We start from the raw sequence: 55,097 nt of genomic DNA, 5'->3' as shown, positions 1-55,097 counted from the left end.
ATGTTCGCGCTTTACCACGCCACGCGCGACGAATTCTCCGGCGCGTATGAGGCCTGGGTGACGCGCATGCACCCGGACGACCGTGCGCGCACCGAGGCCGAACTGGATGCCGCGTTGCGCGGGGCGGGCAGCTTCGATACCGAGTTTCGCATCGTCACGCCGGATGGCGAGGTGCGCCACATCCGCGCGCTGGCGGTGATCGTGCGCGCGGCGGATGGCACGCCGCTGCGCGCGGTGGGCGTCAATCGCGATGTCACCGAGGCGCGGCGTCAGGCGGCGGCGCTGCGCAACATGGTCGACGAGCAGACGGCGATCTTCGAATCCGCATCGCTTGGCATCGCGCTGCTGCGCAAGCGCGTGGTCGAGAAGTGCAACCGTCGTCTTGAGGAAATGCTCGGCTACGGGCGCGACGAACTGATCGGGCGCACCACGCGCGACTGGTACCTTGACGAGGCTGCTTACGTGGCCGGCGGCACGATCTACGCCGAGTTGGAGACCGGCGGCATCCACCGGCGCGACCAGGAACTCAAACGCAAGGACGGCAGCCGCTTCATCTGCTCACTGGCGGGGCGCGCGATCGATCCGAACGATCTGACGCGCGGTACCGTCTGGCTGTTTGAGGACGTCACACAGGAACGCCAGCTTGCCGCCGAAATGGCGTCGGCGCGCCGTGCGGCGGAAGCGGCCAACCGCGCCAAGTCCGAGTTCCTCGCGAACATGAGCCACGAGATCCGCACGCCGATGAACGCGGTGCTGGGGCTGACCGAACTGGCGCTCGACGGCGAGCTTTCCAGCGAACAGCGCGAGTACCTCAACACCGCGCTCGCCTCGGGCCGGACCCTGCTCGGGGTGCTCAACGACATCCTCGACTACTCCAAGGTCGAAGCCGGCCAATTGCAAATCGAACAGATTCCGCTGCGCTTCGGCGAACTGGTACAGGACGCGGCCAACCTGTTTGCGGCGCGTATCGAGGAGCGCGGCCTCGGGCTGCGAATCGAAATTGCGTCCGCGCTGAGCGATCCGGTGTTGGGCGATCCGCTGCGCATCGCGCAGGTGCTCAACAACCTGATTGGCAACGCGGTGAAGTTCACCGAGCAGGGGCAGATCGCACTGAGCGCCGCGCCGGCGCCCGCTCGCGCGGACGGTACGCCCATGCTGCGTTGCTGCGTCGCCGACAGCGGCATTGGTTTGTCCGAACACCAGATCGTCCGCCTGTTCCAGCCGTTCACGCAGGTTGATGGCAGCATCACGCGGCGCCACGGCGGCAGCGGTTTGGGGCTGGCGATCTGCAAGCGGCTGGTGAATGCGATGGGGGGCGAGATTGCGGTGGAGAGTCGGCCGGGCGAAGGGGCGCGTTTCAGCTTTACGCTGCCTGCGGTCCCCGCCCAAGCCTTGCCGGCGCACTGGCCTGTCGCGGCGGCCGCGGCGTCGCCGATCCCCGTGACGGCAACGCCCCGCTTTAACGGCGCTCATGTGCTGCTGGTGGAAGACAACGCGCAGAACCAGCAGGTGGCGGAGGGCTTTCTGGCCCGGCGGGGCATCACGGTCACGACGGCCCATAACGGCAGCGAAGCGGTGGAGCGGGTTGCCGCGCAGCGCTTCGATCTGGTGCTGATGGATCTGCATATGCCGGTGATGGGCGGGCTCGAAGCCACGCAGCGCATCCACGCGCTGCCGGGTTGCGGCGGCCTGCCGGTGGTGGCGATGACCGCGGCCGTGCTGTCGGAAGACCGGCGCCAAAGCCTTGAAGCAGGCATGGTCGACTTCGTTGCCAAACCCATCGAACCTGCCCTGCTCGATCAGGTGCTGTTGCGCTGGCTGCCGCTGGCCGGGCAGGCCGCAGCGCCGTCGGATGATGGGGATGCGCCGCCGCTGCCCGGTTTCGATCTCGCGGCGGCGCTGTACCGCCTTGGTGGCGACGCGGCAAACCTGCGCCGCCTGCTCTGCGAACTGGCGGACGACTGCGCCGGCGCGGCCGACGCGATCGACGCATTGCTGGCCGATGGCCGTGTTGGTGATGCGCTCGGCCGCCTGCATGCCATCAAGGGGGCCGCCGGCAACCTCGGCGCGGTCGCGCTCGCGGGCAGCGCCGCGGCGGCCGAACAGGCGCTACGCAGCGACGGCACGCAGCGGCCCGGCGCTGATTTCGCCGCCGCGCTGCAGACTGCGGTCGCGGTGATCCGCGCGCATTTCGACGGCCACGACACCGTGCCAGGCGAGCGCGAACTGCCGGGCCTGCGCGATGCGCTGCGTGCCTTGCCGCCCTATCTGGAGCGCCGCGAACTGGTGCCCGACGCGCTGATCGAGACCTTGCGACAGCTCTCGGCTTACGATGGCCCAGGTGAACCCTTGCGCCGCCTGCTGCGGCAGATCGATCATTTCGATCACGACGCTGCGCTCGCGACGGTAGCGCAACTGCTCGCGACCCTGAATCCCGAGGTGTCTGCATGACCCAAGGCGAACACGACAAACCGCTCTTGCTGCTGGTCGACGATCAGCCCGCCAACCTGCATGTGCTGGCGGCGTCGTTGAAGCACCACTACCGCATCAAGACGGCGACCAACGGCCGCAGCGCGCTCGAGCTCGCAGCGCTGGCGGATCGGCCGCAGCTGATCCTGCTCGACGTGATGATGCCGGAGCTCTCCGGCTTCGATGTGCTGCGGCGCTTGCGTGAAGGTGCAGACACGCATGACATCGCGGTGATCGTGGTCACGGCCGATACCAGCGAGGCGAGCCAGCTCGAAGGCCTGGAACTGGGCGCCGACGACTTCCTCACCAAGCCGGTCTCGCCGGGCCTGCTGCTCGCTCGGGTGCGCAACCTGCTGCGACGCAAGGCGGCCGAAGCGCGTTTCCGCCAGGTCGTGGAGTTGATGCCGTCCGCACTGCTGATCGTCGATCAAAAGCGTCGCATCCGCTTTGCCAACGGCATGGTGCAGGCCCTGCTGGGCTATGCGCCGTCGATGCTGGTCGGCGAACAGGTCGACGTGCTGATTCCGCCCGACCAGGTCGCGCAGCATCGCGAGCGTGTCGCCGAATACTTCGTCGCAGCGTGCCCGCGCCCCATGGCTCAGGGCCGCGCGCTCGAAGCGCGGCGGCGCGACGGCAGCACCTTTCCGTGTGAGATCGGCCTTAGCCCGATCCCGGGTGATGACGGCACCAGCGTACTGGTGTCGATCTTCGATACCAGCGAGCGGCGACAGACGGAGGGGCGACTGCGGCAGATCAACAGCGAACTGGAACAGCAGGTGATGCAGGCGGAGAAGCTCGCGTCGCTGGGCCGTCTGGTGGCCAACTTCGCGCACGACATCGGCAACCCGATCGGCAACGTCACCGCGCTGGCCACCTCGCTCACCGGGCGCATCCGTACCGTGCGCGAAGGGGTGAAGAGCGGCGCGCTGCGGCGTTCCGATCTGGAGGCCTTCCTCGACACCAGTGAGGCCTCCACCACCATGCTGGCGAGCAATCTTGGGCGCGCCTGCGAACTGCTCGAATCCTTCAAGCAGATGGCGCTCGATCAGGCGACCTCGCAACAGCGCGAGATCGACCTTGCGCAGTGGGTCGAAGAATTCCGCTACACGCTCGCGCCGATGCTGGCCCCCGGCAAGCACCGCTTCGTGCTGGATCTGTCGGCCGGCCTGCGCTTGCATACCAGCCCGGGGCCGCTCGGCCAGGTGCTCGCCAACCTCGTCTCCAACGCGGTGACGCACGCCTTTGAGGGGCGCAGCGGTGGCACGATCCGCATCTCGGCATCGCGGCAGCCATCGGGCGCAATCGAGCTGTGCGTTGGCGACGATGGCGTGGGCATGCCGCCGGCGCTGCTCGCGCAGATCTTCGAGCCCTTCTTCACGACCAAGGCTGGGCGGGGTGGCACCGGGCTGGGGCTCGACATCGTGCGTTCGATTGTCGAGAACACGCTGGGCGGGCAGATCTCGGTGCGCAGCGAGCCCGGCACCGGCAGCAGCTTTGCGGTGACGCTGCCGGCGGCCTGAACCGCCTCAATGGCCTGAGGCCGCAAGCTGCGGATGCCTTTCCGCGCGCGGGGTGGGACAATAGCGCCCCCTTAGCAACGCTTTCCGAACGGACACGACCCCGATGGCGATCCAGTGGTTTCCCGGACACATGGCCTCGGCGCGCAAGAAAGCCGCCGAAAGCCTGAAGATTGTCGACATCGTGATCGAGGTGCTGGATGCCCGCATCCCCGAGGCTAGCCGCAACCCGATGATCGAGGAACTGCGCCTGTTCCGGCAGCGCCCCTGTCTCAAGCTGCTCAACAAGGCCGACCTTGCGGACCCCGAAGCCACGCGCGAGTGGCTCGACTACTACAACGCGCAGCCCGGCGTGCGCGCGCTCGCGCTGTCGTTCAAGAAGCCGGCCGACGTCGCGCGCATCGTGCCCGCCTGCCGCCAGCTCGCACCGCATCGCGACGACAACACCAAGCCGCTGCGCATGATGATCATGGGCATCCCGAACGTCGGCAAATCCACGCTGATGAACGCACTGCTCAAGCGCAAGGTGGCGGCGGTCGGTGACGAACCCGCGGTGACCAAGGGCCAGCAGACGCTGGATCTGGGCCCCGGCATGACGCTGACCGATACCCCGGGCCTGCTGTGGCCGAAGATCGAACACGACAGCGACGGCTACATGCTGGCCGCCAGCCATGCGGTAGGTACCAATGCGGTGATCGAGGAAGCGGTGGCTGCCTTCCTTGCCGAATGCCTGCTCGCGCGCTACCCGACCCAGCTTGGCGCACGCTACAAGTTCAACCCGGCCGGTTTCGACGGCCCCGGCGTGGTGGAAGAAGTTGCGAAGCGCCGCGGCTGTCGCATGAAGGGCGGCGACCTCGATCTGGAGAAAGCCGCGCTGATCCTGCTGACCGACTACCGCAGCGGCACGCTGGGCCGCGTCAGCCTTGAAACCCCGGCTACCCGCGCGGCGATGCTGGCGGCTGCCAAGCCGCGCGAAGTCGTACCCGAGGCGGCGGATGCCGACGACGATGCCGGGCCGGCCTGAAATCGGCGCGCGGATCGGTTAGGCTGCCCGATTGCATTTGCACCACGCTCGAACCATGCACCCGATCCCCAGCAACGAAACCCTGCCGCGTCGTCCCGGCGCCGAGCTCACCTATCGCCTCGTGGCGTGGAGCGTGGCAACGCCGCTGGCACTGGGCCGGCGCGCGATGCGCGGCCCGCGCGTGCCGGATCTCGCCCCGCTCGCCAGCGGCGCCGTGCGGCTCAGCCTTGCGCCTTTGTGCTTTGCCGCGGTGCTTGGCTGGCGCCTGCAATCGGCCTGCCTGCGCGGCGTGTTGCGCGCGTTGCCACGCCGCCGCTGAAAACCGCCTGGCGCCATGGCTGCGGCGACACAGTGCAGCCTGCTGGCTTAGCGCGCCGGACCTTAGGTCGCCACCTAATCCGACATTGCAGCTTCACGCGGGGGGGCTAGTCTGAAAGACCACCTCGCAGGAGCTGCACCATGCCCGCCTTCTTCAGTGCCCCGTCCGGGCCGACACGTGCCGGCCTGATCCGCATCGACCCGATGAGCGTGAGCGATCGCGCCCTGGTCGAAGACCCCAAGATCTGGACACCGCGCGCCTTCGGCCGCGACGCAAACGGCCACCATGCGCTGCACGGGGTCGAGTTCCGCATGCGCGAGGGGCGCATGCAGCTGACCGATACGAGCCAGGGGGAAACCAGCTTCTTCGTGCTGCCCTTCATCAGCGAGGGCAACACCGATCGCGTTGCCGGCCCGGAAGAGGCAGACCCCGCGCTGGACGGCAACGACGACAATCCGGACGCGCTGTTCGGCATCTCGGTGGTCGGCTTCCACTTCGCGCGTGACGACAAGCGCTTTGGCCCGAAGGACAGGCTGACCTTCCAGTTCTCGATCGCGCAGGATCGCGGCGAGAACAACCCCGGCCTGGAAAACCTCAACTGGGTGCTCAACGCCGGGCTCAAGCTCTACAAGCAAGCCAGCGGCAAGGAGCCGGTCGCGGCCGAGCCGACCGAGCTGGGCCTGTCGTTCCGCCGCGCGTTCCAGAACCGCGTGATGGAAGTGCCGGGCGGCGCGCTCAAGCTGCAGTTCAAGGTGCTGCGGCACGAAGAACCGCCGCTGTGGCGCGAGGCGCTGAACTTCATCACCGGCGATACCGGCAAGGAGCTGATCGGCCTGCTCGGCTTGCCGGCGCTGACCACGCCCTGCCTGAACTTCCTCAACCAGAGTCTCGACCGCCTGCTCGGCGACCAAACCAGCGAAGCAGTGTTCGCCGGTGATCCGATCAGCTATGTGCTGACGAAGCGCGCGCGTGAGGAAGTGAGCGGCGGGCTCTCCAGCGCCAAGGTGCTGTCGCTGCGCCCGGGCTTCAGCCTGCTCGTGCGTGGCGCCGATTACGAACGGGTGTTGAAGGCGGAACCGACGGTGGATACCGGCCGCGGGCGCCTGATTCCGAAGGGTGTTTCGGTGCTGGAAGCGAGCCGGCCGGACTACGAGGATCCATTCGCCAGCGTCACCTACGCGCTGCTGCGCATTGGCGTGGCCCAGACCAATCTGCAGAGCGATCTCGCCTACACCACCAAGGTCAAGGCGGGCTGAACCAGCATTGCCTGAGTGCAGCGGCGTGCCGGCTCGCTCGGCACGCCGGCAGTGCGGATCGCGACATCCGGGTTCCGGTGCCGGCGCGCTGCCATAACGACTTCTCCGGTCCTGCCCTAGAATGGCGCCGCCACTCAAGGATTGCCCATGGAAGAGCGCATCACCCGCCTCGAAGTCAAACTCAGCTTCGCCGAAGACCTGCTCGACGAGCTCAATCACACCGTCTATCGCCAGCAGCAGCAGATCGAGGCCTTGCAGAAGCACGTCCGCGCGCTGACCGAGCAGGTGCGTGCTGGCGCTGGCGGGGGTGGCGGAAGTGGCGAGCCGCGCGATCTGCGCGAAGAGATTCCACCGCACTACTGAGCGCTCGCCGCACTACGTAGGCCACGCTCCGACACCCGCGCAAGGTGTCATCCGCCGCGCGCCGAAGGCCGGTCGGAAGGGCCGGACGAACGGCGTCGAAAATGCCAAAGGCGTATGCCAGCATCGTGATTCGCGAGGCCTCGGCAGGTGTGGCCCCGCAGGCAGGGGGCTCACGATGGCACGCATTTTCTTCAGTGCCCATGATCCGGCGGGGCACACCGTGATGGATTCGGTCGACGCCGGCAACGCAGAGCAGGCGATTGCCTCGTTGGCGGCGCGCGGGCTGGCCAACATTCGCCTGCGCGACGTGGCGGAGCTCATCGCGCCGCGTGACGAACGCGGTGGCTACCCGCCGGCGGCGCCCCAGGCGCTGTTGCCGCTACGTCAGCAGCCAGAGCCCAGCCTTCGCACTTTCTGTGCCGAACTTCTGCGCCGTCAGCGCTACTGGGTCGCGCTGGTCGCGTTCCTGCTCGCGTCCGGTCTCGTTCTGGCGCAAGCAATCGTCGTGTTGCTGGCACTGGGTGTGCTGGCTTTCGCCCTGCTGCCGGCGCTGTTGCAGTATCGCTACGCGATTTGCCACGACCGCCTGCTTCGGGCGATGGCATTCGGCCGCTGGACTGATGCCGCCGCCCTCGCCGGCCAACTGGCCAGCCAGGTGCGCAAGCCGATGTCGGCCTTTGACCTTGCCGCCCGTGCGGCGTGCATTTGCGCGGCGCAGGATGAACTCGAAAAGGCGCGCACGGCGCTCGAACCTTGGCGCGAGCGTCTGCATGCGAAGTCGCCAACGCTGGTCGATCAACGCCTTGCGATGGTGAACTACGCGGCCGGTGACTACGCCGGCTTCGTCGCCGCAAGCCGCGCGGCGCACCTGGCGGCGCCGGCGGATCTGGCGCTCCGTGTTGATCTGGCGCTGGCCGAAGCGCGGGTCGGTGATGTGCTGGCAGCGCTGGAGCTGCTTGCAGGCGTCGATCCGCGCAAGCTTCCGGCGTCGCGCCGCCCCTTCCACGATTGGGCGCGCGGCATGATCGCGCTACGCCATGGCCGCAGCGAGGCCGTCACCGCCCTGGCCGGCGCCACACGCAGCCTGCAGGCCCATGCGGCCAACCCCGCGACGTGGCTATCGCTTGCGCAATGCAGCGGCGCCTATGCGCTGGCCCTGGCGCAACAAGGGCGCCGCGACGAGGCTGAGGCGGTTCTGCGACCCGTGTGGCCGGTGTTGCGGGTGCACGGCGACCGTTTGCTGCTGACCTTGCTCAGACGTGAGCTGCCGGCATTTGCGCCGCAAGCCGACAAAGTAAGGCGCGACGATCGCGTCGCCCGTCGCGGCGGCTGACCTTCTGAGCGGGCGGGCGTCAGATCAGCGAGGGCCCTGCCACGATCGCCTTGGCTTCCTGCTCCGAGATGCGCACCGATGCACTGGTGATCACATGCACCGTCAGCCAGTCGTGCAGATCGAAGGCGCCATCGCCATCGAAGTTCAGGAAACGGCAGCCCACCTGTCCGCCCGCAGCGCCATTGACGTAATTGACGATGCGCGCGCGGCCGCGGACGCGGTCCGGAATGCCTTCGAGCCGCAGTGCGAACGGAAATTCAAGCCCAAGCTCGGGCGAAATCTCCGAGGCGTAGCTGAAGCCCTCAAGCGATAGGTCGTTGAGCGGCAGCCGGTGGCCATCGAGTTCAACCCAGAAGATCGTCTTGCCGTCGCGCTGGGCGGCAAAGCGTTGGCGCGTGCGGCGTTCGTTGCTGGCAGTGGTGTCGCTCATGGGCGTCAGTTTTGCATCAGGATGCCGAAGTCTCTGTTGCCTGGCGGGTTTCGCGCAAGTGCTCGCGCTCAATCGGCGCGAAAAGCGCTGTCAACCTTTCCGTAACCCGCCCCGTTAGAGGCGTCATGGTGGACGACCACCGCAGAATAACGGAGCAGAAATATGGGAAGGCTTTGCGAAGAGTCCTACGCTGAATTCCTCGACTCGCTGAAGGCGGCGGGTGTGGAAATCGCCAATGAGTGCGAACTGCGTGAGCGTTTGGCGGAAACCGCCCGCTGGCGGTTTGCGTTCATGACGATGGCGCAGAACGGCAAGGCAATCGGTATCCGCTTCATCGACCACGGCGCGCGTCACAACAAGGCCCGCATCCGCCGTGCGTTCGCCCGCTACGCGTTCCCGGACAACGCCGACAGCGTGTTCGCCGCGAATCTGGCAGCGGACTGATAGCGACACTGCGAATCAGCCTCGTATCAAACAAAACGCCCCGCTCTGCGGGGCGTTTTGTTTTGGCGGCAGCAGTTCAGCCGGCCTTGCGCTTCTTGTCGCGCACGAAGGGGTGGCCGTCGCGGCGCGTGACTTCGAACAGGTCGATCGCGTCGAACAGATCAACCAGTTTCTTGAAACCGTAGTTACGCGAGTCGAACGAGGCCTGATTGCCGATCAGCGCGCCGGCCTTGGCGAGCGGCGCCCAGCCCTGGTCGTCCTCGGCGGCATGTACGGCGTTGCGCAGCAGGTTCATCAAGCGTGCATCGCCCTTCAGCGCCTTCGCGTCGCGCGGCGCCACCGAGGCGAGTTCTTCTGCGGTGTCACCCGCAGTTTCCTGCTCGAGGTACAGGAACGTGGAGCAGGCATTCACCAACGCGACTGGCGTCTTGCGTTCGCCGAAACCGATCACCCGCTTGCCTGCGGCCTGCAGGCGGGTCGCCAGCGGGGTGAAATCGCAGTCCGACGAGGCGATCGCGAAGACGTCGATCTCGCGCGAATACAGCGTGTCCATCACGTCGATCGCGAGCGCGAGGTCGGTCGCGTTCTTGCCCTTAGTGTAGTCGATCTGGTGCATTGGCTGGATCGCATGCAGGTTCAGCACCGCTTCCCAGCTGTTGAGGCGATCGCTCTTCCAGTTGCCGTAGGCGCGGCGGATGCAGACCGTGCCGTGGCGCGCCAGCTCGGCGAGAATCACGTCGATATACAGCGCGGGGGCATTGTCGGCGTCGATGAACAGGGCGACGCGGCGTTCGTCCAGCGGCATGGTGGGCCTCTTGCGGTAGGGCGAGGGCAGACAGTCTCGCACGGCTGACCTATCCTTGTGTTCTCGCGTCATGGGGGCGGGTGCTCCGCCGCCGACGCCGCATGCCGGAGGTGCCGATGTCGTCGAGCGAACCGGAATCCGCCGCGGACCAGATCGTCCGCCATTTCCGCCATGTGCTGCTGTGGCCGTTGCAACTGGAAGGCGCGCACGGCGAAGAAGTGCGCCGCAAGCCCTGGCGGACGCTGGACGACCCGCGTTGGCAACATGTCTGGCGCCGCGTCGCCGACGAATTCACCGAAGACCCGCAGCATTTCCACGAACGGCACTACAAGGAGTTCGTCTCCTTCCTGCCCTATGTGCAGCGCTTTTTGTACGGCGACCCGCGCTGTGCCGACGATCTGCCGGATGGCCCGCTGCCAGCCGGGCCGATGCGGGTGTTCCGGCGCGACGATGTTCAGGCCTTGCGGATCACGGTTGCACCGGGCGACGCGCCGGTGCGGCTGGCCGTGGCGCATGTCGACCTCTACTTCTTCTTCGAGCTGGACCTGATCCTGCTGAACGTGGAGCTCTGCGCCGATTCGCTGCCCTTGAGCACAGCGCAGGAACTGCTGTACCGCTTTGGCCGTGCCTATCCATCGGGTTGGGACGACGCCGGGCAGGGCCTGCACAACGTGCATCGCGCCGAGTGGCTGGGTGCGGACGACGTGGTGCTGAGCAGTTCCGACAGCGATGCGCGTTCGCGCTACCTCGCCTTCGTGTGCCGCAATCGCGCGCCCTGCGTGGGCGTGCATTGGGCGTGGTTGCTGCAGCCGCTGGTGTCGGACCATGTGCGCGAGGAAGGCCCGCTGCGCTACCGCCAGATCGAATACCACCGCATGCCCTTCATGGCCTACCTCGCGCTGGAGAAGCCACGCGCCTTGTCGCGCGACGACTTCATCCGGCTCGGCCTGGTGGCCCATCTGCGCCCAGGCGACCCGTTGCCGCGGCACGATCCGGCGGTGCTGGAATTCGAACAGCGTTATTGCGATGACCGCTACTGGTCCAACAGCGCTGAGGGGCCGAACACCCGCTTCCTGTGTTCGAGCCAGTCGCTGATCGTGGTCGGCGAGGCGGACTGCGAGTTCTATCGCGACAGCGAGCGTGGCCTGCTGGCGCAATTCCGCCATCAATACTTCCTGCTGTTCCTGATCGCGCACTTCCACCGGGCGGCGCTGCTGGTGTTCTCTGACCGACTCGCCGCCGCGATGGGCGGGCTCGATATCCGCAGTGTCGAATCGGTGCGCCGGTTCAAGCGGCGGATCCGCGCGAACTACGCGCTGTTTCTCGGTTTCACACACCGCTACTGGTTCCCGGAGATCTCAGAGCGCGGCCAAGTGCAGTCGCTGTTCCGGCGCGCGTCGACACAGCTTGGCAACGACGAGCTGTTCAAACAGGTGAAGGAACAGGTAGCCGAGATGAACGACTATCTCGACAGCGACAGCGCGCGGCGCCAGTCGAACACCGTGGTGCGGCTCACCGTGGTGACGATCTTCGGGCTGATCGGCACGATCTCGACCGGCTTCCTCGGTATGAACCTGATCGCGGAAGCCGAAGCGCCGCTGATCGACCGCGTCAATGTGTTCTTCTTCGTGCTGGTGCTGTCGACCGTGCTGACGCTGATTGCGGTCGCCAAATCCAAGCGCCTGTCCGACTTCCTTGAAGAGCTGTCGGACGAAACGCTGAGCATGCGGCAGAAGGGGCGCGCCTTTCTGCGTGCAATGCGGCCCGGGCGCGGCGGCTGAAGTGCGTAGCTTGCGGAGCCGGCGCTCAAGCCCGGTGTCCATGGGGCCGATAAACCGGTGAGGCCTCTTGAACGGGGGCGGGGGAGTCCGTTGATGCGTTCGATTCGTCTGTCGCGCAGTTCGCTGCGCCTGAACGAGCCACTGCCGTGGGACGTGTTCGACGCCAGCGGCAAGCTGCTGCTGCGTCGCGGCTACCGCATCCTGATGCCGGATCAGCTCGATCAGCTGGTGGTGCGTGGTGCGTATGTCGCCGATGCAAGCCCGACTGCGACACCCGATCGCCCGCCGGTACGCTCCGAACCCGCCAAGCGCCCGCGTGTCAGCGACCCGGTCGGCACTTGGGCTCGCGCCGAAGGCCGCCTGGCAACGTTGCTGCATGCGTTCGAGCGCACGCCTGACTTTGCCGGCCGCTTGGGCGAGCTGGCGCCGCTGATCAGCGAGCTTTGCGAGCGTGATGCGGACCTTGCGCTGTTCCAGATGATGCGCTGGAGCGGCACCAACTACGCCGTGGCGCACGCGATTCACGCGGCCACGCTTTGCGAACTGGTGGCGCGTCGCCTTGGCTGGCCGCCGCACCAGCGCGAACAACTGCTGCGTGCGGCGCTGAGCATGAACATCGGCATGCGGCAGCTGCAGACCAGCCTCGTCACCCAGACTGCGCCACCGAGTGCGCCGCAGCGCGAGATCATCCACCAGCACCCGGTGCGCGGGCTGTACCTGCTTGAAACGGCGGGCGTGACCGATTCCGATTGGCTGCGAGCCGTGGCGCTGCATCACGAAGCGCCGGACGCCATGCCGGCAAGGGTGCGCCATGGATCCGCGGCGCAATTGGCCGAGGTGATCCGGCTTGCGGACATCTTCGGCGCCAAGGTCAGCCCGCGCGCGAGCCGGCCCGCGTTGTCCGCCGATCAGGCCTTGCGCGAGACCTTCATCAGCCACGGTGGCGCCGACAATCCGCTGGTCAACGCATTGGTGCGCGAACTGGGCATTTACCCACCGGGGTCGGGCGTGCGGCTAGCCAGTGGCGAACTGGGGTTGGTAATGCGCCGCGGTGCGCGCGCCGACCAGCCGCTGGTGTATGCGCTGATCAATCGCAAAGGCCAGTTCTACATGGAGCCGGTGATCCGCGACAGCGCACGCTCACAGTTTGCAGTCGTCGCAACCGTGCCGGTGGAGCGTTTCCGCCAGATCAACCTCAATCCGGCCCTGATCTTCGGCTATGAGTCGCGCAGCCGGACGCGCCCATTCGATACCTTGGAATTCGACTTCTGATCCCGTCGCTCAGTTGGCGTACCACAGCACCGCAAAGAAGTGGCAGGCCGAGCCGGCCAGCACAAACAGGTGCCACACGAAGTGGCCAAAGCGCAGGCGGGCATCCAGCGCATAGAACACCACGCCGCCGCTGTAGGCGAGCCCACCTGCAAGCAGCAACAGCAGCCCGGCCGGCGCCATGTGCGTGACCAGCGGCACCGTCGCCACCACGATCAACCAACCCATCGCAAGGTATAGCCCGTTCGACACCCACTGGTTCCCGAGCCGGTTGAATTGCATCAGCAGCAAGCCAAGGCCCGCGATGCCCCAGACCAGCCCGAACAGCGTCCAGCCCATTGCGCCGTTGAGTACGCCGAGCGTGAAGGGTGTGTAGGTGCCGGCAATCAGCAGGAAGATCGCCGCGTGGTCGAACTTGCGGAACAGCTGCTTCAGCTGCCCCTGCGGCATCCAGTGGTAGATCGATGAATTCAGGTAGGTCAGCACCATGCACAGCGCGAAGACCACCGCGCCAACGATGTTGGCCGTGCTGCCGCTGCGGGCGGTGACGACGATCAGGATCGGCGCCGCAATCAATGCGGCGAGCAGACCGATGCCGTGGCTGATGGAATTCGCGAGCTCTTCGGCGCGCGATTGAAGGCGCTTTTTGACTTTCATGATGGGCGTGTCCGTGTCCGTGTCCGTGTCCGTGTCCGTGCGCGGGCTTGGCGAAGGTGAACAGCATCATGCGCCATCGCCTGCCCAACCTTGAGCAGGATCAGCCGCGGCAAATGGTGCGCAAGCGGGATTAAGTTCTGCGGCAAAACGATGCACTGCAATTGGTGCGGCGCACCAATTGCGCCCCGTCGGCGCCGGTTCCGAACGTTTCCGGTGGCCGGCCACGCTGTGGTGAATCTGGCAATTTTTCAAACAAAATCAATGGTATGACGTGATCGTTCGGCAGTTTTCAATGGCGGCGGAGAGGTGGCACAGCTTATGCGTGGTGCCTATGGCCCCAACCTCAACAGGAGTATCGCGATGAAAACCATGCGAACTATCCTCGCCGCACTTGCGCTCATGGCCACCGCCCTGAGCGCCAACGCGGCGGACCTCGGTGTCCTCGATACGGAACTCAGTACTGCGGTCACTGAAACAAAAACCAAGAGCTTTGCCGAATTCGTGTCCTTCACGATCGAAAGCCCTTCAACGGTGTTCGCGCAGGTCAGCGGCGTCGGCGCCACCGGCTTCTGGGCACTGTTTGATACCGGCCTGAACAAGCTGTCCACCAGCTACGTGCTCGGCGTACACGACTTCTTCAACCTTGCCGCAGGTGACTACCTGCTTGGTGTTTCGGTCAAACCCCTGTTCGGCGCCGGTTACGCAATAGCGAGTGCGGGCGCGATTCCCGCCGTGCCTGAACCGGAGACCTACGCGCTGCTCCTGGGCGGCCTTGGCATGATCATCACGATCAGCAGTCGCCGCATGCGCCGCTGAAGCCTTCGCACCCTCGCCGCCAAACCGCCCGCAACGCCGGGCGGTTTGTTTTTCAGGCGTGCGGAAATACCACGAAGCGCTGCGCGGGTCGCGGCGAATGTAACGAAAGCATGGGAGGGTGCGGCAGGGGAAGTGGAGCGGGCGATGGGAATCGAACCCACGGCTCTAGGCGGGTAAGGAGGTGACCTCACGACCACCCCCTCCCCTAAGAACCGTACGTGCAAGTTTCCCTGCATACGGCTCAAGCAACCACAGAGCATCCTCACTTGAACATGCTGATGCCGGCAACAGGGCCGTCGTTCTCCGTGGCGTGGTACTGCATATGGCAATTCGGGTGTAGCAGCACAAGATTCGTGAGCTTGTCCGAGCCGCGCTGGGATCGTTTGATGATGTGGTGCAGATGCCAACCACTTTCTCGCGTGATCCTCTGCTGACAGGCGGGGCAGAGACCTTCCTGCATCCACCACAGCCAGCGCAACTTGCGACGACCCTCGAGCGTTCCGTCCATTTTGCGGGCGAGCCGCTTGGAGAAATACTCGTCGTACTCTGGATCGTATGGATTCGCCTCCGCCTTCACCTTCGTGTGTGGCCGTTTCCGGTACTCACTGAGTGTTGGCAGCAGCTTGTCCATGGTCGCAAATCGCCAGTCCCGACCTTTCAGGGACTTGAAGTAGCGCTTTTTGATCCACCTTGCACCCTTTTCAGGGTGTCGGCGGCACGCCCAGCGCCACAATGCTTTCCAGATTTGATGGTCGCACCTTGAAAAGCGCTGCGATGCCATCTGACTTCGGTGGTAGTTCGCCCAACCCCGGATGACCGGTGCGAGCTTATCTATCACGTCGGCCTGTGCGGCTGCCTTGTGGCTGCGCAGGTGGTCGCGGATCTTGTCTAGAAACGCTTTGACGTTCTTCTTCGAGGGCTGGGTGACCAGCATCCGATGGAAGCGCCTGACGTTCCAACCAAGAAAGTCGAATCCCTCGGTCACGTGAGTGATCTTGGTCTTCTTCTCCGACAGGGCAAGACCTCGTGCCGCCAGAAACTGCACGATCAGAGGCTTGACCCTTTCTTCCAGAAGCTCTTTCGAACTCCCGGTAATGATGAAGTCATCCGCATAGCGCACCAGATTGACCTTGGCCTCCCGCGCCTGCCTCACAGTGGAGAACAGGGTGGTCAGCTCATGTTGCAGTCCATCAAGCGCGATGTTCGCCAGCACAGGGGAAATGATGCCCCCTTGCGGCGTACCTGCTTGGCTAGGAAATAGCTTGCCGGTTTCGATGAACCCCGCCTTCAACCACTTCCGAAGGATGCCTTTGTCCATGCAGACATTGGCAGCCAGCCAGTCGTGACTGATGTTGTCGAAGCACCCTTTGATGTCTCCCTCCAGCACCCATTTTGGCGACGCGTCCCGACCAAGTACATTGCGCACTTGTTCGATGGCGTCGGCGGTCGAGCGCTCCCGGCGGAAGCCGTAGGAGTGAGGATCCCCGGTTGTCTCGGCGACAGGGTCAAGCGCCAGAAGATGCAGCGCTTGCATTGCCCGATCACGCATGGTGGGTATGCCCAGAGGGCGTTTGTCACCATTGGTTTTCGGTATGTAGATGCGACGCAGTGGCAGGGGCTTGTACTGCGTGCTGCCTAATGCAACGACAGCGTGCCACTTCGCGTCCGGCGTGTCCCAGAGTTGTCGATCCACCCCTGGAGTTCTAGCGCCTTGATTCTCCGTTACCCGCCTCACAGCCAGCGCTTTCGCACTGGTAGATTTGGTCAGGAGCTTCTGCAGGGTGCGAACCTTCCGCCATTCCCCTGCTTTTGTTGCCTTCGCAATTCTTGCCTGCAGCCTCGCGACCACACGGTGTGCATCGACCCACGGAACGTGGTGCCAAGTACTCCATGCAGCAGAGGCGACATCGCAATCTTGAAGACTTGCGTCCATATCAACCTCCGGTTGTATGGAGCGGGTGATGGGAATCGAACCCACGCTATCTGCTTGGGAAGCAGAAGTTCTACCATTGAACTACACCCGCTCGTCCCCGAGAGGAAGACGCAGCAATCCCGCTAGCGGCGGGATTGTACGTCATTCCCGCCCGGGATGCGATTGACAGACCTGTCTTGCGACGGGTCACCAGATGGAAGTCAGCACGCTTTCACGTCGAGGTATTTCGCCTCTATCCCCGCCATTACAGAGGGGCCTTCGCTTTTTCCATCCTCCTTTACCCCCTACAGCTTCGGATGACCTTGCGGTCACCTTTGTCTGCCGTGTGGGCCAGACGCTGCGTGGGGCTTACCGTGTTCCGTACCAGTAACAGGATTGGGAAGGTTCCGCTTTTTCGCCGGTGATACTAGTGTCAGCGTGTCCGCACCAAGCAGGCAGACAACCGATCACATGCCATTTTGGCTGAGCCCGATACTACAAGTTGCCTTTGGCTCATCAAGCTTGACGACGTTTAACAGCGGTTCACATTACGTTAACCATCCAGCCCAGCCTAGCGCCTCATCCGGGTGCAACTCCCGAAATCACGCCGACCCCTCACGGGGCTGACGTACCCCGTAAGGTGGCTGCATTGTCAGAGCGCTTAGGACCCCACTGTTACCAGTGACGCCCCGCTCCTTGGCTACCGGGGGCTGAACCCCGGGTTCTGTCACTCTCTTGCGAGAGGCAGAACAATTACTTGTACGGCTTACGCCGTTCTGCACCATGGCGGTACAGATTGGTACTGCTGCGTTTTGCACTGATCCACCGCAATGGTGGTGATCCCGCAATGGGATCTGCGTTGTGCAAGGTTACAGCTCACCTTCGACTCACGTCGCACGCTTGGGAAGCTAGGGTATTACCATTATACGACGCCCGCTCAGGCAGCTTTGAACGCCCCGGCTGCAATGCCAGAACGTGAAAACGGCCCGGATTGTACCGGGCCGTTGGTGTTTCAGGCAAACAACCGCGCTTCAGCGCCGATATCAGAACGCGTAGCGTACGCCGGCGCTCAGGCCGTAATCGTCCACATTCTTGCGGCCGAAGGTACCGTTGAACTCAACCCAGGTGCCCAGTTGCGGGCTGAGCAGGAAGCGACTGCCAAGCTGTACCGACGCAGCGTTCTGCTCAACCTCGCCGGCCGGCAACGCATAGCGCCCTACGTAGACAGACGGCGTACCGACCTTGATGTCGCGATCGCCGCTCTTGATGAAATCGTGTTCGATACCGACGCGGCCATACGGGATGAAGCCGTTTGCGTCATAGGCCATCTGGTAGCCCAGACGACCCAAGACGGAGCTGCGTACCTGTTCGCCGAAGGTCAATGCAGTGGATACGCCGGACGCGGTGTCTTCTGCAAAGCCCGCGACCTGCACGCGTTGCGCCGTGATGTCCAGAACCGGGCCGTGTGTGAGTCGACCGGATTGAAGCTGGTAATGCGCACGCATCGCAAACGACACGTTGCTGCCGTCGGTCTTGCCGTCGACGTCGCGTGTCGCGGCACCGAGCTTGACCGAACGCGTGGTGTCGTAGTCGAGGTAGCCCAGCGTGCCGGCAAACGCCAGCCCGAGTTGGCCGAACAGCATTGAACCGTAAAGGCTCACGCTGACTTCGCTCTGCGAGTAGTTGCCGGTGTTGCCACCAAAGTCCGGTGCGTAGCGGTTGACGTTGAAGGCGACACCGATGCCGCCTAGGCTGTTGCGCGCATCGAAGCCGGCCGACACCCCGAACGGCAGCCCGTCTGCACTGCTGGCGTCGGCGTCTTCACCGTAGGACAATTTGCCACCGTTGGCGGTTGCCCAAACGCGGTTGGGTCGTGTAGGGGACTCGATCGCTTGGTCAAGCAGCGTGGTCGCGAACGCGCTGCGCGTTCGCACGGCCGTTTCGGCAAGCATTCCGATCTGCTGCGGCGCGATCAACATCGAGTAAGCATAGTCGGCCAGCAGTGCGTGGGCGGCCGTGGTCGGATGGACGTCATCGGCAAAGACGTAGCTCTGGTCGGCGCCCGACGCCACGTATTCGCTTGGGGTACACATCAGCGAGCGGGTTGCGCCGCAGGCACGGTCCGTCGTGTTGCTGAAGCCGTAGCGAGCGGGATCGGCCTGCACTTCGCGCAACAGATGGAAGGCGTCGAGTGGAATGATGTTGAGTTTTTCGCCTGCCAGTTTCCCGAACAACGCGGAGTTGTAGTTGGACGCCAGTGTGGTCAGGCCTGCGGCACCTGCTGCACCGGCGGAGATGCCCAGCGGGGTTGCGCCAATATCGGGCAGATTGGGCACCATTACGTACTTCGCGCCCGCGTTGAACAGTGTTTTTACGGCGTTGACCTGATCTGTCGTCGTTGCGAGCACGTAGTTGGTAATCGCCCCGGTGTCGCTGCCGAAAGTACCGACCGCGTAAAAGATGTCGTTCGCTCCGCCCCACAGCGTGTAGAGCGTCCGGCTGTCGGCAACGCCGCCGTTGGAAGCGAGGTGGCGGTTGATCTGTGCCGTGATTGTCTCAGCGCCCCACGCGTCCGGGACGCCGATCGCCGGGCTGCCGGATATGCGTGCACCACCTTGTGCATAGTCGGTGCCGCTGGTGCCGGGCAGGGCAGGCGTCGCCGATGTGCCGAGCTTGGCTGCCAGGTTCTCCGCCCACACCTTTCCCGGATTGGTCGTGAACTTGCCTCCCGTGACACCGGCTTGCCCGGCGTAGTAGCCCGAATCAGTGAGGCTGTCGCCGAAGAACACGGTGGCGTTGAAATCGTTAGCTGCGGCCGGGATCGCAAACAGCGCCGCGATAGCGGCACCAAGCGGGTGGCGAATGAACATCAATGTCTCCTCAGGTGCAGGACTTGTTATGGGCCGCCGGATGAATACGCGGCCGTATGGGTGCGGCGACTTTGCATCAATCATGCGGGGTCGGCAAGCCAAATGCTGTAACACGCGCGTGCTAGAATCCGCGCCTCTGTCGCGGAAATGCCATGATCGAGATCGTCCTCAACGGCGCCCCGCAATCCCTGCCCGCCAATACCACCATTGCCCAACTGCTCGAGCGCCTCGGCTATGCCGGGAAGCGGCTCGCGGTGGAACGCAACGGCGAGATCGTTCCCAAAGGTCGCCACGTCGAGTTTGTGCTCGCTGCGGGCGACCGCCTTGAAATCGTCGTCGCCGTTGGCGGCGGCTGAATCCCGAGCCCAAGCACATGACTGACCCGCTGATCATTGCCGGTACCGAGTACCGTTCACGCTTGCTGGTTGGCACCGGCAAGTATCGCGACTTTGCGCAGACCCGCGAGGCCATCGTCGCCTCCGGCGCCCAGATCGTCACGGTGGCGATCCGCCGCACCAACATTGGCCAGGATCCGAACGCGCCGAGCCTGCTCGATGCGCTGCCGCCTAGTGAATTCACCTACTTGCCCAACACCGCCGGCTGCTACAGCGCGGACGATGCGGTGCGCACGCTGCGGCTCGCGCGCGAGCTGCTCGATGGACACGACCTCGTGAAGCTCGAAGTGCTGGGCGATCCGCATACGCTGTTCCCGAACATGCCCGAGACTTTGAAGGCCGCCGAAACGCTTGTGAAGGATGGCTTCAAGGTGATGGTCTACTGCTCGGACGATCCGATCCAGGCGCGCATGCTGGAAGAGATCGGCTGCGTCGCGGTGATGCCGCTGGCCTCGCTGATCGGCTCCGGCATGGGCATCCTGAATCCGTGGAACCTGAAGTTGATCATCGAGCAATCGAAAGTGCCGGTGCTGGTGGATGCCGGCGTCGGCACCGCTTCGGATGCTGCGATCGCGATGGAGCTGGGCTGCGATGGCGTGCTGATGAATACCGCGATCGCACTGGCGCAGGACCCGGTGCTGATGGCCGGTGCGATGAAGAAGGCGGTTGAGGCGGGGCGCGAGGCCTTCCGCGCCGGCCGCATGCCGAAGAAATTCTACGCCGCGAGCCCGAGTTCGCCGACGACCGGCCTGATCGGCAGCTGAAACTGCGACCTACGCCGCGGACATTGCGGATCGACACGGCCCGACATGACCGTGTGCATCCCGTTCTCCGCGGCGTCGTTTTTTCCGGAACCTCCGCATGAGTGACACATCCGAACCGCGCAAGCACCTCTCGGTCGACGATCCGAAGACGCGCCCGATCCGTAGCTATGTCGTGCGCCAGGGGCGCATGTCGCCGGCGCAGGAGCGTTTCATTGCCGAAGGCATGCCGCGCTGGGGCATCGAATATCGCCCGGCATTGCTGGACTACACGGCAGCCTTTGGCCGCACGGCGCCGACCATTCTCGAAATCGGCTTCGGCATGGGTGACACCACGGCCGCGATCGCGCAGACACGGCCGGGCGACAACTTTCTTGGCATCGAAGTGCATGGCCCCGGCGTCGGGAACCTGTGCAAGCTGATCGACGAACGCGGCATCGGCAACATCCGCGTGATGCAGCACGACGCCTTCGAGGTGGTGCGCGACATGCTCGGCGAGGCTTCACTGGCCGGCGTACACGTGTACTTCCCCGATCCGTGGCACAAGGCGCGCCACAACAAACGGCGATTGATTCAGGGCCCGTTCGTACACGAGCTGGCCAAGCGCCTCGTGCCCGGCGGCTACATCCATTGCGCCACTGACTGGGAAGACTACGCGGTGCAGATGCTCGAGGTGCTGTCGGCAGAACCGCTGCTGGAAAACACCGCCGCGGGCTATGCGCCGAAACCTGACTACCGTCCGCTAACGAAGTTCGAGAACCGCGGCCTCAAACTTGGCCACGGGGTGTGGGATCTGGTGTTCCGGCGTCGCGGGTAAAGCATGGCAAGCGCCGCGGGCGGGCCGCACACCGATGATCCGCTGATCGACGAGCTGCTCGCGCTGGATCTGCTGACGCAGCATGCGGACACCGGAGCGACCGGCGACGGGCCGGGCCCGGTTGCGCTTCGCGCCCGCCTTGCCGAGGCGCTGCCGCAGTCCCGCCTGTGCGTGGTGCGCCGCGACGCGCGTGTGGTGGCCTACGGCATGATCACCACGCTGTCGCCGACCAAATGGCAGGTGAGCGCCTTTACGGTCCATCCGCGTTTCCGCTTGCCGCGCGTCATGCGCGAACTGCTCGCCGGCATGGCAGAGCTGATCGACGCCTTGCAGCTCGACGAGCTCTGCTGTCATGTCCATAAAACGAACCGGGCTTCGGTGCGCTTTCACCGCGCGTTGGGTTTCGCGGTTCGCGAAGAGAGCGACAAGGCCTACGAATTCGTAGCTCCGACTGCTTACCTGCTGCACTCACCGCGTGCGCAACGCCTGCTTGGCGGCGCCGCGCCACACTGAAAGCGCCCACCATGCTTGCTCAACGCCCCTACGGTAACAGCGGTATCCTGGTCTCGGCGCTTGGTTTGGGTGCCGGCCAGATCGGCGACGCGCGACTTGACGAGGCCGCCGTCGGCAGCCTGCTCAACGCCGCGGTCGACGCCGGCATCACACTGATCGACACCGCGCGTGGCTATGGTCTGTCGGAAGAACGCATCGGCCGCCACCTCGCTGCGCGGCGCAACGAGATCGTGCTGTCGACCAAGCTCGGCTACGGCATCGACGGTTTCTCGGACTGGACCGGCCCCTGCATCACGGCCGGCGTCGAGGCGGCGCTGCAACGCTTGCGGACGGATCGGATCGACATCGTGCACCTGCATTCCTGCCCGGCCGAAACGCTGGCGCGCGGTGAAGTCATCGACGCGCTGGACGCCGCAAAACGCGCTGGTAACCTGCGCGCGATCGCCTATTCCGGCGAGAACGCCGACCTCGACTACGCGGTGGATTGCGGCCGCTTCGACGGCTTCATGGCGTCGCTGAACCTGTGTGACCAACGCGTCATCGAGCAGGTGCTGCCGCGCATTGCCGGCAAGGGCTTCATCGCCAAGCGGCCATCGGCCAACCACCCCTGGCGCTTTGCCGAAAGGCCGCTGGGCGACTACTGCGAGGAATACTGGCTGCGCTGGCGCGCAATGGACGCCTCGAACTTCGGCCACCCGTGGGGCGAGATCGCGCTCCGCTTTGCAGCGTCGGTGCCCGGTGTGTCGAGCGCAATCGTCGGCACCGCCAACCCGGCCAACCTTGCGCAGAACCTAGACTGGTTCGGCCTTGGCCCGTTGCCGGCCTATCAGCTCGGCAATCTTCGAGCGGCCTTCCTGCAGCACGATCGCGGCTGGTTCGGCCAGCTCTGAGCAAACGGCGCTAGCGAAACAGCGGCGGGTTTCTCTCCAGCCATTCTGCGCGTTGCGCGAACTTGGCACGCCACGCCCGCCCCAGTGCCGGATGGCTTGCGAGCCAGCTGATCACGGCCGGATCGGCCGCGGGGTCGAGACGTAGCCGCCACAGCGTCGCGATCGACGGCGCGCTCGGGTCACTGTCGATGCGCGTGAGCGGGGTGTCGAGCTCAACCATGCCGCCCTCGATGACGCGGAAGTACCAGCCGAGCCGCACGGTGTCGGCGACGAAGGCCGGCGCATCCGGTTCGTCCAGGCGCTTGGCGATCTTGTGGCAGGGCACGCGCGCCTGGGTTACCGCGATGCGGCAATCGCCCAACGCAAAGACATCGCCGAGGCGAACCTCATCCTCCAGCCATCCGGTGTCGGAAATGTTCTCGCCCAGATCGCCGGGGCCGAAGCGTCGCAGGGCCGGGAAGCGTGCCGCCAGCGCTTGGTAGTGCTCCGCCGGGAAGTAATGCACGGCCTGATCCGGCCCGCCGTGAAAGCGGCGATCGGTCTGCTCGTCGCCCGCAAAGCCGAGCGGTCCCAGCATCAGCGGCGTGGTCGCAGCCCGTTTTGCGATGGCAGACGGCGTGCCATCGGCAAGCTGGCCGGTGCGGCCGATGAAGTAGCGCGTGCTCATGCGAAGGCCCCGACGATTCCCCTGGTAACAACCGGAAACATGCCCGCCTGTGGGGGGAACACCTTGGCGCGCTTACGGTGCTTCAATGCAAGTGCGGGGTCAGACACAGGGTGTCGGCCCATCACTGAATAGCGGAGGATCACATGAACAAGACGAAACGACATATCGCGTTGCTGCTGGCGGCCGGCGCCGCTACGCTGACCACCGCGGCGGTACTCGCCGCGCCCGGCCCGGGTGACTGCCCGATGGCGGATGGCATGCCACCGATGCATGGCCAGCGGCGCCCGATCGATCCGGCCCGCATGCAGCAGATGGCCACCAAACGCTTTGACGCGCTGCACGATACGCTGAAGCTCAGCGCAGCGCAGGAGCCGGCATGGAAGGCCTATCGTGAAGGCATCCTCGCCGACATGGAGGCGATGGCCAAGAGCCGACCGGACTTTGACGCCTTGCGCGACAAGCCGGCACCGGATCGCATGGCGGCGATGCTGGAACATTCAAAGCTGCGTCAGGCGCAGATGGAGAAGCACCTTGCCGAGACGCGCAAGTTCTACGATCAGCTGACGCCGGAGCAGAAGAAGGCTTTTGACGCACATAGCATGATGGGCCCGCACGGTGGGCGCGGTGGTATGCGTGGGCCGCGCGGTGCGGCACCCGCACCGGCGCCGAAAGACGTACAGCCGTAAGTGCAGAGAATGCGGGCTTGCGTGAGGGCAGACCGCTGACCGGCCGGGGCGACCCGGCCGGTTTTTCTTTGTTACCGGCTTAGCTCGCGAGGCTCGGGTAGTCGGTGTAGCCCTTGTCGGCACCGCCGTAGAAGGTCGACGCGTCGGGGGCGTTGAGCGCAGCGCCCTTGGCAAAGCGGGTCGGCAGATCCGGGTTGGCGATAAACGGGCGGCCGAACGCTACAGCGTCACCCACGCCGCTCGCGATCAGCGTTTCGGCCTTCTCCAGCGTGTAGCCGCCAGCGAAGATCAGCGTTCCCTTGACGCGCTGACGCAGCCCGGCGCGGAAGGCATCCGCCAGTTGCGGGCCGCCCGCCCAGTCCGGCTCGGCGATATGCACGTAGGCGAGCTTGCGTGCGTTCAGCTGCTCGGCGAGATAGAAGGCCATTGCCTCCGCTTCTGCGTCGGCGATGTCATTGAAGGTGCCGAAGGGCGACAGGCGGATGCCGGTGCGCGCAGCGCCGATTTCGGCGACAACTGCATCCACGACTTCAAGCGTCAGGCGGGCGCGGTTCTCCACGCTGCCGCCGTAGGCATCGGTGCGCTGATTCGGGCCGGTGCTCTGGAACTGATCCAGCAGGTAGCCGTTGGCGCCGTGGATCTCGACGAAGTCAAAACCGGTATCGACGGCGCGGCGTGCCGCGGCGCGGAAGGCGGCGACGATGCCGGGCAGTTCCTCGGTTTCGAGCGCGCGCGGCAGGTCGGTCTGGACCATGCCCATGCTGCCGTCCGGATGCACGACGAAGGTCTGCGCGTTGGCTTGGATCGCGGACGGTGCGACCGGCAACTTGCCGTCCGGCTGTACATGGCGGTGCGAAATGCGGCCGACGTGCCAGAGCTGCAGCGCGATGTGGCCACCCGCAGCGTGGACCGCGTCGGTTACGAGCTTCCAGCCCGCTTGCTGGGCGTCGGTGTGCATGCCGGGCGTCCAGGCGTAACCCTGGGCTTCGGGCATCACTTGGGTGGCCTCGGTGACGATCAAGCCAGCGGATGCGCGTTGCGCATAGTAGGTTGCGTTCAGCGCGGTGGGCACGTTGCCCGGCTGGCTTGCGCGCTGGCGGGTCAGCGGCGCCATGAAGATGCGATTCGGCAGGGTCAGGTTTCCAACCTGAATCGGTTGCAGCAGCTTGTCAGCGTTCATCGTATGACTCCGAGTAGGGTGTTGTGATTAGACCGGTCGGCTAGCGGGCGGGCGCAGTCGTTCGGAAAACATGGCTTCATGACTTCAGTGCAGGTCGGCGCCGAGCAGATGCAGCGTGTGGGCCCAGGCGGCCTCGAACGGTGCTGCATCGCGTTGTGCCTTGGTCAGCACGCTTGCGCCGATCCACAGCGTGTAAAGCGTGATGGCCAGATTGGCCGGGTCGGCGCCCGCCGGCAGCGATCCGTCCTGCGATGCGGCCTGCAGGGCGCCTGCGATGCGTGCGGTGATGCGCCGCGTGCCCACTGCGAGCGCCTGGCGCATCGGCTCTGACAGGTCAGCCACCTCCGCGGCCAGCTTCACGGCAAGGCACTGTTGGGCACAGCCACCATCACGCTGGCGGTCCATCCAGTCAGCGAAATAGCCCAGCACGCGCGCTCGTCCGGTGCCCGCTGAGCTGCCGAAACGCTCGTCCAGGCTTTCAAGGTAGCGCTCGAAGTAGCGCTCCAGCAAGGCAACGCCAAAGGCTTCTTTCGACGGGAACCAGTGATAGAACGAGCCTTTGGGTACGCCGGCGGCGCTCAGAATCGGGCCGAGGCCGACCGCAGCAAAGCCTTTGCCGAGGATCAGGCTCTCGGCGGTCTGCAGGATGTGCTCGCGGGTGTCGGTGGTCCGGTTCATGCGGCAGATCATACTAGACCGGTCGTCTAGTGTGCAAGCAGCCGTCGTCGCTCAGACGTGCCTCAGGCTCTGCCAAGAATCACAAAGAAAATGCCTAATGCATAGACAGGTGCCGAACCTTTAAGGCAGAATGCGCCCCGGTCCCGTTGCATGGCTCCCTTGTGGCGGGATTTTCGGCTCCGGTGGTCCAAGCCACGGATCCGAGGTTCGTGGTCGGTAGTCGTATCGGGTCGTGAGGCGGGGGCTTCACGACCCACTTTTTTGCGTGTCTCGGGTGGCGAGCGTCGCAAGAAAGTCTTCCACCGGTTGAAAACCGACGACGCGCGTCGAAGCGATTTCCTTACCGGCGGCGTCGAAGAACACGATGCCCGGCGGCCCAAAGAGGCCGAAGCGCTTGAGCAAGGCCTGATGCGCTTCAGTGTTGCCGGTAACATCGGCTTTCAGCAGCACCGTATCCTTCAACGCGGCCGCGACACGCGGATCGCTGAACGTGAAGCGATCCATCTCCTTGCAACTGACACACCAGTCTGCGTAGAAATCCAGCATCACCGGCCGACCTTCGGCGAGCCGCGCATCGAGCTCCGCAACGTTGCTGACCGGCTGAAACGCGAGCTTGGTACTTGTTTCAGCAGCCGTCGCGCCACGCAGGAAACCGAGCGGTTGCAGTGGGTCGCGGCTGCCGCCCAAGGCTCCGATCAATAGCGCGCTGCCGACGATCAGCAGCAGCACGCCGACGCCCTTCCAGAAGCGCCGCGCGCCCTTGGCCTGCGGCGGCAGCGGGTCGAGCGCATGCAGGAACACCGCGCAGACGATGGCCAGCGCAGCCCAGGCCAGCATGACGACCACTTGCGGCAGCACCGGGGTGACCAGCCACAGCGCGAGCGCGAGCAGGATCACGCCAAAGCTGCGCTTGACCGACTCCATCCACGGGCCGGCGTGCGGCAGCAGGCCCCGTGTTGCAACAGCAATCAGAATCAGCGGCGCGCCCATGCCAAGCGCCATCACAAACAGCGCGAAACCGCCGAGCCACGCATCGCCGGTCTTGGCGATGTAGAGCAGGGCGCCGGCCAACGGCGCCGCGACACAGGGGCCGACAATCAAGGCCGACAGCACCCCCATCACGGCAACTCCCAGCACCGAGCCGCCGCGCTGGTGGTTGGCGCGGTCCGAGAGGCGGCTCTGCAGCGCCGAGGGCAGCTGCAGTTCATAGAAGCCAAACATCGCGAAGGCGAGCACGACGAAGATCGCAGCGAAGCCGCCGAGCACCCACGCGTTCTGCAAGGCCGCGGACAGCAGCGTGCCGGACAGCCCGGCCGCGACGCCGGCAACGGCATAGGTGAGCGCCATGCCGAGCACGTACACCCCTGCCAGCGCGGCCGAGCGCGCACGCGTGACATGCGCGCCCTGGCCCACGATGATGCCGGAGAGGATGGGCAGCATTGGCAGCATGCACGGCGTGAAGGCGAGCAGCAGGCCGGCACCGAAGAAGCTGAGCAGGATCAGCGAGAGTTTGCCGGTACGTAACAGCCCCGCAAGGCGCCCGCTCTCGTCCGCGCTGACCGGCGCCGCCGCTGCGATGGCCGGACCGCCGGGGCTCACCGCCGGGGCGGCGTCGCTGCGCGCGCCGAGCTTGCCGAGCGCTCGCGACAGCAAGCCGCCGCCATCCGCGCCGCCCAGCGTCACGAGGGTGGTCTGCGGCGGGTAGCAGACGCCCACATCCGCGCAGCCCTGGTAGGTCACGCTCAACTGCTGGCCATCGCGCACTTCGCCCGACGCGACCGGGACGCTGACCGCCAGATCGCCGCGAAAGATCTCAACCTCGCCAAAGAACTCGTCCTGCTTGCGCTCACCTGCCGGATAGCTGGCGGCTGCGAGCTTCAGCGAAGCGTCCTGCGGCTCGAACGCGAAGCGGTGCTTGTAGAGGTAGTAGCCCTTCTCGATCGCGAATTGCAGCGATACGGTATGTGCGTCCTGCGCCTGTGCGGTAACGCTGAACGCCTTTTCGGGTTCAAGCAGGTCCGGGGCCGCCAGCGCGGTTGTCGTGAAGCTGCAGAGCAACAGCGAAATCAGGAACTTCATCGGTTTGTGTCTAGAGCCCGTCGGGCAAATGTTCGTCAGGTTCGGTCGCGTCGGCCACCCACTGCAGGTAGGCCGCCGCACCACGATTTGCTTCCACTGCGAGGATTTCCGGCACCTCGTAGGGGTGTTCCGCCAGCAGTGCCGCTTCAAGCGCGGCGTAACGGGAGGCGGTGGTCTTGATCATCAGCGGCACTTCGTTGGTCTGCTCGATGGCACCCTGCCAGCGATAGACCGAGCGAATCGGCGCAAGGATGTTGACGCACGCCGCGAGCCGACGTTCCACCAGACTGTGCGCGGCGCGCTCGGCGCTTGCTGCGTCGGGGAAGTTGCACATCACGATCAGCACTGGCTCGGCCATCGCCGTCTCCTGCCATATCCGGCCCTGAATTCTAGCGGCGCTTGAGCGGTAATCCTTGGCGCCAAACAAAAACCCCGCCATCGGGCGGGGTTTTCATTGAGGCGATCGAACTTAGCCCTTGAGGCATTCGCTCATGAACTTCTTGCGCTCATCGCCCTTCTTGCCGGTCGCCTTCTCGTTGCAGATCTTCATCTTGTCCTGTTGCGAGCCGGCGGGTTTGGCCTCGGTTTTGGCGTCCGCCGCGGGTGCGTCGGCCGCCGCAGGTTTTGCGCTGAGGCATTCGCTCATGAACTTCTTGCGCTCGTCACCCTTCTTGCCTGCCGCCTTCTCATTGCAGACCTTCATCTTGTCCTGCTGCGCAGTCGGCGCTTTCGCGTCGGCTTCGGCGGCTGCGGCCGGCTTTGCGCTGAGGCAGTCACTCATGAACTTCTTGCGTTCGTCGCCCTTCATGCCGGTCGCCTTTTCGTTGCAGACCTTCATCTTTTCCTGCTGCGCAGTCGGCTTCTTGGCTTCGTCTGCGGCATGGGCGGGGAACAACGCGAACTGCGCGGCCAGTGCTGCAGCCAGGATCACGAGCTTCTTCATGCAAGGCCTCCGGAGAGAGATTTTGGGCGAGATGTTGGCCGCGGATCACGCGGCCGCGGTGAAGACGGTCGGCTTACAGGTCTTCTTCGTCGAGATCCAGCGCCGAGCGCTGGCGATCAACGAATTCCTGCATCGAGTCTATGCCACGTAACTGAAGAATGGTATTTCGCACCGCCGCTTCCAGCAACACTGCAAGGTTGCGGCCGGCCGCGACAGGCAAGGTAACGCGCCGCGTCGGCACCCCCACGATGTCCTGCATGTCGTCTTCCAGTGGCAGGCGGGGCATCTGTGGGCTCTCGCCGCGGATCTGACGGTGCAGATGCACGACCAGCTTGAGCTTCATCTTCCGACGGCAGGCCGTCTCGCCGAAGATCGTGCGGATGTTGAGGATGCCGAGGCCGCGGACTTCGAGGAAGTCCTTCAGCATCGGCGGGCAGCGCCCTTCGAGCACGCCAGGCGCAATGCGCGAAACCTCGACCACATCGTCGGCCACCAGGCCGTGGCCGCGCGAGATCAGTTCCAGCGCCAGTTCGGATTTGCCTGCGCCCGAATCGCCAGTGATCAGCACGCCGAGCCCGAGTACGTCCATGAACACGCCATGCAGCGATGTCTTTTCGGCGAGGTTGCGCGCGAGGTAGGTGCGCAGCGAATCGATCACCCGCGCCGTTTCGGCCGAGGTCGTGAACATCGCAACGCGTGCGCTTTCGAATGCACTCTGGATCAGTGGCGGCACTTCACAGCCATCCGCCACGATCATCGCCGGCGGATGCGCCAGCAAGATGCTTTCAAGCTGATGCTGCACCTTGTCGCGTGCCTGGCGGCGAATCCAGCCCAGTTCCGCTTCGCCCATCACCTGGATGCGGTTGGGGTGGATGATGTTGAGGTGGCCGACCAGTTCGGCCGGCCACACCTTCTCGTTCGGGACCTGCACCTCGACATCGAGCGGGCCGGCGAGGTGGCTCAGGCCGAGCCGATCGCGGTTGTCCTCGTAGATGCGGGCGACGCTAGTTCGCCGCATTCGGGTTCCAGTTCACGAACAGGGTGTGTGCCTCGGATGTATCGCTGGCCAGCGTCAGGGCATCGCGGAAGCTGCGGTCGGAGAACATCTGCGCCAGTTCCGACAGGAGGCGCAGGTGATGTTCGGTGGCGCTTTCGGGCACCAGCAGCACGAACATCAGGTTCACCGGCTTGCCGTCCGGCGCCTCGAAGGGCACCGGTTGGGCGAGGCGGATGAAGGCGCCGACGGCGTCGCGCAGGCCCTTGATGCGGCCGTGCGGGATCGCAATACCTTGACCGAGCCCGGTAGAGCCGAGCTTCTCGCGTGTGAATAGCGCGTCGTAGACAGCGCTGCGCGCGAGTCCCTGATGGTTTTCGAAGAGCAGGCCTGCCTGTTCGAAAACGCGCTTCTTGCTGCTCGCGTCAAGGTCGACGAGCACATTGGACGGCGGCAGCAGCGGGGCGATGAGATTCATGCTTGGGGGTTCAGAAATGCACTGCGCGCCCGAAGGCGCGCAGATCCGGGGTCAGCTCATGTTCGGCGCGGGGGCTTTCCGCAAGCTTACGCGCCGGGATTCACTAGAGCGACCGTGATTACGATTCTGCAGACTGGCGCTTGTGCGCCTCGTGGCCGTGATCGTAGGACTTTTCCTTGTGCTTGAGAACCTGCCTGTCCAGTTTGTCCGTCATGGCGTCGATTGCGGCATACAGATCTTCCTCGATGCTCTCGACGAAAATGTCCTTGCCGCGTACATGTACCGTCACTTCCGCCTTTTGCTTCAGCTTATCCACCGACAGGATCACGTTCACGCTGGTGACATGATCGAAGTGGCGAATCACGCGATCCAGTTTCGACGTTACGTAGTCGCGAAGGGCGGCGGTAACTTCGAGATGGTGTCCGGTGATGTTCAGGTTCATGATTTATCCTCTCAGATCATCTTGCGCTGGCTGACCGGCGGGATGTTGAGCGACTCGCGGTACTTTGCGATGGTACGTCGCGCAACGACTATCCCCTGCTGGCCGAGAAGCTCGGCAATCCGCGCATCGGAAAGCGGTTTTTTGCGATCCTCTGCCGCGACCAGCTGGCGAATCAGCGCACGAATCGCCGTAGCTGAACACGCGCCGCCAGAATCCGTGGCGACGTGGCTGCCGAAAAAATACTTCAGTTCAAGGATACCTCTTGGCGTGGCCATGTACTTCTGTGTGGTCACCCGCGAGATCGTCGATTCATGCAGATCAAGCTGCTCTGCGATTTCGCGCAGCGTCAGCGGGCGCATTGCCACGTCCCCATAATCGAAGAACTGCCGCTGGCGGTCAACGATTGCCTGGGAGACCCGCAGGATCGTGTCAAAGCGTTGCTGTACGTTCTTGATCATCCAGCGCGCCTCCTGCAACTGCCCGGCCAGTGATCCGGCCGAGCCACGGTGCTGCTGCAGGATGCCGGCGTAGAGCTGGTTGATCCGCAGCTTGGGCATTGCGTCCGGGTTCAGTGTCGCACTCCAGTGGCCGCGTACCTTGCGCACGATCACATCCGGGATCACATAACGCGTCTCGATTGCGGCAAACCGTGCACCGGGGCGTGGATCGAGGCTGCAGACGAGCTGATGCGCTTCGCGCAGGGTCTCGTCGCTGCAACCCAGATGCCGCTTCAGGCGCACGAAGTCCCGCGCGGCAAGCAGCTCCAAATGCTGTTCGACGATCACCATCGCCGCATCGCGCGCTGTGCTCTCGGGTAGCAAACGCAACTGAAGCTTCAGGCATTCGCCCGGCGAACGGGCGCCGATACCGGTGGGGTCAAGGTTCTGCAGATGCGCCAACGCGATCTGCAACTCGTCGACGTCGACTTCGAATTCGGGTGGCAGCAGTTCGAGCAGTTCTTCGAGCGGCTGGGTGAGGTAGCCATCGTCGTCGAGCGCTTCGATCATGAAGCGCAGCAGCGCGCGATCGCGGTCCGACAGCGGCATCAGGGCGACTTGTTCATCCAGGTGGTCGCGCAGGCTGGTCTGCGCCGCGCGGAATTCCTGGAAGTCCGTCTCGTCGTCCTCGTCGCGACTACCGCTGCCACTGCCGCCGCCTTCGCCGGACCACTCGGTGGGGCCGTCGTCGTAGCTGCCGGCATCGTCAAAGCTCGGTTCGCTCGGTTCGGGTGAGGTCTCCGCTGCCTCCGCGGCGACATCGTTGGCGGTGTCGGTGCGTTCGTCGCCGCTCGGGGTGGTGGCGGACTGGCCCCAGGATTCCGGGTCCGATTCCGCGTCTTCGCGTTCGAGCAACGGGTTCTCGAGCAGCATGCGCTCGATTTCGCTGTTGAGCTCCAGGGTCGATAGCTGCAGCAGCTTGATCGACTGTTGCAGCTGCGGGGTCAGCGCGAGCTGCTGGGAGATACGGAGCTGGAGCGAGGGCTTCATCGTAGGGGTTGCGCGATCAGAGTCGGAAATGTTCGCCGAGGTAGACCTCGCGAACCTTGTCGTTCTGGACGATTTCGTCAGGGCGGCCGCTGGCGAGCACCACCCCTTCGGTGATGATGTAGGCGCGATCGCAGATACCCAGCGTCTCGCGCACGTTGTGGTCGGTGATCAGCACGCCGATGTTGCGATCCTTCAGGAAGCGGATGATCTTCTGGATGTCGATCACGGCGATCGGGTCGACGCCGGCAAAGGGCTCGTCGAGCAGGATCACCTGCGGGTTGGTGGCCAGCGCGCGTGCGATTTCAACGCGGCGGCGCTCGCCCCCCGACAGCGACATCGCGGTGGCGTCGCGCAGGTGCGTGATGCCCAGTTCGCCCAGCAGCTGGTCGAGCCGGGCCGTGAGCTGATCCTTTGGCAGCTTCTGCAGTTCGAGCACCGCGAGGATGTTCTCGGCGACCGTCAATTTGCGGAAGACCGAGTTTTCCTGCGGCAGGTAGGACAAGCCCAGATGCGCCCGCTTGTGGATCGGCAGGTGGGTGATCTCCTTGTCGTCAAGGATGATATTGCCGCCATCGGCGCGGACCAGGCCGACGATCATGTAGAAGCAGGTCGTCTTGCCGGCACCGTTGGGGCCGAGCAGGCCGACGACCTCACCGCTGCCGACTTCGAAGCCAACATCGCGCACGACGGTGCGCGCCTTGTAGCGCTTGGATAGACCGCCTACCTTAAGCAGACTCATCGAACGGCTCTTTCAACACTTTTCTCACGACCTCCGCGGAGAATCCGCGGGCGGTCAGAAAGCGCGCCTGGCGCGCCCATTCCTTTGCATCGCCCGGCACATTGCCAAACTTGCGTGCCCATATGGCCCGGGCGCGTTCCAGCTCTGTTTCGCCCAACTCGCTCGCTAGCGCGTCGCTGATCGTGTCCTGATCCACGCCGCGCTGTGCGAGCTCGTGCTGGATGCGTCGCTGGCCCAGCCTGCCGGCGCGGCTGCGCACATAACTTTCGGCGAAGCGGGCGTCGGACAGCAGGCCCAGTTCGCTCATCCGTTCAAGCACCGCTTCGACCGCTTCCGGCTCGCCATGCGCCGCGAGCTTGCGCGCCAATTCGGCCCGGCTGTGCTCGCGCTGCGCCAGCGTGCGCAGCGCGCGGGCTTTCAGCTCGTCGCTGCTCATCGCTTGTCTTCGTGGCCCGTTCAGGCCGCGGCAGCTTCCCCGGCCGGCAGCTCGGGCAGGCCCAACTGAACGCGGATCTTGTTCTCGATTTCGCGTGCAGTCTCAGGATGCGAGCGCAGGAACTCGCGCGCATTGTCCTTGCCTTGCCCGATCTTCTCGCCGTTATAGGCGTACCAAGCGCCGCTCTTGTCGACGAAGCGTTGCTCGACACCCATGTCGATGATCTCGCCTTCACGCGAGATGCCTTCGCCGTAGAGGATGTCGAAGTGCGCTTCCTTGAACGGTGGCGAGACCTTGTTCTTGACGACCTTGACCTTGGTCTCCGAGCCGATCACCTCGTCGCCCTTCTTGATCGTGCCGGTACGGCGGATGTCCAGACGCACTGAGGCGTAGAACTTCAGCGCGTTACCGCCGGTCGTGGTTTCCGGGTTGCCGAACATCACGCCGATCTTCATGCGGATCTGGTTGATGAAGATGACCATCGTGTTGGTGCGCTTGATGTTGCCGGTCAGCTTGCGCAGTGCCTGCGACATCAGGCGGGCCTGCAGGCCGGGCAGCTGGTCGCCCATCTCGCCCTCGATTTCGGCCTTCGGCGTCAGCGCAGCAACCGAGTCGATGACCAGGATGTCGACACCACCCGAGCGGACCAGCATGTCAGCGATTTCGAGCGCCTGCTCGCCGGTATCCGGCTGCGAGATCAGCAGGTCGCCAACATTCACGCCAAGCTTCTGCGCGTAGGACACGTCGAGCGCGTGCTCGGCGTCGATGAAGGCCGCCACGCCGCCCATCTTCTGCATTTCGGCAATCGCCTGCAGCGTCAGCGTGGTTTTGCCGGAGGATTCCGGGCCGTAGATTTCGATCACGCGGCCGCGCGGCAGGCCGCCGATGCCCAATGCAATGTCCAGCCCGAGGGAGCCAGTCGACACCGCCTGGATGTCCGACTCCACCTCGCCGTCGCCCATCCGCATGATGGAGCCCTTGCCGAACTGCTTCTCGATCTGGGCCAGCGCGGCCTGAAGTGCTTTCGCCTTGTTGTCGTCCATGGGGTTTCCTCGATTCTGTGGAAACGATTATGGCACAGAGATTGCGTGCGCCTGAGTCGGGTGCGTGCAGTAAAACATGGCACACTTCCACCACTTCACACGGCGCGCGTTTCGCTCGCCCAGCGAGACCGATCCGATGCCTGAAATGCCCGCCGAACTCCCATTGTTTCCCTTGCATACCGTACTGGTTCCTGAAGCGCGTTTGCCGCTCAAAGTGTTTGAAGTGCGCTACATGGACATGGTCAAGGCGTGCATCCGGGATGGCAGCAGCTTCGGCGTGTGTCTGATCGAAGAGGGTCAGGAAGTCGGCGCGCCGGCCACACCCGCACAAGTCGGCACGAGCGCGCGCATCGTCGAGTGGGATATGGATCAGCCCGGCATCCTGCAGATCGTCGTGACCGGCGAGCGTCGTTTCCGCATTGCGCATGCGGTCGCCCAGCCTGATGGTCTCTTGCGTGCAGTGGTCGAATGGATGCCGGAGCCCGCGGTACAGGCGCCGCCGGAAACCCTCGCCGACACCCTGCCCTTGTTGCAGGCCGTCGTCGCGGATGCGGGTGACACCGCGATTCCGGCGCCGCACCGCTTCGACGACGCAGCCTGGGTCGGCTACCGCTATACCGAGATCCTGCCGATACCGGTGAAGGCCAAACAGAAGTTGCTGGAACTCGAGGACCCGCTGATGCGGCTCACCATCATCCAACAGTTTCTTGTACAGCGCGGCTTGCTCAAGCAGGACGCCTGAGCGGCGCACTCTCAGAGGCTGTCGAGCAGGCGCCGGACCGGCGTTGGCAGGCCAAGCGAATCCCATTCCTGTTGGCTGGCCCAGCGCCAGGCCGGGTCGCGCACACCTTCGCCCACCACATCCAGCACTAACGCCTCAAGCGTCAGGCGGAAGTGGGTGAAGGCGTGCCGCAGCGGCGGCAGGGCTTTGGCCACGCCGACCACGCGTAACCCGAGTGTCAGCGCATGGGCTTCGGCATCGAGCTCATCCGGAATTTCGGGCAGTGCATAAAGGCCACCCCAGATGCCGTGCGCCGGCCGCTTCTGCAGCAGTACCGCACCGCCGTTGCAGGCAATCAGCACCCGACTTTGCCGTTCGGGCACCACGCGCGTCGGGCGGGGTGTCGGGAGTTCCGCTTGGCGGCCCTGCTGACGTGCCACGCAGCTGTTCGTAACCGGGCATTCGGCGCAGCGAGGGCGGCTGCGCGTGCACACCGTGGCGCCCAGATCCATCAGCGACTGGGTGTAGGTATCCACGCCCTGCGCGGGCAACAGCGATTCGGCGAGCGCCCACATCGATTGCTCTACCGCGCGTACGCCGGGAAAGCCTTCGATGCCGAAGTGCCGAGCGAGCACCCGCTTTACATTGCCATCGAGAATCGCGGCTCGTTCGCCAAAACAGAATGCTGCAATGGCTGCGGCGGTGGAGCGGCCGATGCCGGGCAACTCGGCGATTTCGGCTGCGGATGTCGGGAAACGGCCGCCATGCAAGCGTACGACCTGCTGCGCGGCGGCGTGCAGGTTGCGCGCCCTCGCGTAGTAGCCGAGTCCGCTCCAGAGCGCCAATACGTCGTCGACCGGCGCGGCCGCGAGTGAGGCCAGATCGGGAAAGCGCGCGAGGAAACGCTGGTAGTACGGGATCACCGTGTCTACCTGCGTCTGCTGCAGCATGATTTCGGATAGCCACACGCGGTAGGCGTCGCGATTTGCCTGCCAGGGTAGATCGTGACGGCCATGCTGTTGCTGCCATGTGATCAGGGCTTCGGCGAACGCGCTCATTGCACCTTCTCCGCGCGCCGCGTGCCGAAGCTCAGCCACAGCAGCGCAAAGAAGGGCCAGAAGCTGCCGACCAGCTCGGTCAGGCCGTGGAAATTCAACACATGGCCTTGCTGGCGGATGCGGGTCATGGCATCCCAGTAGGGGTTGTCGGGGGCGAGGTTGACCAGCGCGGTTGCGGTCATCAGTGCGAGGCCGATCAAGGTGTGGCGAGTATGCACGCTGGCTCGCCAGAACAATGCCAGCAAGGCGATACCGATCGCGAGCCCGCGTAGCCCGCCCGGTGTGGCCCAGTGCCAGGGTTGCGCAGGCACCAGGAACAGCGAGCTGGCCAGCGTCTTCACGCCAATGCCGGCCAGCAGCACGGTCGTCGCCAGCAGCAGCGAGGGCGAGCGCATCGCGTGCCTTGCCAGCAAGCCGATCGCCACCGTATTCGCGGCCGTGAGCGCAAGCTCCACGCGCAGGAAACCGTGGCCGGTCAGCGCGTAACTGGGGGTCAGGTCGATCAGGTTGCGCAGGTCACCGTTTGCGAACAGGTAGCTGCTCGGATTCAGCAGCGACACCCACCACAGGCCGACCACCAGCAGGCCGAAGCCGCCGGTGCGGCCCGGCAGGATGCGGCGCTCGCGCCAGTGTGCCAGCGCACCGTTGTCATCGAAGATGCGCCCGAAGCGCAGTGCGAGGATCGCGCCAAGCAGGCCGCCGATGCTGTTGGCGAAAAGGTCGAGATTGCTTGCGACGCGTGTCGGCAGGTAGTTCTGGATTGTCTCGATCGTCAGGCTCAGCAGTGTTGCCGCGATCCACACGACCAACACCCGGCGACCCGGCGGCATGCCACGCGACAACACGGTGCCCCACGCGAAGCCGATCGGTGCAAAGCCAAGCACGTTCAGGCCGATGTCGAGCCCGGTGAAGTAGCGGGGCCACGGGGCGGCGAGAAAGTCGAACGGCCCGACGCCGATCGAATGCCAGCCCGAGAATGGATGCAGGCAGGCATACGTCGTCAGCAGCGTGACGGCGATGGCGAGATCGCGCGGAAGATGATTGCGTGGAGTGGATGGCAAACCGGTGTCCTGCGCCAATGCGGCGGCTCGTTCACAACGGTAGCACGGCTCGCCTGGCACCCCAAAAATGCAACAAGGGGTCGCTCCCCGGGCGGGAGGCGACCCCCTTGTTTGGCGAGCCTTGCGAACTCAGGGCTGCGGATGGGGTGGGCGTGCAGCACCGTGGTGCGGATGCGCAGCGGGCTCGCTACCGTGGTGAGGGCCGTGTCCGGCAGCCGGGTGATAGCCGACCGGGCCGCTGTGGCCAACCAGTACGCCACTGTTGCGGATCTTTTGCGGCAGCAGCGAGAACAGCACCATCGCGAAGATCGCGACCAGAAAGCCGACGAACTGTGGCGGCCAGGTGGCGATCCATTCTGGGGGCGTCGGCATCGCGGCCATCGCCTCACAGGCCAGCCAGGACATCAAACCCAGCACCATCGATGCGATCGCGCCCTGGTTGGTGGCGCGCTTCCAGTAAAGGCCGGTGACAAGCGGTACGAAGGCGGCTACGAAGGTCACCTTGTAGGCGTTCTCCACCAGGCCGTAGATCGACAGCTTGGAATTCATGGCGATGTAGGTAACGCTCGCAGTGAACACCAGCACCACGGCCTGCATGATGCGCAGGAATTGATGGTCGGTGAGGTTCGGGCGCCATGCGGTGATGAGCGGCCGCAGCAGGTTCTCGGAGAACGTCACCGATGGCGCCAGCAGGGTTGCCGAGGCGCAGCTCTTGATCGCCGACAGCAGCGCGCCGAAGAACATGATCTGCGCGAACAGCGGCGCTTTCTGCAGCACCAGTTCGGGCAGGATCAGCTGCGAATCGCTGTCGATGTACTTGGCGACCAGATCCGGCGCGATCAGCGTTGCCGAATAGGCGAGGAACATCGGCACGAAGGCGAATACGAAGTACAGCGAGCCGCCAAGTACCGACGCGCGCACGGCGATCTTCTCGTTGGCGGAGGACTGCACGCGTTGGAAGACATCCTGTTGCGGGATCGAGCCCAGCATCATCGTCATCCAGGCCGCCATGAAGGGCACGATTGCCGACATGGTCGGTTCCGGCAGGAAGTTGAACTTGCCGTGTTCCAGGGCGTGGTTGACCACCACGCCGACGCCGCCGACCTGATCCGACACTTCCCAGCCAATGAAGAGCAGGCCGATCACGATCACGATCATCTGGATGAAGTCCGTGATCGCTACCGACCACATGCCGCCGAACAGCGTGTAGATCAGCACCGAACCGGCGCCGAGCACCATGCCCATCTCCTGCGAGATGCCGCCGTCCGACAGCACGTTGAACACCAGCCCGAGCGCCTTGATCTGCGCCGCGACCCAGCCCAGATACGAGATCACGATACAGATCGTCGTGATGATCTCGACCGTGCGGCCGAAGCGTTGGCGGTAATAGTCGCCAATCGTCAGCAAGTTCAGGCGGTACAGCGGTTTGGCGAAGAACAGGCCGACCAGGATCAGGCACAGCGAAGAGCCGAAGGGGTCGGCCACCACGCCATGTAGGCCTTCCTTCAGGAAGGTCGCGGGAATGCCCAGCACGGTCTCAGAGCCGAACCAGGTGGCGAACACCGTCGCGGTGACGATGTACATCGGCAGGCTGCGGCCGGCGACTGCGTAGTCGCGGCTGTTGTGTACCCGCAGCGCGGCGTAGAGGCCGATTCCGATGGAGATCAGCCAGTAGGCAATGACAAAGCTCAGCAGCATGGTCAGGGAGAGGGATGCGGCGCACCCGGCGGGTGCGCGAGGCCAGTAAAAAGCCCCCGGCAACGCCGGAGGCCCTACTCGACAGCCTGAGCCGGTGTTACGGATGACGCCGGCGCAATCGATCGGGCGCGATTATAGCCCTGATGCGATTGAGTATTTCCCGTTTTTTTGCACCGCCAAACGGCCGGAATTCAGCCGTGCCAGAGGTGCCAGACCTCGACCGCGGCCAGCACCAGCGCAGCGAACCCGAGCACGCGCAACCAGGTTGCGGTGCGTACCTGCTGGCGCTCGATCTGGGCCAGCGATTCACGCAGCGCATCGCGGTCTTCGTGTTGCAGCGCCTGATGGACCAAGCGCGGCAACTGCGGGAAGTACATTGCCCAGTTCGGCGCCTCTTCCTCGACGTGGCGGACGAAGGCGCGCCAGCCGATCTGCTCGTTCATCCAGCGTTCGAGGAAGGGCTTGGCGGTCTTCCACAGATCCAGTTCCGGATCGAGTTCGCGGCCGAGACCTTCGATGTTGAGCAGGGTCTTCTGCAGCAGCACAAGTTGCGGCTGCACCTCCATCTGGAAGCGGCGTGCGGTCTGGAAAAGCCGCAGTAGCGTCTTGCCGAAGGAGATGTCCTTGAGCGGCTTGTCGAAGATCGGCTCGCACACGGCGCGGATCGCGCTCTCGAACTCATCGACTCGGGTGCCGGCCGGCACCCAGCCTGCGTCCACATGCGCCTGGGCAACGCGCTTGTAGTCGCGGCGGAAGAAGGCGATGAAGTTCTGCGCCAAGTACTGTTTGTCCCGCTCTTCCAGCGTGCCCATGATGCCGAAGTCGAGCGCGATGTATTTGCCGGTGGCCGACACGAAGATGTTGCCCGGGTGCATGTCGGCGTGAAAGAAGCCATCACGGAACACCTGCGTAAAGAAGATTTCCACGCCGGCACGCGACAGCGCAGGCAGGTTCACGCCTTGCTCGCGCAGGCGATCCAACTGCGAAATCGGCGTGCCGACCATGCGCTGCATCACCATCACGCGCGACGAGCAGTAATCCCAATACACCTCGGGCACCACCAGCAACGGCGAGCCCTTGAAGTTGCGCCGCAGTTGCGAGCAGTTGGCGGCTTCGCGCATCAGATCCAGCTCGTCACGCAGATGCTTGGCGAACTCCGCCACCACCTCGCGTGGTTTGAGCCGTCGGCCATCCACCCACACCCGCTCGATCAGGTAGGCAGCCGCTTCGAGCAGCCCCAGGTCATGCTCGATCACGCGCTCGATACCTGGCCGTACCACTTTTAGGGCCACTTCCGTGCCGTCGTGCAGCTCGGCGAAGTGCACCTGCGCGATGGACGCCGAGGCGATCGGCTTGCGATCGAAACGCTTGAACACCTGATCCACCGAACGGCCGTACTCGGCCTCGATCACGGCCAGTGCCTGTTCGGTTGGGAAGGGCGGTACGCGATCCTGCAGCTTCGCCAGTTCGTCGGCGATGTCGGGCGGGATCAGGTCGCGCCGCGTGGAGAGCACCTGACCGAACTTGACGAAGATCGGCCCGAGCGATTCGAGCGCTTCACGCAGCCGCACCGCGCGCGGCGCAGAAAGGTCGCGCCAGAACAGCAGCCGGCCGGCCCAGGCCGACAAACGTTCGGAAGTACTGTCGAGGACGATCCGGTCCAGCCCGAAACGCAGGCTGACATGCACGATCTTGATCAGGCGGAACAGGCGCACGGGCGATTCTGTATGGTGGAACAGCGGGCTGCGGGCCGGCTGCACGATGCAGCCGGACGAATGCGAAACTCTACCGGCAAAGCCCCGCTGGACAAAGCCGCAGGGGCTCCGGCGCAACGCAACGGGCAGCACGCTATACTTGCCCGTTATCCGTCAACCGTGCATTCACGATGAGCCGCGCCCAGAAACCGCGTCCCCAGCCCGCGCGTAACAGCAGCCAGGGCAGTACCCTGATCGGCGTCTTTGTCGGTCTCATCATCGGTGTATTGATTGCAGCCGCGCTCGCCTGGTACTTCTCGCGGCCGTACGACTTCCAGAAGGCGGGCAGCAAACCCGAGGCGGCGCAGAGCATCGGCGGCGCGCCAATCGCGTTGCCTGGCAAGCCGGGCGACAAGCCGGTCGAGAAACCTGCAGAGCAGGCCGCTACCGCACCGGCACAACCGGCGGCGCAGTCGGCGCCGGACGGCGACAAGAAGTTCGATTTCTACGACATCCTGCCCAAGGGCGATCAGGCCGCGCTGCCGCCGGCCCAGAATGCCAAGCCTGCGGCACAGGCCGAATCGGCCGAGCGTTTCTATCTGCAACTCGGCGCGTTTGCCGACCCCTCCGAGGTCGATAACCTCAAGGCGCGGCTGGCGCTGATGGGGGTCGAAGCGAGCGTGCAGCGCGTCGAGGCTGGCGACAAGGGCACGCTGCATCGCGTGCGCATCGGCCCGTACGCAAAACCTGAAGACATGAACGCCGCGCGTGCGCAGTTGGCGCAGGCCGGGATCGAATCGAACGTGGTCAAGGTCAAAGCATCGACCCCTGCCGCCACGCAGTCGGGTCACTGAACCCATTATCGGAGCCCCAACGCATGAATCGTCGTGACCTCTTCAAGCAGATCGTTTCGCTCGCCGCCGTAGCGGCTATGTCCTCCCGCGCCTTTGCGCAGAAGGCGCTGCAGGCGGGCAAGGATTTCCGCGTCATCAACCCGGCGCGGCCGACCGAGAGCGGTGATCGCATCGAGGTGCTGGAGTTCTTCTCCTACGGTTGCCCGCACTGTCATGAGCTCGAGCCGGTGCTTGAAGCCTGGCTCAAGCAGCTGCCCAAGGATGTGCAGTTCCGTCGCATCCCGATCACCTTCAATCGCGATGCCTGGACGGTGCTGGCGAAGATGTACCTGACCTATGAGCTGATGGGTGAGACGGAGCGGATGTCGATGCTGACTTTCTCGGCCATCCACAACGACCGCGTGAACCTGGAAGACGAAGCTGCGCGCAACGCCTGGCTGCAGAAGAACAGCGTCAACGTTGCCAAGTTCAACGAGAACTTCCGCTCCTTCTCGGTTGCCAGCAAGCTGCAGCGCGCCACGCAGGTGGCCGCGTCGTATCAGATCCAGGGCGTGCCGACGCTGGCGGTGGACGGCAAGTACATGACCGCGCCGAGCATGACCAATTCGCTCGAAGGTACGCTCGCGGTGGTCAACCAGCTGATCGCGCGAGCCCGTAGCGAGCGCGGCCGCAAGTGAGCGGCACCGCGCGGCAGCGGGTTTTCCTCACCGGCGCATCGAGTGGCATCGGTGAGGCGCTCGCGAAGCATTACGCTGCGCAGGGCGCCGTGCTGGGGCTGGTGGCGCGTGGCGCCGACAAACTTGCCGCGCTGATCGCATCGCTACCCGGCGAGGGCCACATGGCCCTCTCGGCCGACGTCGCCGATCTGCCGGCGATGAAGGCGGCGGCTGATGCGTTCATTGCGCGCCACGGCCTGCCCGATGTCGTGATCGCGAATGCAGGCATCTCGGTCGGGGTCCTGACCGAGCATGCCGAAGATCTCGATGTGTTCGAAGCGGTGCTGCGCACCAACGTGCTGGGCATGTTCGCCACCTTCCACCCCTTCGTTGCTGCGATGCGCGAACGGGGCGCCGGCCGGCTTGTCGGCATCGCGTCGGTGGCCGGTGTGCGCGGGTTGCCCGGTGGCAGCGCGTACAGCGCCTCGAAGGCAGCCGCCGTGAAGTACCTCGAAGCCCTGCGGGTCGAGATGCGTGCGAGTGGTGTGCAGGTCGTGACGATTGCGCCCGGCTACATCCGCACGCCGCTGACCGCGGTCAATCCGTACAAGATGCCGTTCATCCTCGATGCCGACGTGGCGGCGCAGCGGTTTGCCCGCGCGATCGAGCGCGGCACCAGCTATACAGTCATCCCGTGGCAGATGGGTATCGTCGCCCGCATCCTCGCGATGGCGCCGAACTGGCTGTTCGACCGCGTCTTCGCGAAGGCCAAGCACAAGCCCCGCAAACTGCCGACCTGAGCTTTGCTTGGGGCGGCGCCGTGTCGGCGCGGCCTCAGTTGTAGTGCCGCAGGTCTTCGATGAGCTTGCCGTCGTTCGGCAGCGTGCCGGGGGTTTGCCAGCGCACCTCCGCGCGCAGCTTGGTTGATTCCCGCAAGGCATCCGTCACCGCGCCTTCAAGGCCGTTGGTGGGCTCGCCTGCTTCGCAATGCAGCACCATGCGGTCCTTGCCATCCGGGTTGTCGATGACCAGTCGCGCGCGGCTGATTTCACCGAAGCGTCGCAGGATTGCGGCAATCTGCCCCGGATGCACGAACATGCCGCGCACCTTGGCGGCCTGGTCGGCGCGTCCGAGCCAGCCAGCCAGTCGCATGTTCGTCCGCCCGCAGGGGCTCGATCCAGGCAACACCCGCGACAGATCGCCCGTGCCGTAGCGGATCAGCGGGTAAGTCGGGTTGAAATTCGTCACCACCACTTCGCCGACTTCGCCGTCAGGCACGGGGTCGCCGCTACCAGGATGCACGAGTTCGACGATGAGCTCCTCGTCCACGACGAGTCCCGCACGTGCCGCCGTTTCATAGGCAATCACACCGAGATCGGCCGTGGCGTAGATCTGATAGGCGTCGATGCCCTGCGCTGCCAGTGCATCGCGCAGGCTGGACGGAAACGCTTCGCCGGACACCGCCGCGTGGCGCAGGCTCTCACAGGCTTGGCCGCTCTCGGCAGCGCGTTCGAGCAGGATGCGCAGGAAGGATGGCGTGCCGACATAGGCCTGAGGGCGCAAGGTCGCCAGTGCCTGCAGCTGAAGTTCTGTCTGTCCGGTGCCGGCCGGGAACACGGTGCAGCCCAGCGCGTGCGCGCCGGACTCGAGCATCGAGCCCGCCGGCGTGAAGTGGTACGAAAAACTGTTGTGCACCAGCATGCCCCGTCTGAAGCCTGCGGCGTGCAGGGCGCGCGCCATGCGCCAGTAGTCGCGCTGTGGCGCTTCCGGCTCGTGGATCGGACCCGGCGATGCGAACACCCGCGCACAATCAGGGCCCCATCCGACGGTGGCGAAACCGCCAAAGGGGGGCTGTTGCAGTTGCTGCGCCAGCAGCTCGCCTTTGCGCACCACCGGCAATGTGGCGAGCGCCGCGCGCGACGTGATCGTCGCAGCGTCGATGCCTTGCAGACTGTGGGCGTAGGCGCTCGCACGTGCCTGTGCCAATGCGATCTGCGCTGGCAGTCGTGCCATCAGGGCGGCTTCGCGTTCGGCGGGCGCGCGTGTTTCAAGCGCATCAAAGTGTTCGGTCATCGGACGACACCGTGCGGGTCGCGCAGGATCGCGCAACCCGATGCTGCGACGGCCCCCGGATGCTGTCTGTCACCCTGGCGTCATGTGTCGCCCGGACGTCAGCGCGGCGACGGGTGTGTTTCAATAACGTGACGTGTCATAAATCGTTCAAGTGAACGCAATAGACTCGTCGCCGAACCCTCTACCCCGAGGCGACCGGAGTCAGACCATGCCAGCCAATATCCTGCTCGTTGAAGACGAGCCCGCGATCCAGGAACTTATCGCCGCCAACCTCACCCGTGCCGGCCACACCGTGGTGCGCGCCGCTGATGCCGAGACGGCCCAGCGTATCGTGCGCGATGCCCTGCCCGACCTTGTGCTGCTCGACTGGATGCTGCCCGGCATCTCGGGCATCGAACTTGCGAAGCGTTTGCGCGCCGAGGAGCGCACCCGCGCGATCCCGATCATCATGTTGACCGCGCGCTCCGACGAGGCGGACAAGATCGCCGGGCTGGAGATCGGCGCCGACGACTACATCACCAAGCCCTTCTCGCCGCGCGAGCTGGTGGCGCGCATCAAGGCGCTGCTGCGCCGCCGTGCGCCGCAGGTGACGGACGACGCGGTGGAACTGGGTGGCCTGCGCCTCGACCCTGCCACGCACCGCGTCAGCGCGGGGCCGACGCCGCTGGCGCTGGGCCCGACCGAATTCCGCCTTCTGCACTTCCTGATGACCCACCCGGAGCGGGTGCACTCGCGCGCCCAATTGCTTGATCAGGTATGGGGTGACCATGTGTTCGTCGAAGAGCGCACGGTGGATGTGCACATTCGCCGCCTGCGCTGCGCGCTGGAGCCGACGCAGCACGATAGCCTGATCCAGACGGTGCGGGGCGCGGGCTACCGCTTCTCCTCCGACGTTGCGCTGACGAGCGAATAAGGCGAAAGATGCGGCCAGCGCGTTATGTCTGGGGCGGTTTTGGCGGGGCGTTGATCGCCTTTGTGGTGGTCGCGCTTGCCTGCTGGCCGCTGTTCGGTGCCACGGCTGCATTGCTGGTATTCGTCGCCCTGCTGGGTGCGCTGTTTTTCTACCATCTGCGCAGCCTGAAAAAGCTCGTGCTGTGGACGCGCGAGCCGATCGGCACACCCTTGCCGCAGGCCTTCGGCGTGTGGGATTACGTGTTCGCCGATCTGTCGCGCCATGCACGCCGCAGCCTCAATCAGCGCGACCGACTCGCACAGGCTCTCGCCCGTTTCCGCGAGGCCACATCGGCGATGCCCTCCGGCGTGATCCTGCTGTCGGCGGAGAACTTCATCGAGTGGATCAACCCGGCCGCCGAGGTGCACTTCGGGCTCGACGGCGAACGCGACACCGGCAAGCCGATCACCAATCTGGTTCGCCAGCCCGACTTCGTGGCTTACCTGACTGGCGAGCGCACCGCCGAACCGCTGACCTGCCGCCTCGCCCGGCACGCTGGCATGGTGCTGTCGATCCAGATCGTGCCCTTCGGCGAAGAGCAGAGCATGGTGCTGTCGCGCGACGTGACGCAGTTCGAAAAGCTCGAGACCATGCGTCGCGACTTCGTGGCTAACGTGTCGCACGAGCTCAAGACGCCGCTGACCGTGGTGTCGGGTTTTCTCGAAACGCTGGACGAGATGCTCGACGAGTTGCCGCCTGAGGAGGCCCGTCGCTATCTGCGGCTGGCCTCCGAACAGGCGGGCCGTATGCAGCATCTGGTGGAGGATCTGCTGGAACTGGCGGCGCTGGAAACCAGTGCAGCGGCTTCCTACGACGAGACGGTCGAGATGGCGCCCTTGTTGGAGACCATCCTGAATGAGGCGCTTGCGCTGTCGTCCGGACGTCACCGCATCACACTGGAACTTGATGGCCCGGTCGGCCTGCGCGGTTCGCGCAAGGAGTTGCACAGCGCCTTGCTGAACCTCGTATCGAATGCGGTGCGCTACACACCTGAAGGTGGCGAAGTGCGCCTGCGCTGGAATGTGGCGGCAGGCGGCGGTGCACGCTTCGCCGTGACCGATACCGGGCTTGGTATTGAGCCGCATCACCTGCCGCGCCTAACCGAACGCTTCTACCGTGTCGATCGTGGCCGCTCGCGCGAGAGTGGTGGCACCGGCCTCGGGCTGGCGATCGTCAAACACGCACTCAGCCGCCATCAGGCGAACCTGCAGATCGAATCGACGCCGGCCGTGGGTTCTACCTTTGCGGCGGTCTTTCCGGCCGAGCGCGTCGCCCGGCCGGTGCTGTAGGCGCAGGCTTCAGCCCGGCAGGCGCTCGAAACTGACGCGGTCGAAGGTGGTGCCGCGCGTGATCAGCTTGATGATGCGGGCGGTGAAGGGCTTTTCGGCGTGCACATCGATCAGCCGGTCCGCCTGATACCAGCCAGCCGGCAGCACCAGACTGGATTCGGACTTCAGCGCTGGCACCGCCGGCAGGATGAAGGCCTGGTGGTAGTTCTCGCGTAGCCCGGCGCCATTGGCGTTGCGGATGCGCGCACCGGCCATCACCGGTACGCCGGCCATCAGTGACACGCCAGCGAGCAACTGGCCGTTGCTGCGATACATCAACCAGCTGATCTCGGCGAGCAGGAAGTTCTCGCCGTCGGACGGGCGCAAAGCCACCAGTTGCCGGTGGTCGACGCGCGAGCCCGAAGTGTGGCGCGCAATGCGGAAACCCTGCAACGACTGGTCCGCGATTTCCCAGTGTTCGAGTATCAGGCCCAGTTGCGCGGCGCGGGCGTAAAGCTCGCCTTCGCTGCGGTCGGCTGACTCGACCTGCTCTCCGATCGTGTACACCGACATCGTGTCGCGGAAGGTGCCGGCGCGCACGTCGGAAGGCTGTTCAAAGGGCCGGCCGGAGACGAAGTAGCCGATCGAAGGCAGGTCGGTCGCGATCTGGATCGCGCCGTTGGTGTTCTTGCGCGCAAAGCGGCGACCTGCAGCAGCGAGGCCCCAGGGGCGGTACAAGGAGACCAGCAGGCGCGCGCAGGCCGGTTGCACACAGTCTTCACCGAGGCCCAGCGAGGCTGGCGACGCGCCGCGTTTGAACTGGGCGACGACGGCCTGGATATGCGCTGCGAGGCGCTGGCTGTCGACGCGGCGCAAGGTTTTGCCCGGGGTTGCCACGGCAATCGGGCGCAGGCCGAAGTCTTGCGCGAGGTCGATCGCGTAGGCGGATTTCTCTTCCACGGCGACGTCGGTGTGAATCGTGCAGTGCGGCGCAAAGCGCTGCGCCCAACGCAGAATCCAGGTGAACTCGCGCGGTGTGCGGCCGTAAGGGTTGGCGGCGTCGACCAGCAGGATCGCGATGTAGGCCTCGGCGCAGCTCTGCGCGCGCCAGGTTTCATTGAGCGGCTCGCCAACGCGCACGGTAGCCACGTTCCAGTCCTCGGCGGCGCCGTAGAGCCGGTGCAACTCTGCCCACATGCCGGCCGGCACTTCCCGGCGTGCGCGGAAGTATTCGAGGATCAGGCTGCCGTGGTAGTGGATGCGCCGCTGTGCGAGCATCGGCCGGCGGTCGATGAAGGCCGGGTCCAGTGCGCTGCGCTGCGCGATCAGCGTGTAGCCGCGCAGCATCTGTTGCCACAGCTCGACGACGATGCGCAGCGTTTCGTCTTCCTGGCTGACCGGTGGCAGCGGGCGCGCCGCGTACCGGCGTGCGAGTTCCGTCTGCACGAATTCGACGGCGCTACGCGCCGCTTCGAGCACCTGCAGATGCTGCGCCGGTAGCGGCGGCCGTTCCTGCAGGCTGCCGAGCATGGCGGCCAGCAATTCGTGGGTCTCGTGCAGGTTGGTCGGGTTCAGGCTGGCAAGCCACGCCAGGCAGGCGTCCGGGTTGCTGAAATCGGGCCGGTTTTCGGTCGCGATGGCCATGGTCTCTTCCTCTCGGTGCCGTCGGAGACGGCGCTGCATTACCTGCTTGTCGTTATCTTAGGGGTGCGGCCTGTGTGCCGCACCCGAGTATGTCCATCAGGGCCGCCTGCAGCGCAGCTGACGTTGGCCCCGCATGAGCGACCCCATCGCGCTGCGGCGTGCCCCACACCGATTGCGGAAAGTGCCGGTCATCGGCAAAGCGCGGAATCACATGCCAATGCACATGCGGCACCATGTTTCCGAAGCTCGCCAGGTTGATCTTCGCGGGCTGCATCGCATCGCGAAGCACGCGCTCGGTGGCCCACACCACCGCCATCAGATGCGCACGGTCCTGATCTTCCAGATCGGTCATTTCAGCCACATGCGCGTGCCACACGACGCGGCAGAACGCCGGATAGTGTTCGTCGGCGACGCGGATCACGCGGCAGCGTGCGTCCTGCCACAGCACTTCGCCGCCTGCTACGTTGCACAGCTCGCAGGCCATGGTGCTCATGCGGCCTCCAGGCTGGCGCCCGGTTCGCAGCCGACGCCGGTGCTCATGTCTTCAAAGTGTTCGGGCATGCCGTCCTTGAATGCAAGCAGTGTGCCGCGTGGCACCGATTGCCAGGGTTCATCGTCCGTTAGCGGCGTCGTCGCAATGATCGCCACGCGATCGTGCGGCGTCGTCACTTCTTTGAAATCGACACTGAGGTCCTGATCCTTGAGGTGCGCGACACCGAATGGTGCCTGCCGCACGATAAAGGTGAGCCGCGATGCGCAGTGCGCGTACAGGCGGCGCCCGTCGGAGAGCAGGAAGTTGAATTCGCCATGTGCGCCGATCTCCGCCGCTAGCCCGCGCAGTGCCTCATACAGTGCGTCGGGTGCCGGCTCGCCACCCGGAAAGCATGCGCGCAGCGACTGCAGGATGTGGCAGAACGCCCGCTCGCTGTCGGTCGCGCCGACCGGCTGATAGCCGCCATCGAAGCGTGGCGTGAAGTCGCGCAGATGGCCGTTGTGCGCAAAGATCCAGTAGCGCCCCCACAACTCGCGCTGGAAGGGGTGGGTGTTCTCCAGCCCGACCGCACCGCGCGTGGCTTTGCGGATGTGCGCGATGACGTTCTTCGAGTGGATCGGGTAGCTGCGCACCAGCGCGGCGATCGGTGAATCGATGGTTGCCTGGGCATCAAGGAAGACGCGCACGCCGCAGCCATCGTAGAACGCAATGCCCCAACCGTCGCGATGCTGGTCGGTGAGACCGCCGCGCGCCTGGAAGCCGGTGAACGAGAAGCAGATGTCCGTCGGCGTATTGCAGTTCATGCCAAGCAGCTGGCACATGGGCGACTTGCCTTCCTGCGGCCTGCGCCGCGTTCGGGCCGGCGCGCGGGCCGGCGTACGGGCACCCGCCGGCGGGTGCCGGGCGCATCGTGCCTGACCGGAGAGTGCCGCTTATCGCCTGCGTCGTCGGTGAAGTGCGTCACGTCACCGGGCGTATGACATCGCGCTGCAAGCCTCGCCGCGACTGGCCGCGCGGCCGATCGGCCAAGCACGGAGGGGTGTTGGCGCGGCACTTGAAGATCGGGGTTGGCGGCTGCGAGGACGCATGGCCCCGTTTCGGGGGGCCCGCGGCTGCAGCCGGACAGGCAGGTCGTCTCGGTCGCTGCCGCTGCTTCGTGCGGCGAGGTGTCGGCCCCGCCGCTTCTTCAGGCCGCCGTCAATGTGGCCGCAAGCGATCCAGGAAGGCGGGCAGTTCGAGTGCGTCGAGGTGGTTCTTCAGTTCGAGGCCCAGCTCGGTGTCGCCTTCGATCTTCAGGCGGCGCTGGAAGAACAGGGTGTCCGGGTCTTCCTCACGCAGCGCGATCTTCAGGTAGTCCGCGGCGCGCGCGGCGAAACGCACTTCCGGTTCGTTGCCGACCGGATGGAAGCGGCCGGCGGCGGCGGTGAAGGTCACGCCGCTGCCGAGATCCTCAATTTCGATGCGCACCGTGCGGCCTTCGAGGAACTCCCAGTCGCCGGCGAGCTTACCCGCACGTTTGGCGAGGTTCAGCGCGGTCGTGAAGGCGAACGCGGCAGGGCGCTCGGGCAGGCGGCGCGCAATCGCAGCCAGCGGGCTCGGCAGGGTGAAATCAGGCAAGGACATCGTTTTTCTCCAGTTCGATTCCAGGCACGCCGCGCCAGTAGCCGTCGCAGGTGGCCGTGGGCGCCAGCGGGGCCGCATCGGCGGCTGCCTGACCGGCCAGTTCGGCGCGGAAGCGCGCGACGAGTTCCGCCGTGTGTTGGGCCTGAGGGCTGATGCGCAGGCGTTCGACACCGAGCGCCTGGACTTCGGCCAAGTGGCCGAGCAAGGAGTGGCTGGCGGCCGACTGCGTCTGGATGCCGTTGATCGCGAGGAAGGGCTGGCCTTCGCGGGTGTCGAGCTGCAGGCCGTCCGGGAATTCGAGGCAGCGGAACTCGCAGTCGTCCTTGCGCAGGTTGAAATGGCGCGCGGTGAAACAGCGGGCAGAATAGGCCAGTGGCAGGCGGCCCCAGGCGAAGAGCTCGGTCTCGATGCCGGCCGGCTTGCCTTCCAGCACCGTGGCGAGGCGCTCGCGGCCCATCTCTACCGGCGGCACCCAGCGCGTCGCGCCGAGCCCGGCATACAGCGCCAGCGTATCGGCGTTGTAGATGTTCAGATGTGGGCCGGCCACGAAGGGGCCCTTGCCGCGCAGGCAGTTCACCGCACCGAGGTCGTTCGCTTCGACGAGGAATTCGCCGTTCTCCGCCAGCTTGCGCAGCGTCTTGAGCTCGGATTCCGATTCCAGCAGTGCCTGCGAGGACAGCACGACTTCCTTGCCCGCGGCGGCGAGATCCTTGGCGAGGCCGAGCCAGTCGCTCAGGCGCATCTGTTGGCGGCGGCTGCAGACGACTTCGCCAAGGTGGATCGTATCGACCGGCCACGTGGCCGCTTCGGCATAGAAGGCCATCACGGTATCGCGCGGCCAGAAGTAAAGCAGGGGACCAAGAGAGAGCTTCATCGGGCGACTCATTTCCATGGGCGGCTGTAGGCGCCCAGGGTTTGCTGCTGACCTTCGGCGAGCTTGCCGAGCCCGGCTTGCCAGGCGGGTTTGACGTGGTAGCGCGCGCCTTCGCTGACGGCGGCGTCGATCGCCGCGCGCAGCGTCTTGGTGACCTCGGCGACGTAGGCGGGGCTGCGCTGGCGGCCTTCGACCTTGATCGCCGAGACACCGATCTTCATCAGGTCGGGCAGCATCGCCACGACGTTGAGCGAGGTGGGTTCCTCAAGCGCGTAGTAGGTCTCGTCATTGACCTCGAAGCGGCCCTTGCACAGCGTCGGGTAGCCGGCCGGTTCGTCGTTGCCGTAGCGGTCGATGAGGATGCCCGATAGGCGCGATTCCATGCCCTGAGGCGTTTGCGCCCAGCGCACCGCCTTGGCCGGCGAACACACACCGGCGGTGTTGGGCGACTCGCCGGTCGCATAGCTGGAGAGCAGGCAACGCCCTTCCACCATGACGCACAGGCTGCCGAAACCGAACACTTCGATCTCGACTTCGGTGTGCTGGATCACATGCTCGACCTGCGGCACTGTCAGCACGCGGGGCAGCACAGCGCGTTCGATGCCGAACAGGTCGCGGCACAGGTTGATCGCTTCGTAGTTGGTTGCCGAGCCCTGCACCGACAGATGGCGGCGCAGGTTCGGGTGGGTCTTCGCGGCGTAGTCCAGCAGCGCCGCGTCAGCCAGGATCACTGCGTCGACACCCCAGTCCGCTGCGGTATCTACCGCGCGCCGCCAGGTGGCGGACTGGCCCGCCTGCGGGAAGGTGTTGATCGCCATGAGCACCTTGCGGCCCTTGGCGTGCGCGTAGCGGATGCCTTCACGCGCTGCGGCCGCATCGAAATTCAGGCCGGCGAAGTTGCGCGCGTTGGTGGCGTCCTTCAGGCCCATGTAGACGGCGTCGGCACCGTGATCGATTGCGGCCTTCATCGAAGGCAGGCTGCCGGCCGGACAAACGAGTTCGGGTTTACGCAAAACACCCCTCCAGAAATAAGCCGGGCGAGGGTAAGCCGGCATCGGCGGGGGGGCCTTGCGGCGTGTCAAGGCAGGGCCGATCAGCCATTTCGCGGGTGTGCATCGGGCCGATTGGGGGGCGCCGAAGCGCGTGTTTCGGTGAATCTGGCTTGACCTATGAACTACAAATGCGAATAATTCGCGTTAACAAGTGCGTCACGCCGTGACCGGCACCTGCGTTTTCGAGCCCCCACCATGCAATTTGCCCTGTCGGTGCCGATGCACCGTTTCTGCATACCGATCGTCGCGATCCTCGCCCATGCGCTGGTGCTGTGGGCGTTCATGGCGACGCGTACGTCGTCGGTGACGACGCCGCGTATCGCGTCGATGTCGGTGTCGGTCGCCGATGCGCCCGCCCCGCAGGCGGAGCCAGCGCCGGTCACGCCGCCGAAGCCCCTGCCGCAGGCGAGCACGCGGCCAACGAGCCAGCCGCAACCGCGCCCGGTGCGTGAGACCGTCGTCAGCGCACCGGCCAGCAGCGCGGCAAGCAACGATGCGCCGGCTGTGCCGGCGGCCGCGCCCGCGGCGCCACCCGCTGGCGGCGAGGCGAGCGCGGAGCCGGCGCCGGTCAGCGCGCCGCGCTTCGACGCCGACTACCTGCAGAACCCGCGCCCCGATTACCCCTCGTTGTCGCGCCGGCTTGGCGAGCAAGGCCGTGTCGTGCTGCGCGTTCGGGTGGAGCCGAGCGGCGTCGCGAGCCAGGTCGAGCTGCAGCGCAGCAGCGGCTTCAGCCGGCTCGACGAGGCGGCGCTGCAAGCGGTGCGCCGCTGGAAGTTCGTACCCGCCCGCCGCGGTAGCGAGGCGATCGCGGAATGGGTGCTGGTGCCCATTCCTTTCATCCTGCATTGACCCGCGACGCCGGACACATCGGCCGTCGCCCATCTCGACTGGAGCCTATCTTGGAAGCCCTCGCCAACCTCAGCCCCCTGATCGCGCATGCCGACGGCGTGATTCGCGGCACCTTCGTGATCCTGCTGGCGGCCAGCATCGGCAGCTGGACGCTGATCCTCATGCGCCTGGTGAGTGGTGTCCGCCAGCGCCGTGCGAGCCGCGGTTTCCTGACCCACTTCTGGCGGGCCGCATCGATCGAGGAGATCGCGCAGTGGTTGCGCGGCCGTGGCGTGACCGACCCGTTCTCGCATCTGGTGCATCACGGCTTCAATGCCGTCGATACGCTGCGCACCCGCGGCCGTGAGGTTGCCGGCGTGATCGCGTCGGCGAGCCCGGATGAATTCCTGACCCGCGCGCTGCGCCGTGCGATCGAGCAGGACCGCACCCGGCTTGAGAACGGCCTGACCTTCCTCGCCTCGGTCGCGTCGATCGCGCCCTTCGTCGGTCTGTTTGGCACCGTGTGGGGCATCTACCACGCGCTGTCCGCGATCAGCGCAGCCGGCACCAACACGCTGGAGGCCGTCGCCGGCCCGGTCGGCGAGGCGCTGATCATGACCGGCGTGGGTCTGGCAGTCGCGATTCCGGCGGCGCTGGCCTACAACCTGATCGCGCGTGAGAACGCGAAGACGCTCTCGCAGCTCAACGCGTTTGCGTACGACGTGTTCGCCTTCCTGTCGACCGGTGTGAAGACCGATCTTGGCAGCCAGGATGCGCGCCAGACCGGCGAGCGTGTGATGAGCCTGGCGGCGCGCACGCGCGGCCAGGTGGCCTGAGGTCGCCCGCCATGGCATTCGGGAGCTTTGAATCCGACGTCGGCGCGCCGCGCGCCGAAATCAACATGGTGCCGCTGATCGACGTGATGCTGGTGTTGCTGGTGATCTTCATGGTCACCGCCTCGGTGTCGCAGGCGGTGAAGCTGCAACTGCCGCGCGCCAGCGCCGCACCGATGCAGACGCCACCCGATCCGCTTCGCATCGCGATCGATGCCGCGCGCCAGGCGCACTGGAACGGCGAGCCGATCACCCGCGAGGCCCTTGCAGAGCGGCTGACGACGCTCGGCCGCGACAAGCCGGACAGCGAGATCCAGTTGCTGGCGGATGAAACCGTGCCCTACGGCGACGTCGCGAAGCTGATCGCCGACGCGGCCCAGGCGGGGCTGACCCGCATCCAGTTCGTCACGAAACCCGACGCAATCCGCCGCTAAGTGCGGAAGCGCCACCCCAACCCCACGGAGTCACTTGTGAGCATCAAGAGTCGAAAGAAACCGGTTGCGTCGTTGATCGCAGCGAGCTTGCTCGCGGCGCAGGGCGCTCATGCGCAGAGCAGCAACGAGGCGGCCGAGAGCACGCTGAAGGAAGTGCCGGTCGAGGCCACGCGTGAAGTGCAGGATGCACCACGCCAGACCTACCAGCCGGGCGCGACGACGATCGGCAAATCGAAGCAGTTGCCGCGCGACATTCCGAACACCTACACCGCGGTGCCGGAACAGCTGACCCGCGATCGCGGGCAGGACACGATGCGCGAGGCGCTGTCGAACGTCGCCGGCATCACCTTCAACGCCGGCGAGGGCGGCCGCATTGGCGACAACATGAACATCCGCGGCTTCTCGGCGGTGAATGACATCTACATCGATGGCATGAAGGATGTCGGCCAGTACAACCGCGACCTGTTCAACAACGATCGCGTCGAGGTGCTCAAGGGCGGCGCTTCGATGCTGTTCGGCCGCGGCACCACCGGCGGCGTGATCAACCAGGTCAGCAAGCAGGCCTATCTGATGGACCAGACGCGGCTGTCGGGCACGCTGGGGTTCGACAACTATCAACGCATCACCGCCGACGTGAACCAGCGCATCGGCGATGAGGCCGCGGTGCGCGTAAATGCGATGTACACCACCGGCGAGCCGGGACGCGAAGGGCCGGAAACCAACCGTATCGGCGTGGCGCCGAGCGTGCGCTGGGGTATCGGCACCGCCGACGAATTCAACCTTGCGTA

Annotated in this window: 55 protein-coding genes, 1 tRNA gene and 1 pseudogene (1 of these 57 running past the window's edge); 27 read left to right on the top strand and 30 right to left on the bottom strand. The window is 65.2% G+C overall.

From position 1 onward, the window contains the following. The 7 genes from ACE3P0_RS06585 to ACE3P0_RS06555 form a co-directional block, all read left to right on the top strand. Window positions 1-2,451, top strand: partial view of a PAS domain-containing protein gene (locus tag ACE3P0_RS06585; protein ID WP_374401092.1) — the 3' portion only. 1,686 nt of this gene lie to the left of the window's left edge; 2,451 of the gene's 4,137 nt are visible here — the last part of the coding sequence; the start codon falls outside the window, past its left edge; it ends in the stop codon at window positions 2,449-2,451. Beyond that, a complete protein-coding gene (locus ACE3P0_RS06580; RefSeq protein WP_374401090.1) occupies window positions 2,448-3,989 on the top strand; it encodes an ATP-binding protein in 1,542 nt (513 codons plus the stop codon). Before ACE3P0_RS06585 ends, ACE3P0_RS06580 begins: the two co-directional genes overlap by 4 nt. Window positions 3,990-4,092: 103 nt before the next feature. Next, a complete protein-coding gene (gene ylqF / locus ACE3P0_RS06575) occupies window positions 4,093-5,010 on the top strand; it encodes a ribosome biogenesis GTPase YlqF (RefSeq protein ID WP_374401088.1) in 918 nt (305 codons plus the stop codon). A gap of 55 nt (window positions 5,011-5,065) precedes the next feature. Continuing rightward, window positions 5,066-5,329, top strand: coding sequence for a hypothetical protein (locus ACE3P0_RS06570; RefSeq protein ID WP_374401086.1), 264 nt, complete (start codon window positions 5,066-5,068; stop codon window positions 5,327-5,329). Between the two features lie 140 nt (window positions 5,330-5,469). Further along, window positions 5,470-6,585: a hypothetical protein gene (locus ACE3P0_RS06565; RefSeq protein ID WP_374401084.1), complete on the top strand. Its 1,116-nt coding sequence runs from the start codon at window positions 5,470-5,472 to the stop codon at window positions 6,583-6,585. A 147-nt stretch (window positions 6,586-6,732) separates the two neighbouring features. After that, the gene (locus tag ACE3P0_RS06560) at window positions 6,733-6,948 is read left to right on the top strand and encodes a SlyX family protein (protein WP_172201908.1); all 216 of its coding nucleotides are present in this window, start codon (window positions 6,733-6,735) and stop codon (window positions 6,946-6,948) included. A gap of 175 nt (window positions 6,949-7,123) precedes the next feature. Further along, on the top strand, window positions 7,124-8,281 hold the full coding sequence (locus ACE3P0_RS06555; RefSeq protein WP_374401082.1) for a hypothetical protein: 1,158 nt from the start codon (window positions 7,124-7,126) through the stop codon (window positions 8,279-8,281). 19 nt (window positions 8,282-8,300) lie between these two features. On the opposite strand, the gene ACE3P0_RS06550 is transcribed toward ACE3P0_RS06555, so the two are convergent. Beyond that, window positions 8,301-8,711: a PilZ domain-containing protein gene (locus tag ACE3P0_RS06550; RefSeq protein ID WP_374401080.1), complete on the bottom strand. Its 411-nt coding sequence runs from the start codon at window positions 8,709-8,711 to the stop codon at window positions 8,301-8,303. 162 nt (window positions 8,712-8,873) lie between these two features. Here ACE3P0_RS06550 and ACE3P0_RS06545 point away from each other — a divergent pair, with 162 nt between their 5' ends. Next, a complete protein-coding gene (locus tag ACE3P0_RS06545; protein ID WP_374401078.1) occupies window positions 8,874-9,155 on the top strand; it encodes a hypothetical protein in 282 nt (93 codons plus the stop codon). Window positions 9,156-9,231: 76 nt separating this feature from the next. Here ACE3P0_RS06545 and ACE3P0_RS06540 read toward each other — a convergent pair whose 3' ends face one another. After that, window positions 9,232-9,960 (bottom strand): NYN domain-containing protein, encoded by a 729-nt coding sequence (locus tag ACE3P0_RS06540; protein ID WP_374401076.1) that lies wholly within the window; start codon window positions 9,958-9,960, stop codon window positions 9,232-9,234. 116 nt (window positions 9,961-10,076) lie between these two features. Here ACE3P0_RS06540 and ACE3P0_RS06535 point away from each other — a divergent pair, with 116 nt between their 5' ends. Next, window positions 10,077-11,741, top strand: a complete 1,665-nt coding sequence (locus ACE3P0_RS06535; protein ID WP_374401074.1) for a hypothetical protein — start codon at window positions 10,077-10,079, stop codon at window positions 11,739-11,741. Between the two features lie 93 nt (window positions 11,742-11,834). Then, a complete protein-coding gene (locus tag ACE3P0_RS06530; RefSeq protein WP_374401072.1) occupies window positions 11,835-13,013 on the top strand; it encodes an HD-GYP domain-containing protein in 1,179 nt (392 codons plus the stop codon). Between the two features lie 9 nt (window positions 13,014-13,022). On the opposite strand, the gene ACE3P0_RS06525 is transcribed toward ACE3P0_RS06530, so the two are convergent. Next, complete coding sequence (locus ACE3P0_RS06525) at window positions 13,023-13,667, bottom strand: hemolysin III family protein (RefSeq protein ID WP_374401070.1); 645 nt, start codon at window positions 13,665-13,667, stop codon at window positions 13,023-13,025. Window positions 13,668-14,027: 360 nt separating this feature from the next. Between ACE3P0_RS06525 and ACE3P0_RS06520 the strand changes: the two genes are divergently transcribed. Further along, window positions 14,028-14,483 carry a PEP-CTERM sorting domain-containing protein gene (locus ACE3P0_RS06520; RefSeq protein WP_374401068.1) on the top strand — a complete coding sequence of 152 codons (456 nt, stop codon included), beginning with the start codon at window positions 14,028-14,030 and terminating at the stop codon, window positions 14,481-14,483. Between the two features lie 262 nt (window positions 14,484-14,745). On the opposite strand, the gene ltrA is transcribed toward ACE3P0_RS06520, so the two are convergent. The 3 genes from ltrA to ACE3P0_RS06505 form a co-directional block, all read right to left on the bottom strand. Continuing rightward, window positions 14,746-16,461 carry a group II intron reverse transcriptase/maturase gene (gene ltrA / locus ACE3P0_RS06515; RefSeq protein WP_374401066.1) on the bottom strand — a complete coding sequence of 572 codons (1,716 nt, stop codon included), beginning with the start codon at window positions 16,459-16,461 and terminating at the stop codon, window positions 14,746-14,748. Continuing rightward, window positions 16,434-16,507: transfer RNA gene (locus tag ACE3P0_RS06510), tRNA-Gly, on the bottom strand. Before ACE3P0_RS06510 ends, ltrA begins: the two co-directional genes overlap by 28 nt. A gap of 931 nt (window positions 16,508-17,438) precedes the next feature. After that, window positions 17,439-19,265, bottom strand: coding sequence for an autotransporter domain-containing protein (locus ACE3P0_RS06505; protein ID WP_374401064.1), 1,827 nt, complete (start codon window positions 19,263-19,265; stop codon window positions 17,439-17,441). 152 nt (window positions 19,266-19,417) lie between these two features. On the opposite strand from ACE3P0_RS06505, the gene thiS reads away from it, so the two are divergent. The 5 genes from thiS to ACE3P0_RS06480 all read left to right on the top strand — a co-directional run bounded on the left by thiS (window position 19,418) and on the right by ACE3P0_RS06480 (window position 22,641). Then, window positions 19,418-19,621: a sulfur carrier protein ThiS gene (gene thiS, locus ACE3P0_RS06500; protein WP_374401062.1), complete on the top strand. Its 204-nt coding sequence runs from the start codon at window positions 19,418-19,420 to the stop codon at window positions 19,619-19,621. Between the two features lie 17 nt (window positions 19,622-19,638). Further along, window positions 19,639-20,424: a thiazole synthase gene (locus tag ACE3P0_RS06495; protein WP_374401060.1), complete on the top strand. Its 786-nt coding sequence runs from the start codon at window positions 19,639-19,641 to the stop codon at window positions 20,422-20,424. A 97-nt stretch (window positions 20,425-20,521) separates the two neighbouring features. Beyond that, window positions 20,522-21,238, top strand: a complete 717-nt coding sequence (trmB, locus tag ACE3P0_RS06490; protein ID WP_374401058.1) for a tRNA (guanosine(46)-N7)-methyltransferase TrmB — start codon at window positions 20,522-20,524, stop codon at window positions 21,236-21,238. Between the two features lie 3 nt (window positions 21,239-21,241). After that, complete coding sequence (locus ACE3P0_RS06485; RefSeq protein WP_374401056.1) at window positions 21,242-21,751, top strand: GNAT family N-acetyltransferase; 510 nt, start codon at window positions 21,242-21,244, stop codon at window positions 21,749-21,751. A gap of 11 nt (window positions 21,752-21,762) precedes the next feature. Continuing rightward, window positions 21,763-22,641 (top strand): aldo/keto reductase, encoded by an 879-nt coding sequence (locus tag ACE3P0_RS06480; RefSeq protein ID WP_374401054.1) that lies wholly within the window; start codon window positions 21,763-21,765, stop codon window positions 22,639-22,641. Between the two features lie 10 nt (window positions 22,642-22,651). On the opposite strand, the gene ACE3P0_RS06475 is transcribed toward ACE3P0_RS06480, so the two are convergent. Then, window positions 22,652-23,308, bottom strand: coding sequence for an MOSC domain-containing protein (locus ACE3P0_RS06475; RefSeq protein WP_374401052.1), 657 nt, complete (start codon window positions 23,306-23,308; stop codon window positions 22,652-22,654). A 143-nt stretch (window positions 23,309-23,451) separates the two neighbouring features. Here ACE3P0_RS06475 and ACE3P0_RS06470 point away from each other — a divergent pair, with 143 nt between their 5' ends. Then, window positions 23,452-23,994 (top strand): Spy/CpxP family protein refolding chaperone, encoded by a 543-nt coding sequence (locus ACE3P0_RS06470; RefSeq protein WP_374401050.1) that lies wholly within the window; start codon window positions 23,452-23,454, stop codon window positions 23,992-23,994. Between the two features lie 79 nt (window positions 23,995-24,073). On the opposite strand, the gene ACE3P0_RS06465 is transcribed toward ACE3P0_RS06470, so the two are convergent. From ACE3P0_RS06465 to recA, 12 genes are all read right to left on the bottom strand, one after another. Continuing rightward, window positions 24,074-25,174, bottom strand: coding sequence for an alkene reductase (locus ACE3P0_RS06465; protein ID WP_374401048.1), 1,101 nt, complete (start codon window positions 25,172-25,174; stop codon window positions 24,074-24,076). 84 nt (window positions 25,175-25,258) lie between these two features. Continuing rightward, entirely contained in the window at window positions 25,259-25,852 is a 594-nt protein-coding gene (locus ACE3P0_RS06460; protein WP_374401047.1) for a TetR/AcrR family transcriptional regulator, read from the bottom strand. 246 nt (window positions 25,853-26,098) lie between these two features. After that, entirely contained in the window at window positions 26,099-27,931 is a 1,833-nt protein-coding gene (locus tag ACE3P0_RS06455) for a protein-disulfide reductase DsbD (RefSeq protein ID WP_374401045.1), read from the bottom strand. 10 nt (window positions 27,932-27,941) lie between these two features. Then, window positions 27,942-28,289, bottom strand: coding sequence for a divalent-cation tolerance protein CutA (gene cutA / locus ACE3P0_RS06450; protein ID WP_374401043.1), 348 nt, complete (start codon window positions 28,287-28,289; stop codon window positions 27,942-27,944). A gap of 111 nt (window positions 28,290-28,400) precedes the next feature. Continuing rightward, window positions 28,401-28,874 (bottom strand): PsiF family protein, encoded by a 474-nt coding sequence (locus ACE3P0_RS06445; protein ID WP_374401041.1) that lies wholly within the window; start codon window positions 28,872-28,874, stop codon window positions 28,401-28,403. 73 nt (window positions 28,875-28,947) lie between these two features. Beyond that, the gene (hprK, locus tag ACE3P0_RS06440) at window positions 28,948-29,892 is read right to left on the bottom strand and encodes an HPr(Ser) kinase/phosphatase (RefSeq protein ID WP_374401039.1); all 945 of its coding nucleotides are present in this window, start codon (window positions 29,890-29,892) and stop codon (window positions 28,948-28,950) included. After that, the gene (ptsN, locus tag ACE3P0_RS06435) at window positions 29,879-30,346 is read right to left on the bottom strand and encodes a PTS IIA-like nitrogen regulatory protein PtsN (RefSeq protein ID WP_374401037.1); all 468 of its coding nucleotides are present in this window, start codon (window positions 30,344-30,346) and stop codon (window positions 29,879-29,881) included. Before ptsN ends, hprK begins: the two co-directional genes overlap by 14 nt. Before the next feature lie 118 nt (window positions 30,347-30,464). After that, window positions 30,465-30,788 carry a ribosome hibernation-promoting factor, HPF/YfiA family gene (gene hpf / locus ACE3P0_RS06430; protein ID WP_374401035.1) on the bottom strand — a complete coding sequence of 108 codons (324 nt, stop codon included), beginning with the start codon at window positions 30,786-30,788 and terminating at the stop codon, window positions 30,465-30,467. A gap of 11 nt (window positions 30,789-30,799) precedes the next feature. Next, window positions 30,800-32,275, bottom strand: coding sequence for an RNA polymerase factor sigma-54 (locus ACE3P0_RS06425; protein WP_374401033.1), 1,476 nt, complete (start codon window positions 32,273-32,275; stop codon window positions 30,800-30,802). A gap of 16 nt (window positions 32,276-32,291) precedes the next feature. Next, entirely contained in the window at window positions 32,292-33,014 is a 723-nt protein-coding gene (gene lptB, locus ACE3P0_RS06420) for an LPS export ABC transporter ATP-binding protein (protein ID WP_374401031.1), read from the bottom strand. Next, window positions 33,001-33,450, bottom strand: a complete 450-nt coding sequence (recX, locus tag ACE3P0_RS06415; RefSeq protein WP_374401029.1) for a recombination regulator RecX — start codon at window positions 33,448-33,450, stop codon at window positions 33,001-33,003. The genes lptB and recX overlap by 14 nt, the downstream gene beginning before the upstream one ends. A gap of 20 nt (window positions 33,451-33,470) precedes the next feature. Then, window positions 33,471-34,493, bottom strand: coding sequence for a recombinase RecA (gene recA / locus ACE3P0_RS06410; RefSeq protein ID WP_374401027.1), 1,023 nt, complete (start codon window positions 34,491-34,493; stop codon window positions 33,471-33,473). A 76-nt stretch (window positions 34,494-34,569) separates the two neighbouring features. Between recA and ACE3P0_RS06405 the strand changes: the two genes are divergently transcribed. Continuing rightward, the gene (locus ACE3P0_RS06405) at window positions 34,570-35,235 is read left to right on the top strand and encodes an LON peptidase substrate-binding domain-containing protein (protein ID WP_374401025.1); all 666 of its coding nucleotides are present in this window, start codon (window positions 34,570-34,572) and stop codon (window positions 35,233-35,235) included. 11 nt (window positions 35,236-35,246) lie between these two features. On the opposite strand, the gene mutY is transcribed toward ACE3P0_RS06405, so the two are convergent. The 4 genes from mutY to ubiB form a co-directional block, all read right to left on the bottom strand. Next, on the bottom strand, window positions 35,247-36,272 hold the full coding sequence (gene mutY / locus ACE3P0_RS06400) for an A/G-specific adenine glycosylase (protein WP_374401023.1): 1,026 nt from the start codon (window positions 36,270-36,272) through the stop codon (window positions 35,247-35,249). Next, window positions 36,269-37,351, bottom strand: coding sequence for a VanZ family protein (locus tag ACE3P0_RS06395; protein WP_374401021.1), 1,083 nt, complete (start codon window positions 37,349-37,351; stop codon window positions 36,269-36,271). The genes mutY and ACE3P0_RS06395 overlap by 4 nt, the downstream gene beginning before the upstream one ends. Window positions 37,352-37,462: 111 nt before the next feature. After that, complete coding sequence (locus ACE3P0_RS06390) at window positions 37,463-39,031, bottom strand: sodium:solute symporter family protein (RefSeq protein WP_374401019.1); 1,569 nt, start codon at window positions 39,029-39,031, stop codon at window positions 37,463-37,465. Window positions 39,032-39,222: 191 nt separating this feature from the next. Next, window positions 39,223-40,746 (bottom strand): ubiquinone biosynthesis regulatory protein kinase UbiB, encoded by a 1,524-nt coding sequence (gene ubiB / locus ACE3P0_RS06385; RefSeq protein WP_374401017.1) that lies wholly within the window; start codon window positions 40,744-40,746, stop codon window positions 39,223-39,225. Window positions 40,747-40,916: 170 nt separating this feature from the next. On the opposite strand from ubiB, the gene ACE3P0_RS06380 reads away from it, so the two are divergent. The 3 genes from ACE3P0_RS06380 to ACE3P0_RS06370 are packed head-to-tail and all read left to right on the top strand — an operon-like array spanning window position 40,917 to window position 43,035. Beyond that, window positions 40,917-41,579, top strand: a complete 663-nt coding sequence (locus ACE3P0_RS06380; protein ID WP_374401016.1) for an SPOR domain-containing protein — start codon at window positions 40,917-40,919, stop codon at window positions 41,577-41,579. 23 nt (window positions 41,580-41,602) lie between these two features. Beyond that, on the top strand, window positions 41,603-42,256 hold the full coding sequence (locus ACE3P0_RS06375; RefSeq protein ID WP_374401014.1) for a thiol:disulfide interchange protein DsbA/DsbL: 654 nt from the start codon (window positions 41,603-41,605) through the stop codon (window positions 42,254-42,256). Further along, window positions 42,253-43,035 carry an SDR family oxidoreductase gene (locus ACE3P0_RS06370; protein WP_374401012.1) on the top strand — a complete coding sequence of 261 codons (783 nt, stop codon included), beginning with the start codon at window positions 42,253-42,255 and terminating at the stop codon, window positions 43,033-43,035. The genes ACE3P0_RS06375 and ACE3P0_RS06370 overlap by 4 nt, the downstream gene beginning before the upstream one ends. Before the next feature lie 34 nt (window positions 43,036-43,069). Here ACE3P0_RS06370 and ACE3P0_RS06365 read toward each other — a convergent pair whose 3' ends face one another. After that, entirely contained in the window at window positions 43,070-44,308 is a 1,239-nt protein-coding gene (locus tag ACE3P0_RS06365) for a phenylacetate--CoA ligase family protein (protein ID WP_374401010.1), read from the bottom strand. A 208-nt stretch (window positions 44,309-44,516) separates the two neighbouring features. Between ACE3P0_RS06365 and phoB the strand changes: the two genes are divergently transcribed. After that, complete coding sequence (gene phoB, locus ACE3P0_RS06360) at window positions 44,517-45,221, top strand: phosphate regulon transcriptional regulator PhoB (RefSeq protein ID WP_374401008.1); 705 nt, start codon at window positions 44,517-44,519, stop codon at window positions 45,219-45,221. Between the two features lie 8 nt (window positions 45,222-45,229). Beyond that, the gene (phoR, locus tag ACE3P0_RS06355) at window positions 45,230-46,549 is read left to right on the top strand and encodes a phosphate regulon sensor histidine kinase PhoR (protein WP_374401006.1); all 1,320 of its coding nucleotides are present in this window, start codon (window positions 45,230-45,232) and stop codon (window positions 46,547-46,549) included. A gap of 9 nt (window positions 46,550-46,558) precedes the next feature. On the opposite strand, the gene ACE3P0_RS06350 is transcribed toward phoR, so the two are convergent. The 6 genes and pseudogenes from ACE3P0_RS06350 to ACE3P0_RS06325 form a co-directional block, all read right to left on the bottom strand. Further along, window positions 46,559-48,172, bottom strand: a complete 1,614-nt coding sequence (locus ACE3P0_RS06350) for a hypothetical protein (RefSeq protein WP_374401004.1) — start codon at window positions 48,170-48,172, stop codon at window positions 46,559-46,561. Between the two features lie 52 nt (window positions 48,173-48,224). Continuing rightward, window positions 48,225-48,656, bottom strand: a complete 432-nt coding sequence (locus ACE3P0_RS06345) for an HIT family protein (protein ID WP_374401220.1) — start codon at window positions 48,654-48,656, stop codon at window positions 48,225-48,227. A gap of 5 nt (window positions 48,657-48,661) precedes the next feature. Beyond that, window positions 48,662-49,486, bottom strand: coding sequence for a class II glutamine amidotransferase (locus ACE3P0_RS06340; RefSeq protein ID WP_374401002.1), 825 nt, complete (start codon window positions 49,484-49,486; stop codon window positions 48,662-48,664). A gap of 397 nt (window positions 49,487-49,883) precedes the next feature. Next, window positions 49,884-50,288: pseudogene (locus tag ACE3P0_RS06335) on the bottom strand (SCP2 domain-containing protein); the annotation flags it as partial. Then, window positions 50,275-51,162 carry a U32 family peptidase gene (locus tag ACE3P0_RS06330; protein ID WP_374401000.1) on the bottom strand — a complete coding sequence of 296 codons (888 nt, stop codon included), beginning with the start codon at window positions 51,160-51,162 and terminating at the stop codon, window positions 50,275-50,277. The pseudogene ACE3P0_RS06335 and the gene ACE3P0_RS06330, both read right to left, overlap by 14 nt. An 8-nt stretch (window positions 51,163-51,170) precedes the next feature. Next, window positions 51,171-52,217 (bottom strand): peptidase U32 family protein, encoded by a 1,047-nt coding sequence (locus tag ACE3P0_RS06325; RefSeq protein ID WP_374400998.1) that lies wholly within the window; start codon window positions 52,215-52,217, stop codon window positions 51,171-51,173. Between the two features lie 192 nt (window positions 52,218-52,409). Here ACE3P0_RS06325 and ACE3P0_RS06320 point away from each other — a divergent pair, with 192 nt between their 5' ends. From ACE3P0_RS06320 to ACE3P0_RS06305, 4 genes are all read left to right on the top strand, one after another. After that, window positions 52,410-53,063, top strand: coding sequence for an energy transducer TonB (locus ACE3P0_RS06320; RefSeq protein WP_374400996.1), 654 nt, complete (start codon window positions 52,410-52,412; stop codon window positions 53,061-53,063). Between the two features lie 50 nt (window positions 53,064-53,113). Further along, window positions 53,114-53,878 carry a MotA/TolQ/ExbB proton channel family protein gene (locus ACE3P0_RS06315; protein ID WP_374400994.1) on the top strand — a complete coding sequence of 255 codons (765 nt, stop codon included), beginning with the start codon at window positions 53,114-53,116 and terminating at the stop codon, window positions 53,876-53,878. An 11-nt stretch (window positions 53,879-53,889) separates the two neighbouring features. Next, on the top strand, window positions 53,890-54,309 hold the full coding sequence (locus tag ACE3P0_RS06310) for an ExbD/TolR family protein (RefSeq protein WP_374400992.1): 420 nt from the start codon (window positions 53,890-53,892) through the stop codon (window positions 54,307-54,309). A 36-nt stretch (window positions 54,310-54,345) separates the two neighbouring features. Next, window positions 54,346-55,097, top strand: a 752-nt coding sequence (locus ACE3P0_RS06305; protein WP_374400990.1) for a TonB-dependent receptor, incomplete at its 3' end; no start/stop codon positions are given.

The sequence above is a fragment of the Niveibacterium sp. genome, assembly GCF_041909475.1.
Taxonomy (GTDB): domain Bacteria; phylum Pseudomonadota; class Gammaproteobacteria; order Burkholderiales; family Rhodocyclaceae; genus Niveibacterium.
Note: the sequence above shows the minus strand (reverse complement) of the source record. Positions and strands in the feature narration are given on the sequence as shown.

Bases quoted from the DNA above. Each gene is read 5' to 3' on its own strand.
- ACE3P0_RS06580 (WP_374401090.1), top strand. From the start codon at position 2,448: ATGACCCAAGGCGAACACGACAAACCGCTCTTGCTGCTGGTCGACGAT.
- ylqF (WP_374401088.1), top strand. From the start codon at position 4,093: ATGGCGATCCAGTGGTTTCCCGGACACATGGCCTCGGCGCGCAAGAAA.
- ACE3P0_RS06570 (WP_374401086.1), top strand. From the start codon at position 5,066: ATGCACCCGATCCCCAGCAACGAAACCCTGCCGCGTCGTCCCGGCGCC.
- ACE3P0_RS06565 (WP_374401084.1), top strand. From the start codon at position 5,470: ATGCCCGCCTTCTTCAGTGCCCCGTCCGGGCCGACACGTGCCGGCCTG.
- ACE3P0_RS06560 (WP_172201908.1), top strand. From the start codon at position 6,733: ATGGAAGAGCGCATCACCCGCCTCGAAGTCAAACTCAGCTTCGCCGAA.
- ACE3P0_RS06555 (WP_374401082.1), top strand. From the start codon at position 7,124: ATGGCACGCATTTTCTTCAGTGCCCATGATCCGGCGGGGCACACCGTG.
- ACE3P0_RS06550 (WP_374401080.1), bottom strand. From the start codon at position 8,711: ATGAGCGACACCACTGCCAGCAACGAACGCCGCACGCGCCAACGCTTT.
- ACE3P0_RS06545 (WP_374401078.1), top strand. From the start codon at position 8,874: ATGGGAAGGCTTTGCGAAGAGTCCTACGCTGAATTCCTCGACTCGCTG.
- ACE3P0_RS06540 (WP_374401076.1), bottom strand. From the start codon at position 9,960: ATGCCGCTGGACGAACGCCGCGTCGCCCTGTTCATCGACGCCGACAAT.
- ACE3P0_RS06535 (WP_374401074.1), top strand. From the start codon at position 10,077: ATGTCGTCGAGCGAACCGGAATCCGCCGCGGACCAGATCGTCCGCCAT.
- ACE3P0_RS06530 (WP_374401072.1), top strand. From the start codon at position 11,835: ATGCGTTCGATTCGTCTGTCGCGCAGTTCGCTGCGCCTGAACGAGCCA.
- ACE3P0_RS06525 (WP_374401070.1), bottom strand. From the start codon at position 13,667: ATGAAAGTCAAAAAGCGCCTTCAATCGCGCGCCGAAGAGCTCGCGAAT.
- ACE3P0_RS06520 (WP_374401068.1), top strand. From the start codon at position 14,028: ATGAAAACCATGCGAACTATCCTCGCCGCACTTGCGCTCATGGCCACC.
- ACE3P0_RS06505 (WP_374401064.1), bottom strand. From the start codon at position 19,265: ATGTTCATTCGCCACCCGCTTGGTGCCGCTATCGCGGCGCTGTTTGCG.
- thiS (WP_374401062.1), top strand. From the start codon at position 19,418: ATGATCGAGATCGTCCTCAACGGCGCCCCGCAATCCCTGCCCGCCAAT.
- ACE3P0_RS06495 (WP_374401060.1), top strand. From the start codon at position 19,639: ATGACTGACCCGCTGATCATTGCCGGTACCGAGTACCGTTCACGCTTG.
- trmB (WP_374401058.1), top strand. From the start codon at position 20,522: ATGAGTGACACATCCGAACCGCGCAAGCACCTCTCGGTCGACGATCCG.
- ACE3P0_RS06485 (WP_374401056.1), top strand. From the start codon at position 21,242: ATGGCAAGCGCCGCGGGCGGGCCGCACACCGATGATCCGCTGATCGAC.
- ACE3P0_RS06480 (WP_374401054.1), top strand. From the start codon at position 21,763: ATGCTTGCTCAACGCCCCTACGGTAACAGCGGTATCCTGGTCTCGGCG.
- ACE3P0_RS06475 (WP_374401052.1), bottom strand. From the start codon at position 23,308: ATGAGCACGCGCTACTTCATCGGCCGCACCGGCCAGCTTGCCGATGGC.
- ACE3P0_RS06470 (WP_374401050.1), top strand. From the start codon at position 23,452: ATGAACAAGACGAAACGACATATCGCGTTGCTGCTGGCGGCCGGCGCC.
- ACE3P0_RS06465 (WP_374401048.1), bottom strand. From the start codon at position 25,174: ATGAACGCTGACAAGCTGCTGCAACCGATTCAGGTTGGAAACCTGACC.
- ACE3P0_RS06460 (WP_374401047.1), bottom strand. From the start codon at position 25,852: ATGAACCGGACCACCGACACCCGCGAGCACATCCTGCAGACCGCCGAG.
- ACE3P0_RS06455 (WP_374401045.1), bottom strand. From the start codon at position 27,931: ATGAAGTTCCTGATTTCGCTGTTGCTCTGCAGCTTCACGACAACCGCG.
- cutA (WP_374401043.1), bottom strand. From the start codon at position 28,289: ATGGCCGAGCCAGTGCTGATCGTGATGTGCAACTTCCCCGACGCAGCA.
- ACE3P0_RS06445 (WP_374401041.1), bottom strand. From the start codon at position 28,874: ATGAAGAAGCTCGTGATCCTGGCTGCAGCACTGGCCGCGCAGTTCGCG.
- hprK (WP_374401039.1), bottom strand. From the start codon at position 29,892: ATGCGGCGAACTAGCGTCGCCCGCATCTACGAGGACAACCGCGATCGG.
- ptsN (WP_374401037.1), bottom strand. From the start codon at position 30,346: ATGAATCTCATCGCCCCGCTGCTGCCGCCGTCCAATGTGCTCGTCGAC.
- hpf (WP_374401035.1), bottom strand. From the start codon at position 30,788: ATGAACCTGAACATCACCGGACACCATCTCGAAGTTACCGCCGCCCTT.
- ACE3P0_RS06425 (WP_374401033.1), bottom strand. From the start codon at position 32,275: ATGAAGCCCTCGCTCCAGCTCCGTATCTCCCAGCAGCTCGCGCTGACC.
- lptB (WP_374401031.1), bottom strand. From the start codon at position 33,014: ATGAGTCTGCTTAAGGTAGGCGGTCTATCCAAGCGCTACAAGGCGCGC.
- recX (WP_374401029.1), bottom strand. From the start codon at position 33,450: ATGAGCAGCGACGAGCTGAAAGCCCGCGCGCTGCGCACGCTGGCGCAG.
- recA (WP_374401027.1), bottom strand. From the start codon at position 34,493: ATGGACGACAACAAGGCGAAAGCACTTCAGGCCGCGCTGGCCCAGATC.
- ACE3P0_RS06405 (WP_374401025.1), top strand. From the start codon at position 34,570: ATGGCACACTTCCACCACTTCACACGGCGCGCGTTTCGCTCGCCCAGC.
- mutY (WP_374401023.1), bottom strand. From the start codon at position 36,272: ATGAGCGCGTTCGCCGAAGCCCTGATCACATGGCAGCAACAGCATGGC.
- ACE3P0_RS06390 (WP_374401019.1), bottom strand. From the start codon at position 39,031: ATGCTGCTGAGCTTTGTCATTGCCTACTGGCTGATCTCCATCGGAATC.
- ACE3P0_RS06380 (WP_374401016.1), top strand. From the start codon at position 40,917: ATGAGCCGCGCCCAGAAACCGCGTCCCCAGCCCGCGCGTAACAGCAGC.
- ACE3P0_RS06375 (WP_374401014.1), top strand. From the start codon at position 41,603: ATGAATCGTCGTGACCTCTTCAAGCAGATCGTTTCGCTCGCCGCCGTA.
- ACE3P0_RS06365 (WP_374401010.1), bottom strand. From the start codon at position 44,308: ATGACCGAACACTTTGATGCGCTTGAAACACGCGCGCCCGCCGAACGC.
- phoB (WP_374401008.1), top strand. From the start codon at position 44,517: ATGCCAGCCAATATCCTGCTCGTTGAAGACGAGCCCGCGATCCAGGAA.
- phoR (WP_374401006.1), top strand. From the start codon at position 45,230: ATGCGGCCAGCGCGTTATGTCTGGGGCGGTTTTGGCGGGGCGTTGATC.
- ACE3P0_RS06350 (WP_374401004.1), bottom strand. From the start codon at position 48,172: ATGGCCATCGCGACCGAAAACCGGCCCGATTTCAGCAACCCGGACGCC.
- ACE3P0_RS06345 (WP_374401220.1), bottom strand. From the start codon at position 48,656: ATGGCCTGCGAGCTGTGCAACGTAGCAGGCGGCGAAGTGCTGTGGCAG.
- ACE3P0_RS06340 (WP_374401002.1), bottom strand. From the start codon at position 49,486: ATGTGCCAGCTGCTTGGCATGAACTGCAATACGCCGACGGACATCTGC.
- ACE3P0_RS06330 (WP_374401000.1), bottom strand. From the start codon at position 51,162: ATGAAGCTCTCTCTTGGTCCCCTGCTTTACTTCTGGCCGCGCGATACC.
- ACE3P0_RS06325 (WP_374400998.1), bottom strand. From the start codon at position 52,217: ATGCCGGCTTACCCTCGCCCGGCTTATTTCTGGAGGGGTGTTTTGCGT.
- ACE3P0_RS06320 (WP_374400996.1), top strand. From the start codon at position 52,410: ATGCAATTTGCCCTGTCGGTGCCGATGCACCGTTTCTGCATACCGATC.
- ACE3P0_RS06310 (WP_374400992.1), top strand. From the start codon at position 53,890: ATGGCATTCGGGAGCTTTGAATCCGACGTCGGCGCGCCGCGCGCCGAA.